The sequence below is a fragment of the Arthrobacter sp. 01T414 genome (assembly GCF_056398965.1).
Genome location: NZ_JBFTQK010000001.1, coordinates 792778 through 848111, shown reverse-complemented (window position 1 = coordinate 848111; position 55334 = coordinate 792778). Strand labels below are relative to the sequence as shown.

The 55334-nt window shown below is 66.0% G+C and carries 51 protein-coding genes and 1 pseudogene (1 of these 52 running past the window's edge); 22 read left to right on the top strand and 30 right to left on the bottom strand.

Going from position 1 to position 55334, the window contains the following annotated elements; translation table 11 throughout:
• Nucleotides 1–151: 151 nt before the first annotated feature.
• Nucleotides 152–382: a putative acetyltransferase gene (locus AC1DK9_RS03995; protein WP_476915053.1), complete on the top strand. Its 231-nt coding sequence runs from the start codon at nt 152–154 to the stop codon at nt 380–382.
• Here the strand turns inward: AC1DK9_RS03995 and AC1DK9_RS03990 are convergent.
• Nucleotides 379–762 (bottom strand): hypothetical protein, encoded by a 384-nt coding sequence (locus AC1DK9_RS03990; RefSeq protein WP_476915052.1) that lies wholly within the window; start codon nt 760–762, stop codon nt 379–381. The two genes, AC1DK9_RS03995 and AC1DK9_RS03990, sit on opposite strands and share 4 nt — an antisense overlap.
• Before the next feature lie 27 nt (nt 763–789).
• On the bottom strand, nt 790–2718 hold the full coding sequence (gene typA, locus AC1DK9_RS03985) for a translational GTPase TypA (protein WP_476915051.1): 1929 nt from the start codon (nt 2716–2718) through the stop codon (nt 790–792).
• A 289-nt stretch (nt 2719–3007) separates the two neighbouring features.
• Between typA and AC1DK9_RS03980 the strand changes: the two genes are divergently transcribed.
• On the top strand, nt 3008–3826 hold the full coding sequence (locus AC1DK9_RS03980) for an SGNH/GDSL hydrolase family protein (protein WP_476915050.1): 819 nt from the start codon (nt 3008–3010) through the stop codon (nt 3824–3826).
• 107 nt (nt 3827–3933) lie between these two features.
• Here the strand turns inward: AC1DK9_RS03980 and AC1DK9_RS03975 are convergent, their stop codons facing one another.
• The 5 genes from AC1DK9_RS03975 to AC1DK9_RS03955 form a co-directional block, all read right to left on the bottom strand.
• Nucleotides 3934–5655 (bottom strand): ABC transporter ATP-binding protein, encoded by a 1722-nt coding sequence (locus AC1DK9_RS03975; protein WP_476915049.1) that lies wholly within the window; start codon nt 5653–5655, stop codon nt 3934–3936.
• Nucleotides 5656–5666: 11 nt separating this feature from the next.
• Nucleotides 5667–6659, bottom strand: a complete 993-nt coding sequence (locus tag AC1DK9_RS03970) for an ABC transporter permease (protein ID WP_476863022.1) — start codon at nt 6657–6659, stop codon at nt 5667–5669.
• Nucleotides 6649–7578 carry an ABC transporter permease gene (locus tag AC1DK9_RS03965; RefSeq protein ID WP_476863021.1) on the bottom strand — a complete coding sequence of 310 codons (930 nt, stop codon included), beginning with the start codon at nt 7576–7578 and terminating at the stop codon, nt 6649–6651. Before AC1DK9_RS03965 ends, AC1DK9_RS03970 begins: the two co-directional genes overlap by 11 nt.
• A gap of 214 nt (nt 7579–7792) precedes the next feature.
• Complete coding sequence (locus AC1DK9_RS03960; protein WP_476863020.1) at nt 7793–9430, bottom strand: peptide ABC transporter substrate-binding protein; 1638 nt, start codon at nt 9428–9430, stop codon at nt 7793–7795.
• Nucleotides 9431–9709: 279 nt separating this feature from the next.
• Nucleotides 9710–11536, bottom strand: a complete 1827-nt coding sequence (locus AC1DK9_RS03955; protein WP_476915048.1) for an ABC transporter ATP-binding protein — start codon at nt 11534–11536, stop codon at nt 9710–9712.
• Nucleotides 11537–11615: 79 nt separating this feature from the next.
• Here AC1DK9_RS03955 and AC1DK9_RS03950 point away from each other — a divergent pair, with 79 nt between their 5' ends.
• On the top strand, nt 11616–12257 hold the full coding sequence (locus tag AC1DK9_RS03950; protein ID WP_476915047.1) for a PH domain-containing protein: 642 nt from the start codon (nt 11616–11618) through the stop codon (nt 12255–12257).
• Between the two features lie 48 nt (nt 12258–12305).
• Here the strand turns inward: AC1DK9_RS03950 and AC1DK9_RS03945 are convergent, their stop codons facing one another.
• From AC1DK9_RS03945 to AC1DK9_RS03925, 5 genes are all read right to left on the bottom strand, one after another.
• Nucleotides 12306–13412, bottom strand: coding sequence for an ABC transporter permease (locus AC1DK9_RS03945; RefSeq protein WP_476915046.1), 1107 nt, complete (start codon nt 13410–13412; stop codon nt 12306–12308).
• A complete protein-coding gene (locus AC1DK9_RS03940) occupies nt 13409–14950 on the bottom strand; it encodes an ABC transporter permease (RefSeq protein WP_476915045.1) in 1542 nt (513 codons plus the stop codon). Before AC1DK9_RS03940 ends, AC1DK9_RS03945 begins: the two co-directional genes overlap by 4 nt.
• Nucleotides 14951–15133: 183 nt before the next feature.
• Nucleotides 15134–16915, bottom strand: coding sequence for an ABC transporter family substrate-binding protein (locus tag AC1DK9_RS03935; RefSeq protein ID WP_476863015.1), 1782 nt, complete (start codon nt 16913–16915; stop codon nt 15134–15136).
• A gap of 323 nt (nt 16916–17238) precedes the next feature.
• The gene (locus AC1DK9_RS03930; protein ID WP_476915044.1) at nt 17239–17943 is read right to left on the bottom strand and encodes a class I SAM-dependent methyltransferase; all 705 of its coding nucleotides are present in this window, start codon (nt 17941–17943) and stop codon (nt 17239–17241) included.
• A 183-nt stretch (nt 17944–18126) separates the two neighbouring features.
• A complete protein-coding gene (locus tag AC1DK9_RS03925; protein ID WP_476915043.1) occupies nt 18127–18567 on the bottom strand; it encodes an SRPBCC family protein in 441 nt (146 codons plus the stop codon).
• 171 nt (nt 18568–18738) lie between these two features.
• Between AC1DK9_RS03925 and AC1DK9_RS03920 the strand changes: the two genes are divergently transcribed.
• From AC1DK9_RS03920 to AC1DK9_RS03910, 3 genes are all read left to right on the top strand, one after another.
• Nucleotides 18739–19881, top strand: a complete 1143-nt coding sequence (locus tag AC1DK9_RS03920; protein WP_476915042.1) for an ABC transporter permease — start codon at nt 18739–18741, stop codon at nt 19879–19881.
• Nucleotides 19878–20609, top strand: coding sequence for an ABC transporter ATP-binding protein (locus AC1DK9_RS03915; RefSeq protein ID WP_476863010.1), 732 nt, complete (start codon nt 19878–19880; stop codon nt 20607–20609). The genes AC1DK9_RS03920 and AC1DK9_RS03915 overlap by 4 nt, the downstream gene beginning before the upstream one ends.
• Nucleotides 20610–20712: 103 nt before the next feature.
• Nucleotides 20713–21312: a TetR/AcrR family transcriptional regulator gene (locus tag AC1DK9_RS03910; protein WP_476863009.1), complete on the top strand. Its 600-nt coding sequence runs from the start codon at nt 20713–20715 to the stop codon at nt 21310–21312.
• A gap of 34 nt (nt 21313–21346) precedes the next feature.
• Here AC1DK9_RS03910 and AC1DK9_RS03905 read toward each other — a convergent pair whose 3' ends face one another.
• Nucleotides 21347–21610 (bottom strand): antibiotic biosynthesis monooxygenase family protein, encoded by a 264-nt coding sequence (locus tag AC1DK9_RS03905; RefSeq protein WP_476915041.1) that lies wholly within the window; start codon nt 21608–21610, stop codon nt 21347–21349.
• 244 nt (nt 21611–21854) lie between these two features.
• Here AC1DK9_RS03905 and AC1DK9_RS03900 point away from each other — a divergent pair, with 244 nt between their 5' ends.
• Complete coding sequence (locus AC1DK9_RS03900) at nt 21855–22406, top strand: DUF3090 domain-containing protein (RefSeq protein WP_476915040.1); 552 nt, start codon at nt 21855–21857, stop codon at nt 22404–22406.
• Between the two features lie 48 nt (nt 22407–22454).
• Here AC1DK9_RS03900 and AC1DK9_RS03895 read toward each other — a convergent pair whose 3' ends face one another.
• Nucleotides 22455–23108: an SDR family NAD(P)-dependent oxidoreductase gene (locus tag AC1DK9_RS03895; RefSeq protein WP_476915039.1), complete on the bottom strand. Its 654-nt coding sequence runs from the start codon at nt 23106–23108 to the stop codon at nt 22455–22457.
• Between the two features lie 1477 nt (nt 23109–24585).
• Here AC1DK9_RS03895 and AC1DK9_RS03890 point away from each other — a divergent pair.
• Nucleotides 24586–25791 (top strand): IS30 family transposase, encoded by a 1206-nt coding sequence (locus tag AC1DK9_RS03890; protein WP_476915038.1) that lies wholly within the window; start codon nt 24586–24588, stop codon nt 25789–25791.
• 39 nt (nt 25792–25830) lie between these two features.
• Here AC1DK9_RS03890 and AC1DK9_RS03885 read toward each other — a convergent pair whose 3' ends face one another.
• Entirely contained in the window at nt 25831–26730 is a 900-nt protein-coding gene (locus AC1DK9_RS03885; protein ID WP_476915037.1) for a helix-turn-helix transcriptional regulator, read from the bottom strand.
• A 130-nt stretch (nt 26731–26860) separates the two neighbouring features.
• On the opposite strand from AC1DK9_RS03885, the gene AC1DK9_RS03880 reads away from it, so the two are divergent.
• The 4 genes from AC1DK9_RS03880 (at nt 26861) to AC1DK9_RS03865 (ending at nt 30284) form a co-directional block, all read left to right on the top strand.
• Entirely contained in the window at nt 26861–28234 is a 1374-nt protein-coding gene (locus tag AC1DK9_RS03880; RefSeq protein WP_476915036.1) for an MFS transporter, read from the top strand.
• A gap of 30 nt (nt 28235–28264) precedes the next feature.
• Nucleotides 28265–28696, top strand: a complete 432-nt coding sequence (locus AC1DK9_RS03875) for a (R)-mandelonitrile lyase (RefSeq protein ID WP_476863002.1) — start codon at nt 28265–28267, stop codon at nt 28694–28696.
• 10 nt (nt 28697–28706) lie between these two features.
• Nucleotides 28707–29564, top strand: a complete 858-nt coding sequence (locus AC1DK9_RS03870) for an aldo/keto reductase (protein WP_476863001.1) — start codon at nt 28707–28709, stop codon at nt 29562–29564.
• A 135-nt stretch (nt 29565–29699) separates the two neighbouring features.
• Nucleotides 29700–30284: a flavodoxin gene (locus AC1DK9_RS03865; RefSeq protein ID WP_476863000.1), complete on the top strand. Its 585-nt coding sequence runs from the start codon at nt 29700–29702 to the stop codon at nt 30282–30284.
• A 717-nt stretch (nt 30285–31001) separates the two neighbouring features.
• On the opposite strand, the gene AC1DK9_RS03860 is transcribed toward AC1DK9_RS03865, so the two are convergent.
• Nucleotides 31002–31877: a helix-turn-helix transcriptional regulator gene (locus AC1DK9_RS03860; protein WP_476915035.1), complete on the bottom strand. Its 876-nt coding sequence runs from the start codon at nt 31875–31877 to the stop codon at nt 31002–31004.
• A 291-nt stretch (nt 31878–32168) separates the two neighbouring features.
• Here AC1DK9_RS03860 and AC1DK9_RS03855 point away from each other — a divergent pair, with 291 nt between their 5' ends.
• The 5 genes and pseudogenes from AC1DK9_RS03855 (at nt 32169) to AC1DK9_RS03835 (ending at nt 35930) form a co-directional block, all read left to right on the top strand.
• Nucleotides 32169–33371, top strand: a complete 1203-nt coding sequence (locus tag AC1DK9_RS03855; protein WP_476915034.1) for an MFS transporter — start codon at nt 32169–32171, stop codon at nt 33369–33371.
• A gap of 54 nt (nt 33372–33425) precedes the next feature.
• On the top strand, nt 33426–33974 hold the full coding sequence (locus AC1DK9_RS03850) for a cyclophilin-like fold protein (RefSeq protein ID WP_476915033.1): 549 nt from the start codon (nt 33426–33428) through the stop codon (nt 33972–33974).
• A gap of 68 nt (nt 33975–34042) precedes the next feature.
• A complete protein-coding gene (locus AC1DK9_RS03845; RefSeq protein ID WP_476862996.1) occupies nt 34043–35083 on the top strand; it encodes a zinc-dependent alcohol dehydrogenase family protein in 1041 nt (346 codons plus the stop codon).
• Nucleotides 35084–35184: 101 nt separating this feature from the next.
• Nucleotides 35185–35515, top strand: a pseudogene (locus AC1DK9_RS03840) (carboxymuconolactone decarboxylase family protein).
• A 10-nt stretch (nt 35516–35525) separates the two neighbouring features.
• Nucleotides 35526–35930: a cupin domain-containing protein gene (locus AC1DK9_RS03835; RefSeq protein WP_476915032.1), complete on the top strand. Its 405-nt coding sequence runs from the start codon at nt 35526–35528 to the stop codon at nt 35928–35930.
• A gap of 429 nt (nt 35931–36359) precedes the next feature.
• On the opposite strand, the gene AC1DK9_RS03830 is transcribed toward AC1DK9_RS03835, so the two are convergent.
• Together AC1DK9_RS03830 and ychF are read right to left on the bottom strand one after the other, a co-directional pair.
• Nucleotides 36360–36794 (bottom strand): SRPBCC family protein, encoded by a 435-nt coding sequence (locus AC1DK9_RS03830; RefSeq protein WP_476915031.1) that lies wholly within the window; start codon nt 36792–36794, stop codon nt 36360–36362.
• Between the two features lie 335 nt (nt 36795–37129).
• Nucleotides 37130–38215: a redox-regulated ATPase YchF gene (gene ychF / locus AC1DK9_RS03825; protein ID WP_346960224.1), complete on the bottom strand. Its 1086-nt coding sequence runs from the start codon at nt 38213–38215 to the stop codon at nt 37130–37132.
• Nucleotides 38216–38358: 143 nt separating this feature from the next.
• On the opposite strand from ychF, the gene AC1DK9_RS03820 reads away from it, so the two are divergent.
• Nucleotides 38359–39657: a DNA recombination protein RmuC gene (locus tag AC1DK9_RS03820; protein ID WP_476915030.1), complete on the top strand. Its 1299-nt coding sequence runs from the start codon at nt 38359–38361 to the stop codon at nt 39655–39657.
• A gap of 37 nt (nt 39658–39694) precedes the next feature.
• Here the strand turns inward: AC1DK9_RS03820 and AC1DK9_RS03815 are convergent, their stop codons facing one another.
• Nucleotides 39695–40786, bottom strand: a complete 1092-nt coding sequence (locus AC1DK9_RS03815) for a 4-hydroxy-3-methylbut-2-enyl diphosphate reductase (RefSeq protein ID WP_476862978.1) — start codon at nt 40784–40786, stop codon at nt 39695–39697.
• 22 nt (nt 40787–40808) lie between these two features.
• Nucleotides 40809–41672, bottom strand: a complete 864-nt coding sequence (locus AC1DK9_RS03810) for a hypothetical protein (RefSeq protein WP_476915029.1) — start codon at nt 41670–41672, stop codon at nt 40809–40811.
• 209 nt (nt 41673–41881) lie between these two features.
• Here AC1DK9_RS03810 and xseA point away from each other — a divergent pair, with 209 nt between their 5' ends.
• Together xseA and AC1DK9_RS03800 are read left to right on the top strand one after the other, a co-directional pair.
• Nucleotides 41882–43168 (top strand): exodeoxyribonuclease VII large subunit, encoded by a 1287-nt coding sequence (xseA, locus tag AC1DK9_RS03805; RefSeq protein WP_476915028.1) that lies wholly within the window; start codon nt 41882–41884, stop codon nt 43166–43168.
• Between the two features lie 110 nt (nt 43169–43278).
• Nucleotides 43279–43521 carry an exodeoxyribonuclease VII small subunit gene (locus AC1DK9_RS03800; RefSeq protein ID WP_476915027.1) on the top strand — a complete coding sequence of 81 codons (243 nt, stop codon included), beginning with the start codon at nt 43279–43281 and terminating at the stop codon, nt 43519–43521.
• 15 nt (nt 43522–43536) lie between these two features.
• Here the strand turns inward: AC1DK9_RS03800 and AC1DK9_RS03795 are convergent, their stop codons facing one another.
• The 8 genes from AC1DK9_RS03795 to AC1DK9_RS03760 form a co-directional block, all read right to left on the bottom strand.
• On the bottom strand, nt 43537–44391 hold the full coding sequence (locus tag AC1DK9_RS03795; protein ID WP_476862974.1) for a polyphosphate kinase 2 family protein: 855 nt from the start codon (nt 44389–44391) through the stop codon (nt 43537–43539).
• A 69-nt stretch (nt 44392–44460) separates the two neighbouring features.
• Complete coding sequence (locus tag AC1DK9_RS03790; protein WP_476862973.1) at nt 44461–45681, bottom strand: pyridoxal phosphate-dependent aminotransferase; 1221 nt, start codon at nt 45679–45681, stop codon at nt 44461–44463.
• Between the two features lie 153 nt (nt 45682–45834).
• Nucleotides 45835–46797: an ABC transporter substrate-binding protein gene (locus tag AC1DK9_RS03785; protein WP_476915026.1), complete on the bottom strand. Its 963-nt coding sequence runs from the start codon at nt 46795–46797 to the stop codon at nt 45835–45837.
• Nucleotides 46794–47540, bottom strand: coding sequence for an ABC transporter permease (locus tag AC1DK9_RS03780; RefSeq protein WP_476862971.1), 747 nt, complete (start codon nt 47538–47540; stop codon nt 46794–46796). Before AC1DK9_RS03780 ends, AC1DK9_RS03785 begins: the two co-directional genes overlap by 4 nt.
• Entirely contained in the window at nt 47537–48247 is a 711-nt protein-coding gene (locus tag AC1DK9_RS03775) for an ABC transporter permease (protein ID WP_476862970.1), read from the bottom strand. Before AC1DK9_RS03775 ends, AC1DK9_RS03780 begins: the two co-directional genes overlap by 4 nt.
• Nucleotides 48247–49341 carry an ABC transporter ATP-binding protein gene (locus tag AC1DK9_RS03770; protein ID WP_476862969.1) on the bottom strand — a complete coding sequence of 365 codons (1095 nt, stop codon included), beginning with the start codon at nt 49339–49341 and terminating at the stop codon, nt 48247–48249. Before AC1DK9_RS03770 ends, AC1DK9_RS03775 begins: the two co-directional genes overlap by 1 nt.
• Nucleotides 49342–49616: 275 nt before the next feature.
• Nucleotides 49617–50771 (bottom strand): ribosome small subunit-dependent GTPase A, encoded by a 1155-nt coding sequence (rsgA, locus tag AC1DK9_RS03765; protein WP_476915025.1) that lies wholly within the window; start codon nt 50769–50771, stop codon nt 49617–49619.
• Nucleotides 50772–51015: 244 nt separating this feature from the next.
• A complete protein-coding gene (locus AC1DK9_RS03760; RefSeq protein ID WP_476915024.1) occupies nt 51016–51468 on the bottom strand; it encodes an NUDIX hydrolase in 453 nt (150 codons plus the stop codon).
• Nucleotides 51469–51533: 65 nt separating this feature from the next.
• Between AC1DK9_RS03760 and AC1DK9_RS03755 the strand changes: the two genes are divergently transcribed.
• A complete protein-coding gene (locus AC1DK9_RS03755) occupies nt 51534–52586 on the top strand; it encodes a pirin family protein (RefSeq protein WP_476915023.1) in 1053 nt (350 codons plus the stop codon).
• A gap of 75 nt (nt 52587–52661) precedes the next feature.
• Here AC1DK9_RS03755 and AC1DK9_RS03750 read toward each other — a convergent pair whose 3' ends face one another.
• A complete protein-coding gene (locus AC1DK9_RS03750) occupies nt 52662–53591 on the bottom strand; it encodes an N-acetylglucosamine kinase (protein ID WP_476915237.1) in 930 nt (309 codons plus the stop codon).
• Between the two features lie 51 nt (nt 53592–53642).
• Here AC1DK9_RS03750 and AC1DK9_RS03745 point away from each other — a divergent pair, with 51 nt between their 5' ends.
• A complete protein-coding gene (locus tag AC1DK9_RS03745) occupies nt 53643–54719 on the top strand; it encodes a nitronate monooxygenase (protein ID WP_476915022.1) in 1077 nt (358 codons plus the stop codon).
• Between the two features lie 125 nt (nt 54720–54844).
• Here AC1DK9_RS03745 and AC1DK9_RS03740 read toward each other — a convergent pair whose 3' ends face one another.
• A protein-coding gene (locus tag AC1DK9_RS03740) for a LysR family transcriptional regulator (RefSeq protein WP_476915021.1) crosses the window boundary here: on the bottom strand, nt 54845–55334 show its end. It continues 494 nt past the right edge of the window; 490 of the gene's 984 nt are visible here — the last part of the coding sequence; its start codon lies off the right edge, out of view; it ends in the stop codon at nt 54845–54847.

Below are 55334 nucleotides of genomic sequence, written 5' to 3'. Positions count from 1 at the left end.
TCCCTGGCCTCTCCACGTTGGTTCCGGCATCCCGCCGGATCTTGCTCCCGGCCTGAGCGCCGGGCTGCTGACTTCTGAGCCTATTATCTCCCAGCACGATCCCGCGAACCTAGCCGGGCGTCACAGAGCCTGCGCGTCCTACTATGAACGGGTGAGTTCACCGATCCCCCAGCCGCAGCAGTTCCTCTCCGACGCCCCCTTGGGCACCCGAGTGGTGGTGCGGTACCGGATCGACGGAGGCTTCACCGACGCGCTCGGTGACCTTGTGGGGAGGTCCGACGGCGGCTGCACCGTCCGCACGCGCCGCGCCGACGTCGCCATCCCCCTGCAACTCGTCGTGGCAGCCAAGGAAGTTCCACCCGCCCCGCCCCGCCGGGGCTAGGGCCGGGACCTGCCGCGGGCGTAGCGGCGGCACCAGATGAGCATGACCACTGTGACCAGGGCCGTGCCGAAAATCCAGAGGTTGCCGGCCAGATCCCCGATGATGAGCCGCTTGCCTGTCTCTAAGGTGGACCACCAGCCCGTCAGCGCGTAGCACGCTGCACCGCAGACCGCCGGCGGGACCAGGGAACGCGACGCTGCTCCGAGCAGCAGTTCCACCGATGCGAGCAGCACCAGCGCGGCCGCGGCGCCCCAGGGAAGTTCGATGCCGGCTGCCGCCAGCTGCTGTCGGTGCAGTGCGGTGCCGGCCAGGGCAACGAAAAGAGCTGCCGCCAGGGCGGCGGCAATACCGCCTGCCCTGACGGCAGCTCTCTTAGTCACTTCTCAGCCGAAGCCCGGAGTCCGGGATTAGACCTTGGCGCGGGCGCGGTTGGCCTTGGCACGTTCGTTGGTGTCAAGGATGACCTTGCGGATGCGGATGGCGTCCGGGGTTACCTCGACGCACTCGTCTTCGCGGGCGAATTCGAGGGACTCTTCGAGGGTCAGGTCGCGCGGCGGCGTCAGGTTCTCGAAGGTGTCCGAGGAAGCGGCACGCATGTTGGTGAGCTTCTTTTCCTTGGTGATGTTGACGTCCATGTCGTCGGCGCGGGAGTTCTCGCCGACGATCATGCCCTCGTAGACCTCGGAGGTGGGCTTGACGAAGAAGGAGCCGCGTTCCTGCAGGTTGATCATGGCGAACGGGGTAACAACGCCGGCGCGGTCGGCGATCATCGAACCGTTGGTGCGGTACTCGATCGGGCCGGCCCACGGCTCGTAGCCTTCGGAGATGGAGGCGGCGATGCCGGCGCCACGGGTGTCCGTGAGGAACTTGGTGCGGAAGCCGATCAGGCCACGGGCCGGAACGATGAACTCCATGCGGCACCAGCCGGTGCCGTGGTTGGCCATGTTGGTCATGCGGCCCTTGCGTGCGGCCATGAGCTGGGTGACGGCGCCGAGGTACTCTTCGGGCACGTCGATGGTCATGTGCTCCATCGGCTCGTGGACCTTGCCGTCGATGGTCTTGGTGACAACCTGCGGCTTGCCCACGGTCAGCTCGAAGCCTTCACGGCGCATCTGCTCGACCAGGATGGCCAGCGCGAGCTCGCCACGGCCCTGGACTTCCCAGGCATCCGGACGCTCGGTCGGGAGCACCTTGATGGAGACGTTGCCGATCAGTTCCTTGTCAAGGCGGTCCTTGACCTGGCGTGCGGTGACCTTGGCGCCCTTGACCTTGCCGGCCAGCGGCGAGGTGTTGATACCGATGGTCATGGAGATGGCCGGGTCGTCCACCGTGATCAGCGGCAGCGGCTGCGGGTTCTCGGCGTCGGTCAGGGTCTCACCGATGGTGATCTCCTCGATGCCGGCGACGGCGACAATCTCGCCCGGGCCAGCGGACTCGGCCGGGACGCGGTCGAGTGCCTTGGTGGCGAGCAGTTCGGTGATCTTGACGTTCTTGAGTTCACCGTTGGCACGCGCCCAAGCCACGGTCTGGCCCTTGCGCAGGGTGCCGTTGTAGATACGCAGCAGGGCGAGACGGCCAAGGAACGGGGAGGCGTCGAGGTTGGTGACGTGCGCCTGCAGCACACCCTCCGGGTTGTAAGTCGGGGCCGGGATGTGGTCGATGATGGTCTGGAACAGCGGCTCCAGGTTCTCGTTCTCCGGTGCGGTGCCGTCGGCGGGCTGCTCGAGCGAAGCGCGGCCGACCTTGGCGGCGGCGTAAACGACCGGAACGTTGAGGATCTTGTCCAGGTCCAGGTCCGGAACTTCGTCGGCGAGGTCGGAGGCCAGGCCAAGGAGCAGGTCCATGGACTCGTGGACGACTTCCTCGATGCGGGCGTCGGGGCGGTCGGTCTTGTTGACCAGCAGGATCACCGGCAGGTGCGCGGCGAGGGCCTTGCGCAGCACGAAGCGGGTCTGGGGCAGCGGGCCCTCAGAAGCGTCGACGAGGAGGACGACGCCGTCGACCATGGACAGGCCGCGCTCGACCTCACCGCCGAAGTCGGCGTGGCCGGGGGTGTCGATGACGTTGATCGTGATGGTCTCGCCGTTTGAGGACGGACCGTTGTAGGCCACCGTGGTGTTCTTGGCCAGGATGGTGATGCCCTTTTCCCGTTCCAGGTCACCGGAGTCCATGACGCGGTCTTCGAGGTGGTTGTGCTCGGCAAAGGAGTTGGTCTGCTTGAGCATGGCGTCGACCAGGGTGGTCTTGCCGTGGTCAACGTGGGCCACGATCGCGACGTTGCGCRGGTCACTGCGCGATGCAGTGGCTACCGCAGTGTTGGTGGTGGTTTCAGACATGCGTTATTGCTCGATTCAGTGGTGAAGTCAGCTGTTGTATCGCGACATTTCCAACCGGAACGCACGACAGGTACGGCCCTTTGACACAGGGCGCCTTCATCCATTCTAGACGCTTGGACATTTATTGGCCTAAAATCCGAAAAGCGCCCCTCCCCTGCCCGTTACCGAATCGTGAGTCCGCTGCGCCGCCCAGGTGACCAAAGTCACTGGTATTCGGCCCCGGTTTGCCGCATTATTGCTGAAGCAACTACGAACGCGGGGGAAGTCCGACATGCCAAGTGCCCAGAGGATGGCCCACATAGTCCCGCCGCTGCTGGCCGCCGCTCTTTTTCTGGGCGCCTGCACCCCGGCGATGCAGCCCGCCGCACTGCCTAAGACCTCGGACCGCGTGAAAGAACTTCCGGTCGCGGCCGCACCCGGCCCCGGCCAGCCCGCCGCTGCGGGTTCCGTCCGCCGGAAGACCGCAGTGGACCCCAGCAGCCTGCCCGCGGGCTCGCTGTACCGGAACCCCGCCAACGGCCGGACCGAAGTCATCGTCAAGGACATCGAAAACACTGCCGTGCTGATCGGCGACTCCCAGTCGGAGCCCTCGGATAGTTGGCCCAGGCTTGCCTTGGAAAGGCTTGGCTTCAACGTCGTCTTCTGCGGCGGGAGCGGCACCGGCTTTGTGGCCGGCAACGGCAGCCGGGGCAACTACATCGATGCCTTGGAGAACGGCGACTGGCACCTGCCCTATGGTGCGCCACCCGTGGTAGTCATCGAAGGCGGCGGGAACGACGCCACGAGGGGTGCGTCCGACATCCAGATCTCGGAGAACGCCGAGCGCCTGATCGATGCTGTCGAAAACCGGTACCCGGACGCCAACGTCGTGATGGTCGGCACGCTCGCGAGGGGCGCCGACGCCGGTGGCGGCCGCAGGACCCAGGTCGACACGCTGCTGGGCTCGGTGGCCAAGGAGTACGGACTTTCGTTCGTCAGCGTGGGCGACTGGCTGACCCGCTACGGACTCGCCCGCCACATGGCCGACGACCGGCACCTCAACGAAGAGGGCCACGAGGCCGCGGCCGTCGTGCTGGAGAAGCGCTTCGAGGCACTCGGCCTCATCTAGGGCGCGGCCGCTGCATTGGCGAACCACTTCCCAACAGAGCGAGCCGGCGCCCACCCTCAGGTGGACGCCGGCTCGTCTTGTCGTTGCGACCCTCCGGGCCGCGGCAGCTAGGCCGATGCCGCCTCGGGAGGGAGCATGAGCTTGGCACCGGGAATCGCGTTGAGCAGGGCCTTGGTGTAGTCCTGCTTCGGCGCGTCGAACACGTCATCCGTGGAACCGGTTTCGACCAGCTTGCCCTTCTCCATCACGCACACGTGGTCCGCGATCTGCCGGACCACCGCGAGGTCGTGGGTGATGAACAGGTAGGTCAGGCCCAGCCTGGACTGCAGGTCCGCGAGCAGGTTCAGCACCTGCGCCTGGACCAGTACGTCGAGTGCCGAGACAGCCTCGTCGCAGATGATCACCTCAGGGTCCAGTGCCAGGGCGCGGGCGATCGCCACACGCTGGCGCTGGCCGCCGGAGAGTTCGTTCGGGTACCGCTGCATGGTGGACTGCGGCAGCGCCACCTGGTCCAGCAGTTCCCTGACCTTCTTCTCGCGGCTGGCCTTGTCCCCGATCTTGTGGGTCCGCAGCGGCTCCTCAATGGTGCGGAAGATGTTGTACATCGGATCGAGCGAACCGTAGGGGTCCTGGAAGATCGGCTGCACGCGGCGGCGGAAGGCGAAAATCTCCTTGCTGTTCAGCGTGGAGGTGTCGACGCCGTCGAACACGATCTTGCCCGAGGTGGGCTGCAGCAGGTTCAGGACCATCTGCGCCACGGTGGACTTGCCGGAGCCGGACTCCCCCACGATCGCCGTCGTGGTTCCGCGCTTGACGCTGAACGAGACGTCGTCCACCGCGGTGAAGTCAGTGGCGCGGCCGAAGCCGGAGCGCAGCTTGAAGACCTTGCTCAGGTTCTCAATCTGCAGCACCTCGTCGGGCATGCTCGAGGCCACGACGGCGTCCTCAGCGGGCGCCAACAAGTCGTCCGATTCGACGCCCAGTTCCTTGGCTGCCTGGATGCGCCGTGACGCCAGCGACGGCGCCGAGGCAACCAGCCGCTGGGTGTACGGGTGCTGCGGGTTCTGCAGCAGTTCCAGTGACGGACCGGACTCGACGACCTGGCCGCGGTACATGACCACAACCTTGTCGGCGCGTTCGGCCGCGAGGCCCAGGTCGTGGGTGATGAGCAGGACGGCCGTTCCGAGTTCGGTGGTCATCTTGTCCAGGTGGTCCAAGATCTGCCGCTGCACGGTCACGTCGAGGGCCGACGTCGGCTCATCGGCGATGAGCAGGCGCGGCTGGCAGGACAGGCCGATGGCGATCAGGGCACGCTGGCGCATGCCGCCGGAGAACTCGTGCGGGTACTGGTTGGCACGGCGGGAAGCGTCCGGCAGCCCGGCCTCGGAAAGCACCTTCGCGACGTCGTCCGGGCCGCTGGGCAGCCCGTTCGCCTTCAGGGTCTCGCGGACCTGGTAGCCGATCTTCCAGACCGGGTTCAGGTTGGACATCGGGTCCTGCGGCACCATGCCGATGCTGTTGCCGCGCAGTTCGATCATCCGCTTCTCGGAGGCGTGGGCAATGTCCTCGCCGTCGAAGAAGACGTTGCCTGCGGCCACCCGGCCGTTGCCGGGCAGCAGGCCGATGGCGGCCAGCGCCGTCGTCGACTTGCCGGAGCCGGACTCGCCGACAATGGCGACGGTTTCGCCGGGCATCACGGTGAGGTGGGCATTGCGGACGGCATTCACTTCGCCGTTGCTGGTGGTGAAGCTGATCGCCAGATCCTTGATTTCAAGGAGCGGGCGCCCGGCAGCCGCGCCGGCCTCGTGGAATTCGACAGAGGCGTTCATGGCGTCCCCTTTCATCGCTTGCGCGCTTTGGGATCGAGAGCATCACGCAGGGCGTCGCCCAGCATGATGAAGCTCAGAACGGTGATGGACAGCGCGATAGCCGGCCAGAGCAGCGGCATCGGGTTGGACCGCAGGGAAGCCTGCGCTGCCTGGATGTCGTTACCCCAGGACATGACGCTCGGCGGCAGTCCGATGCCGAGGAACGACAGGGTGGACTCCGCGACAATGAAGGTGCCCAGCGAAATCGTGGCCACGACGATGATCGGCGCGAGCGAGTTCGGCATGACGTGGCGCATCAGCGCACCGAACTTGGAGACACCCAGGGAGCGTGCGGCGGTAACGAAGTCCGCGTTGCGCACCTCGATCACGGCGCCGCGGGTGATGCGGGCAATCTGCGGCCAGCCGAAGGTGACCAGGATCAGCACGAGCGTCCAGGCTGTGCGGTTGGCGCGGAACACCGGCAACTGCATCATCACGATGGCGCCGAGGATCAGCGGCAGCGCGAAGAAGATGTCGTTGATGCGGGCCAGGACGGAGTCCACCCAGCCGCCGTAGTAGCCGGCGAGGGCACCCATGATGCCGCCGATAAGGAGGACGCCCAGGGTGGTGAAGAGGCCCACGGTCACCGAGGAGCGCGTGCCGAAGATGACTCGGGCGTATACGTCGCAGCCCTGCTGGGTGTAGCCCAGCGGGTGCCCGGCGGCCGGCCCGGCATCCGAATTGGCCAGCTGGCACGCTTCGGAGGCCGGATCGATCCCGGAGAAGAGCGAGGGGAAGAGCGACACGGCGACGACGACGAGGATCAGGAAGGCGGAGATCAGGAAGAGCGGCTGTTTGCGCAGGTTCTTCCACGCTTCGCCCCAAAGGCTCAGCGGCGCCTGGTCCTCTTTGACCTTGTCGGTTGCCTGCAGCGGCGTCTCGGCAAAGTCGGCGACGAAGTGCTCGACGTGCCGCTTCGCTGGCGTTGTGGCGCGCAGGTCTGGGGTCATGTTCTCAGGCGTCATAGCGGATCCTTGGGTCAAGCCAGGCGTACAGCAGGTCTACAAGCAGGTTGGACACGACGTAGATCAGCACGAGCACCGTGACGATCGAGACGACCGTGGGGCCCTCACCCTGCGTAACGGCGCGGTAGAGGCGGTTGCCGACACCGGGCACGTTGAAGATGCCTTCGGTCACGATGGCCCCGCCCATCAGGGCGCCCAGGTCGGCACCGAGGAAGGTGATCACCGGGATCAGCGAGTTGCGCAGAATGTGCACGCGGACCACGCGGAAACGGGACAGCCCCTTGGCGGTGGCGGTTCGCACATAATCGGCGTTCATGTTTTCGATGACGGATGTCCGGGTCAGGCGCAGGACGTAGGCGAACGAGCCGAGGCCGAGGACGATTGCCGGCAGGATCAGGTCCTGGACCGTGGCAGCCGAGCTGACGGTCGGCTTGGCCCAGCCCAGCTGGACGCCGATGGTGAACTGCAACAGGAAGCCGAGCACGAAGATCGGGATGCCGATCACGATCAGGGATGCGATCAGGACCGTCGCGTCGAAGAACTTGCCCTTGCGGAGGCCCGCGATCAGGCCGAAGATGATGCCGAAGACGGCCTCGAAGATCAGCGCCATGACGGCCAGCCGGGCCGTGACCGGGAAGACCTCGCCCAGCACGGCGGCGATCGGGCGCCCGGAGAAGTCCTGGCCCAGGTCGAAGGTGAAGATGCCCTTGAGGTAGAGCAGGTATTGGATCCAGAACGGCTGGTCCAGGTGGTACTGCTCCCGGAGCTGTGCCGCGACGGCCTGGTTGACCGGCTTGTCGCCGAAGAGGGCCACGATGGGGTCGCCAGGCAGGCTGAAGACCAGGAAGTAGACAAGCAGCGTGGCGCCCAGGAAGACCGGGATCAGCTGCAGGAAACGCTTAAGGATGTAGCTCGCCATTAGCGAAGGACACCCCCGTCAGCAGGCACCCTGTCCAAGGATGCGGCGGAGTTGTTCATCAAAGAACCTTTTCACTATGGGTGCAGCGGCCCCGGTGCGGTCACGGCGGCCCGGCTGCGAAGTACACCCGGCTGAGGCGGGTGCTTAGAAATTGGGTGGAAGCAAAACAACGGCGGAGGCCCCAATCCAGGCAGCCCCCGCCGTTGTTCAGTTGTTACTTGCCAGTGATGTTGTAGTACAGCGGGACGCCGTCCCAGCCGTAGTCAACGTTGGTGACGTTCTCGCTCCAGCCGCCCTGGGCAACCTGGTACCACAGCGGGATGGCCGGCAGATCGGTCAGGAGGGTTTCCTGGGCCTTGTTCATGGCCTTGTTGCCTTCGCTGACGGAGGAAGCGGCAAGACCTTCAGAGATGGCCTTGTCGAATGCCGGGTTGGCGTAGCGTGCGTCGTTGGAGCCTGCACCGGTCTTGTAGATCGGTCCGAGGAAGTTGTACAGCGACGGGTAGTCGGCCTGCCAGCCGGCGCGGATCGCGCCGGTCAGGGTGCCTGCGGTGGCGTCGTTGCGGGCTTCCTTGAAGGTGGCATACGGCTTGCCTTCAACCTTGATGCCGAGGGTGTTCTTCAGCTGGTTCACAACAGCCTCGACCCATGCCTTGTGGCCGCCCTTGTCGGCGTTGTAGGCGATGGTGAAGGTCTTGTCGGAGTCCCACTTCTTGATGGCGTCAGCCTTGGCCCAGGCTTCCTTGGCCTTGTTGGCGTCGAACTTCAGGTTCTCGGAACCCGGGATCGAGTCGCTGTAGCCGTCCAGGACGGGAGCGGTGAAGTCCTTGGCGGGCTGGCGTGCCCCGCTGAAGATGACCTTGGTGATTTCATCGCGGTTGATGGCCATGGAGATGGCCTGACGGCGAAGCTTGCCGGCCTCACCGCTCCACTCCGGCAGGTATTCCGGAATCGCGATGGTCTGGTTGCCGGCGTACGGCTTGTTGATGGTGCGGTCGCCGAGGTCGGTCTTGAAGTTCTTCAGGGCGCTCGTCGGGATGGTCTGCAGGATGTCCAGGTTGTTGGACAGCAGGTCCTGGTACGCGGCGTCGTCGTTCTGGAAGATCTTGAACGTCACGCCGGCGTTCTTGGCCTTGCGGGGGCCGTTGTAGTCCGGGTTCGGAACGAGCTGGATCTGCACGTTGTGCTGCCAGCCGCCGTCGGCCAGCTTGTACGGGCCGTTGCCGACCGGCTTCTCGCCGAAGCCCTTCGGGTCCTTCAGCGCACCGGAGGGAACCGGGACGAAGGCGGTGTAGCCGAGGCGCAGCGGCCAGTCGGATTCCGGCTGCTTCAGTTCGACGGTGAAGGTCTGGTCGTCCACGACCTTCAGGCCGGACATGGTCTCGACCTTGGAGCCTTCCTTGCTGGCTTCGTCGTAGCCCTTGATGCTTTCGAAGAAGGCGCCGCTGAGCTGGGCGTTCTTTGCGGCTGCACCGAAGTTCCAGGAGTCAACGAACGTCTTGGCCGTGATGGCTTCGCCGTTGGTGAACTTCTGGTCCTTCTTGATCTTGATGGTGAAGTGCTGGCCGTCCTTGCCCTCGATGGACTCGGCCAGTTCGTTCACCGGCTTGCCGCTGGGGTCGTAGCTGACCAGGCCGGCGAAGATCATGTCGATAACCTTGCCGCCGCCAACTTCGTTGGTGTCGGCCGGCATCAGCGGGCGCTGGGGCTCGGAGCCGTCGGCGATGATGACCTTGCTGGCGTTGCCACCGGTGCTGCCGCCGGCGGTGCTAGAACCGCCGCCGCAGCCGGTCAGGGCCAAAGCGGCGATAGCCACCATGCCCAGTGCTTTGGAAGTGCGCGAAAAACGCATTCCGCCTCCTAAGAGTTGTGGGAGTTCGTGCGGGAGAGACTTGTGCTTCCCGGCAGGTCCAGGCACAGAAATATCCTGTGACGTGGCCTACATATGGAAGTAGCCTAACCGCAAAAAGTCCGAATGATGGAACTCCGTTGCCAAACCGTGACTCGACAACTCCGTGACGGCTAGCGTCAATCGCAACGTATTTCAAGTCACACATTACTGGCTGGTATCATTCGCGCCGGGAGGCGGCCCGGTTATGGATCGTTAACCGAAAATTACCGGCAGAACCCCCTAGCTCGCGCCCGAAAGCAGCTGCGCCCGCAGCTCCCTGCGCTCCCGCTGCTTCTCCGGATCCGGCAGCGGAACAGCGGCCAGGAGCCGCTGGGTGTAGGGCTCCTGCGGGTTCCGGAGGATCTGGTCGCGTGTGCCCTGCTCGACGATCCGGCCGCGCTGCATCACGCAGATCCGGTCCGCCAGGACGTCGACCACGGCCAGGTCGTGGGTGACGAACAGGCAGGCGAAGCCAAGTTCCCTCTGCAGGTTCTGGAACAGTTCGAGGACCTTGGCCTGGACGGACACGTCAAGGGCCGAGGTGGGCTCGTCCGCCACCATCAGCTTCGGCTTCAGCGACAGGGCCCGGGCGATGCCGACGCGCTGCTTCTGCCCGCCGGAGAGCTCGTGCGGATAGCGGTTGCGGTAGTCACGCGGCAGCTCCACCTGGTCCAGCAGCGCTTCGATCCGCGTCTGCAGCTCGGCCCCCTTCGCGACGCCGGCGAGGAACATGGGCTCGCCGATGCTTTCGCCGATCGGCAGCCGCGGGTTCAGCGACGACGACGGGTCCTGGAACACCATGCCGACGTGCCGGCGCATCTCGTGCAGCTGGCGGCCGTTCTTCTTGGCGGCCGAAATGTCCTGCCCAACGACCTTCATGATGCCCGCGGCCACCGGCAACAGGCCCACGGCCGCGCGCCCGATCGTCGTCTTGCCCGATCCGGACTCGCCCACGAGGCCCACCACCTGGCCCGGGTAGATCGCAAGGTTGGCGCCCTCGACGGCGCGGAAGGCCGGCACCCGCCCCTGCTTGGGGTATTCGATGGCGACGTCGGTGAGTTCCAGCACCGGCTCACCCTGCGGCTTCGCCGCTTCGGCTGCGGCCAGCGCTGCGGCGTTGTCGCGCTCGCGTCGGAGCAGTTCCGAGCGCGGAACCGCCTCCAGGTCAGCGTGCGTCGCGGCGGCGAGAGCCGCCGTCACGTCGACGCCGTCGTCGCCCGCTGCGCCACCCTGTCCGAGGTGCGGGACGGCGGCGAGGAGCGCCTTGGTGTACTCGTGCTGGGGGTTGTGGAAGATCTCGGCGGCGGTGCCCGTCTCCACAATCAGCCCGCGGCGCATGACGGCGATCCGGTCCGCGAGGTCCGCCACGACGCCCATGTCGTGGGTGATCAGCACGATCGCGCTGTCCAGCTTGTTGCGCAGGTTGCGCATGAGGTCCAGAATTTCGGCCTGCACCGTGACGTCAAGGGCCGTGGTGGGCTCGTCCGCGATCAGGAGCTTCGGGTCGCAGGAGAGGGACTGCGCGATCATGGCGCGCTGCCGCTGGCCCCCGGATAGCTGGTGCGGGTAAGACTTGAACGCCTTTTCCGGGTCCGGGAGCTCCACGAGGTCGAGCATCCGCAGTGCACGTTCCCGGGCCTGGTCCGGCGAGACCTCATTGTGCAGCCGGATGGTCTCCACGATCTGTGCGCCCACGGTGTAGACGGGGTTCAGCGCCGTCATGGGCTCCTGGAAGATGACGGCGACGTCCTTGCCGCGGACCGCGCGGATGTTGGCCTCGTTGCCCCCGAGCAGTTCCTTGCCGCCGAGTTTCACGCTGCCGCTGACCCGGCTGTTGCTCGGCAGCAGTCCGAGCAGGGCCATCGAGCTGGCGCTCTTGCCGGAGCCGGACTCCCCCACGATGGCCAGGACCTCGCCGGCACGCACCTCGTAATTGAGGCCGATCGCCGCGGGAACCCATTTCTTATCCACGCCGAAGTCGACGCTGAGGTCGCGGACCTCCAGGACGGTGTCCCCCTTGCCGGGCGCGGGAGCCGGTGCCGGATCCAGGGTAATGAAGTCAGTCATGATGGGATTTTCCTTCCACCCGAGCAGCCATCGCACCGGTGATTAGTGCTGGAACTCGGAATGCTGAATTATGGGGGGCATGAGCACTGTGCCCGCTGCCGGAAACGTTGAAATCTTCAAGGCCCGGACGAACAAATGGTTCGCCTGGCTGGCCTGGACCGTGGCGGTAATCGGCCTGGTGGTCACTGTCGCCTCGGCCGGACCCGCCGCGCTTCCCACCACCGGGCCGCTGCTGCTGATCGCGCTGCTGGGCTGGCAGTTCTTCTGGATGCCCGCCGTCGTGGTGCACGACGGCGGGGTCACGCTGGAGAACCCCTTCCGCACGGTGCTGGTGCCGTGGGCGGCCCTGGTGCACGTGGACACCCGCTACGCCCTGACGCTCGTGACCGCACAGAAGAGCTACGCCGCCTGGGCCGCGCCGGCCCCCGGCATCTGGGGCGGGCGCAATGCCCGTCCCGAGGACCTGCAGGGACTGCCGGACACCAGCTACGGCCCCGGGCAGTCGGTACGGCCCGGCGACCTCAAGTCCACCGACTCCGGCCAGGCCGCGCGCCTGGTGCGCACGCGCTGGCGGGAGCTGGTGGAAAGCGGCTCCCTCGCAGCAGGCGAGACGACCGGCGACGCCGACGCGGCGGCCGTGACCGTCCGGCCACGCTGGGCGGCCATCGGCGGCTTCGTGCTGCTGCTGGCGGCCAGCTACTGGGCGGTGGCCGCCCAGTAGTCCCTTGTCCGGCTGCCGGGCCGGGCCGGCGGCGTCGTGGCAGCGCATTTAGTGGTCCTTGGTGCCGTCAAGGACAGTCACCGGAGCGGCCTCCGGAGATCGGGAGGCCGTATCCTGTGCCTTCTTGGCGTTGAACTTCTTCTGCCGCGGATCAAAGGCATCGCGCAGCCCGTCACCGATGAAGTTGATGCTCAGGCAGATCAGCACGATGAAGAGGCCGGGGAACCAGAACAACCAAGGCCGGGTGGAGAAGGCCTGCTGGTTCTGCGAGATGAGCAGGCCCAGCGAGGTGTCCGGGGCCTTCACCCCGACGCCGAGGAAGCTCAGTGCCGTCTCGGTCAGGATCGCTGCGGACATGGTCAGCGTGACGTTCACGATCAGCACGCCGACTGCGTTGGGCAGGATGTGCTTGAAGATGATCCGGGCGTTGCTCGCTCCCGAGATCCGGGCGGCGTCCACGAATTCGCGCTCCCGCAGCGAGAGGAACTCGCCGCGCATCAGGCGGGCCAGGCTGACCCAGCTGATCAGGCCCAGGAAGATGCCCAGGGCGAGGACGCCGTTGGTGCTGGCGAACGAGGAGAACCAGCTGCCCGAGTCGCGCCGGCCGGCCATCTGCGCCATGACAGCGGCGAGCAGGAGGGCCGGGACGATGATGATGACATCGGTCAGGCGCATCAGGATGGCCTCGGCCCAGCCGCGGAAGTAGCCCGAGACGGCGCCTACGACGACGCCGATCAGGCCGGCGATGAGGCCGATGACGACCATGACCGTGATGGACTGCTGGGCGCCGCGCATGGTCATGGCGAACAGGTCCCGGCCGATCCGGTCCTGGCCGAACGGGTGTTCGCCCCAGGCCAGCGGCCACAGCGAGGAGGTCGGTGCGCCGTCGTTGACCAGCGGGGAGACCTGCTCGTGGTTGTACTTCCACCAGCCGGGGATGCCCAGGTAGCCGACGGAGGTGAAGGCGACGATGAAGATCAGCGCGAAAACCACCAGCCCGATGATGGCGCCGGAGTGTCCGAGGAAGCGCTTCCGGACGATCTGGCCCTGGCTCAGGCCTTTCGCCTCGAGGACGGGTTCGACGCCGGCTGCCGGCGTGGGCTGCAGTGCGGCCTCTTCGGCCATGATTTCGTCTTGCTGGCTTGGCTGGCTCATGCTTTTACCCTTACGCGCGGATCAAGTGCGGAGTAGGCGAGGTCCGCGATGAGGTTGAACACCATGGCTGTGATGGCTACGCACAGGAAGACACCCATGACGGGGTTCGGGTCAACGTGCTGGATGCCGTCCAGGAAGAGGAAGCCCATGCCTCGGACGGAGAAGACCGACTCGGTGATCACGGCGCCGCCGATCAGGCCGCCGATGTCGAAGGCCACGATGGTGGCGATCGGGATCAGCGCGTTGCGGAAGGCGTGGCGCATGACAACGGTGCGTTCCGAAAGGCCCTTGGCCCGGGCGGTGCGGATGTAGTCCATGTTCATGATCTCCAGCATGGAGGCCCGGGTGAACCGGGTGTAGCTGGCCAGGGAGATCAGGATTAGGGCGAGGGTCGGCAGGATCAGGTGCGTGAAGGAGTCCAGGCCAAGGACCCAGAAGTCGCCCTCGATGTTCGGGGTGCTCGCCCCGATGGTGGCGATCGGGCGTCCGCGGACGCGGCTGTTGTTGAAGTACGTGGGCCACGCCTGCATGAAGCGGTCCAGCAGGATCAGGAACCCGACCAGGAATGAGGTGATGGCGGCCGCGCGCATCGACTGTCCACGGTCGTAGCCGCCCACCAGGTAGCCGATGCCGAGTCCCACCAGGACGGTGGCGATGGCGAGCAGCACGATCATGAGGAAAGTCGCCTGGTCCAGCAGCGGCTGGACGACGAAATACAGGATGACGCCGACGCCGACGGCGATCAGTGCCGACTGCAGGGCTTTGCGGTTCTTCAGGCCGGCGGTGAGCAGGGTGACGGCAAAGGCGAGGCCGACGCCTGCGATCGCGATCATCACCGGTCCCAGCCCGGGGGTCTTGAACCACTCGGTGGCGGAGAAGTAGACCAGGACGGCGCTTACGAAGAGGAAGACAATGCCGCCGGCAAGCACGCGGCGCTTCAGTTCGCCGCCGACCGCGACCGCAACCACCAGGCCGAAGGCGAGGCCGATCCCGATGGCTGTGAGCATGGGGATCTCGGGGTTACGCAGGAAGTTGTTGAAGCCGATGGCGCCGAATTCCTTGAGCAGGACGGCGACCCAGAAGATCGGCAGGGAGAAGAACAGGAACGCCATGAAGGTCACGCCGTAGTCCAGCGCGCTGTACTGGCGCAGGGCGGTGATGATGCCCAGGGTGATGCCGATGAGGATGGCCAGCACCGTGGCGCCGGTGACCAGCGTCAGGGTCTGGATCAGCGCGTGGCCCAGGGCATCCGTCACGGGCTGGCCCACGATGTTCTTGCCCAGGTCGCAGGAGTTGGCGAACGGGACGAGGCACTGGGCGGCGCCGCCAAGCCATTTGAAATAGCGCAGCGGCGGGGGGACGTCCAGCTGCAGGAGTTCGGTGCGGGCGTCCATCAGTTGCTGCTTGTTGGCTGCGCTGATGGCGCGGTATTCCTCGAGGGGGTCACCTGACGCCGCTGTCAGGATGTACACCAGGAAGGATGCGCCGAGAAGAATGAGGGCGGCGGTCATGAGCCGCCGGACAATGTAGGTCACCATGGGGAATAGAACCTCGGAATTCGGGCCCAGGGATCGCCCGGACCGGTCGCAGAGTTAGGCCGGATACCCCCGGGCGACGCGGCCGCGCCAGTCATCGCCGGGGAGGGTCGCTAGAAAGGCGTCGGGACCGTAAAGCCGTGGTCCCGACGCCTTCAGCTAGCAAGTGTCACTTGCGGTTGCGGGCTACTTCTGTGCCCACTCCCAGAAGTTCCACCAGACACCGGTCTGGTTCGGCATGTACTTCACGCCGGTGATGCGGTCGCTGTAAGCATCCACACCGACGGCCTGGAAGAGGGGCAGCCCGTAGCCGGAAGCCCAGATCTTCTTGTCGACCTGCTGGATGAGGTCATCCTGCTTGGCCTTGTCGGTGGTGATGATCAGCTCGTCCATCAGCTTGTCGGCTTCGGGATCGCTGAACTTGTTGAAGTTCGAGCCGTTGCCGGACTTGAAGATCTGCGGAACACCGGAGACACCGACGCCCGAGTTGATCCAGCCGAAGATGGTGGCATCGTAGCTGCCGTCACCCAGGGCCTTGCCCCAGTCAGACTTGCCGAGGCCGCCGTCGACGATCTTGAAGCCTGCCTTGGCGGCGGACTCGCGGATCAGGGAGAAGGCGTCAACGCGGTTGGGGTTGTCCTTGTTGTACATGATGCGGACCGACGGCGTGGCACCGTTCAGCAGCTTCTTTGCACCCTCGATGTCAACATCCTGGAATGCGGAGGAGCCGTTGTCCTTGACGGAGTCGGCGTACTTGGCCTGGTCCGGGACGAAGAGCTGGGAATCGAGCGGCTTGGCCTTGTCGTCCAGCTTCTTGACGATCTTGTCGACGATGTCCTTGCGCGGGACCGTCTTCATGAAGGCTTCGCGGACGTTCTTGTCAGCGAACGGGCCGCTGTAGTTCAGGTCGAGGTGGTCGTAGGAGAGCTGGTTGCCCACCTCAACCGTGACGCCCTGGCTTTCGAGGGCCTTGAGCTGCTCCACGGTGTCCGCGGAAGCCTGCGGCGCGATGATGTCCGCTTCGCCGTTCTTCAGCGCCTGGACCTGGGCCGGAGCTTCACCGATGTAGCGGACGGTGATTTCGTCCAGCTTGGGCTCCGGGCCCCAGTTGTAGTCCTTGTTCTTGACCATGGTCAGGGACTGGTCCTGGTTCATCGCCTTGACGACGTAGGGGCCGTTGGAGAGGAAGAGGCTGGGATCGGCCGGCAGCGTCTTGGTGTCGAAGCCGGTGTTCCACATGTCAGACATGGCCTTGAGCTGCTTATTGGCAGGCTTCGGGTTCTTGGCGTCTCCGCGCGGCATACCCTTCAGGAGGTCCACGAACGCCTTGGCGTCGGCCAGGCCGGCCTTCTTGGCGAGGACGTGGGCCGGGATGTCGATGCCCGGGCCGCCGAGGGCGATCTCCCAGTCAGCGAAGGGCTTGGAGTACTTGATCGTCATGGAGCGGTTGTCGTCGCCCAGTTCCGGGAAGTCGGTCAGCGCCAGGCCGGTCGGGTCGCCGGCGTAGGAGAAGTAGGAAGTTCCCTTCTTTCCTTCCGCGTCGGCGTCGTTGTAGTAGCCGGAGAAGGCAGCCCACTGAAGCACCAGGTCGGCGGCGGTGACGGGCGTGCCGTCAGACCACTTGACGCCGTCGTTGATGGTGTACTTCACGGTCAGCGGGTTGTCTGAGACCTTTTCCATCTTGCCGAACTTTTCGTTGCGGACAACATTGAGCTTGTTGTCGACGTAGAAGAATCCGGAGTGGGTGGCGTAGCTGACTTTCGAGTTGATATCAGTATTGCCGTCAGCGGTGTTGGGGTTGAACGTGTTGAACGCGTTCACCTCTACGACTGTTGCCGATCCGCCTGATTTGGCTGCAGCCGCCGCGGACGACGGGGTTGACCCGCCACTGTTTCCCGCGCAAGCGCTCAGTGCGAGTGCTGCTGCTGCCGCGACCCCCACTGCTTTGGAAATACGACCGAATCGCATTCCGCCTCCTTGTTTCTGTGGTGTGGATGAGACCGGCGCCCGAGGCGCCGGACAGACGTCCACACTCCCCCAGCGGCAGTGTGGCGCGTCTCACATGGCATGAAGCGTAAACCCGCAGCGGGGCAGAACGGCATGAAATTTGTTCGCAGGTATGGTTCGTTATCGAGCTGCAACAATTGGCGCCCGCGTTAAGTAAATTTTGTCGAAATTCATTGACGAATCTGGAAGTCCGGGATATTGACCGAATGCCGCAAAAAGCCCGGATCCACGCGGATCGAAGCTTTTCGAGTTAATCGTCCATTACCGGCCCGGTCACCGGCATCTCACCCGGCCTCGAGGACGAAGAAGATGAAGGACAGGAACGCTGACTTCTCGCCGCTGAGGATGCGCGGCGGAAGGAGTTCGCGCGGCGTGTCCGGAGCGGGCTCGGGTTCGCTCACGGAGGCTATGCGGTAGCCCGCTGACGTGAAGGCAGTAATCATTGAGTGCAGCGGCCGGTGCCAGAAGGTCAGGACGGCCGGCTCGCCGTCGAACTCGTAATCCTCCGAGTACTGCCGGATGGCGAAGTAGTCCTCGGCGGGCTGGGTGACCACGCTGACCGTTGGGTGGTTGACCGAGAGGATCAGGCGGCCTCCCGGCTTCAGCACGCGCCGCAGTTCTGCGAGGGGACCGGACCAGTCCTCCAGATAGTGCAGGACCAGGGAGGAGACGACGTCGTCGAAGGAGTCGTCGGCGAAAGGGAGCGGCTTGCTGAGGTCGGCCAGGTGAAGGTCCGCGGCCGCGCCCAGCCGCCGTCTTGCCAGTTCGAGCATCGCCGGACTGGAATCGAAGCCGGTCATGAGGGCGCCTTTGGCACTCAGCGCCGCGGAGAGGAGCCCGGAACCGCACCCTGCGTCCAGGATCCGGCGGCCGGTCACGTCGCCGGCGAGACCGATCATGGCCGGCCGCTCGTAGTAGGCGTTAAGCAGGCTGGATTCATTTTCCGCCGCGTAGCTCTCGGCGAAGCTGTCGTAGTGGTCGGCCTTCACGGATCCTCGCTCTCGGGGCAACGCTCTTGGTTGGGACGGTCGGCTCGATCCTAACCACCCAACCGCCCACTTCGCGCAGACCTCCATTTCCCGCGGCGTTTCTCCAATGTTGATAAGGAAAGCTACCGTCCCACGGCGGGTCCGAACAGCTGCCCCTCCTGCCCGGGGCAGGAATGGGTCCAGCTAGGCCCGCTCCGCAAGGTGGTTGATCCTGACGATCGCCTCCGACCACATGCTCTGCATATCGTGCGCCCACTCGTCGGGCACCTCGAGCTCGACGACGAGGGTGGTCGAGCCGTCGGTCTCGCTGAACGAGTAGCTTTCGTGAAGTCCGGCTGCCGGACCTACTGGGTTTTCGACGCCGTTCTCGATCTCGCCGAGATAGCGGACCGATACGAATTCGTGGGGACGGTTCTCGACGATGGTGCCGAAGAGCCCGCTCGGGGTCCCGTCGTCGTTCGGGCCGAGGAAACGGATCTCATCGCCCTCGTTCCAGCCGCCCTCGTAGGTCGAGCCCTCGTGAAAGGCGCCGGTCCATTCGCGGTAGGTGTCCAGGCCGAGCATGACGTTCCAGACATGCCGCGCGGGAGCGTCGACGTCGACGCTGAATCGAAGGGTCTCCATGCCCGATCTTAGGTCCGGTGCACCGTGGTGGCGCAAGACCTCCGGCAGGGCCGGGTCGTCGACAGAATGCGGCGGGATTTGCCACTCCCCCTTTTTGCTGACATGCTGTCGGAAAGATGCCGACATCATGTCAGCAACTCTTTCCATCCACCTCTGAACCTAGGACCCCCAATGTTCCTTGCACTCCGCGAACTGATCTTCGCGCGTGGCCGATTCAGCCTGATGGGCGGTGTCATTGCCCTCATCGCCGTACTGATGGTGATGCTTTCCGGCCTGTCCTCGGGCCTCGTCAACGACGGCGTGTCCGGCCTCAAATCGATGCCGGTCACCGCGTTCGCGTTCGACCAAGGCACCAAAACCGACAACGCGTTCTCCCGCTCAGTGGTCGATGACCACCAGCTCAGCGCCTGGCGCGGCGTGGACGGCGTGGCCGCCGCGGAGAAGATGGGCGTTGGCATGGCCAACGCCACCACTGATTCCGGCAAGCAGATTGACCTCACGCTTTTCGGCGTCGAGCCCGGATCCTTCCTGGAACCGTCCCGCTCAGCCGGCGCCGCACTCGGGGCTGCTGACGGCATTGTTGTGTCGTCGACCGCGAAGGCTGAAGGCATCGACCTCGGTACGGTCGTGACGCTGGACCGGATCGGCACCAAACTGAAGGTCGTTGGCTTCACCGAAGGCCAGTCCACATTCGGGCACGTCGACGTCGCCTACCTGCCGTTGAAAACCTGGCAACTGATCGCCTCCGGCCAGGCCTCCCCCGGCGTCCCCAGCCCGGCGCAGTTGTCCGCGCTCAACTTTGATACCGCCAGCGTCGTCGCAATCCAGGCGAAGCCCGGCGCCAAGCTGGACCTGGCCGCCGCCGACACCGCCGCCGGAACGTCCAGCAAATCTCTCTCCACCGCTTTCAACGCATCTCCCGGCTATGAGGCCGAGACCATGACCCTGAGCATGATCCAAGTGTTCCTCTACGCGATCTGCGCCCTCGTGGTCGGCGCGTTCTTCACTGTCTGGACGATCCAGCGCAAGCACGAAATCTCAGTACTGCGGGCCATCGGGGCCTCAACCGGCTACCTGCTGCGCGATGGACTGGCCCAGGCCGCCATCCTTTTGGTGGGCTTCACCGCGCTGGGTGTGGCCGCCGGCCTGGGGCTCGGTGCCGCCATGCCGGACGCTATGCCGTTCGCGCTGGAGGCCGCACCGATCGCCGTCGCCACAGCCCTCACCATTGGCCTGGGTCTGATCGGCGCCGCCGTGGCCGTGGTGCGCATTTCCCGCATCGACCCGCTCAACGCCCTTGGAGGACAGCGATGACCAACCCCACGTTCACGGCGGCCGGCACAAGCCCGGCCGACGCATCCGGATCCACCGGCCTGTCCATCCGCCATGCTGTGATGGAACTCGGCGACGGCGACACCAAGGTGAAAGCTTTGGACGATGTCAGCCTCGACGTTGGCCCGGGGGAATTTCTAGCCATCGTCGGCCCGTCCGGTTCCGGCAAATCCTCCCTGCTCGCCGTCGCCGGCGCCCTGGCCTCCCCGGATTCCGGAACGGTCAGCATCAACGGGCAGGATCTCTCCCAATTGAGCCGGGGCAAACGCGCCGCGTTCCGGCTGGCGAACATTGGCTTCGTTTTCCAGTCCGGCAACCTCATCCCGGCGTTGACTGCGGCGGATCAGCTCCGCCTGGTCAACCGGCTCGCGGGCGGACCGAAGAATTTCGACCCGGCGGTCCTGCTGGAATCCGTTGGCATGGCCCACCGTGCCGCCAACCGCCCCGGCCAGCTCTCCGGCGGCGAACGGCAGCGCATTGGCATCGCACGGGCACTCGTCACGGGGGCGAAACTCCTCCTCGTGGATGAACCGACCGCCTCGCTGGACCGGGCCCGCAGCCGCGAAGTCGTGGAATTGCTGGCCCGGCAAAGCCACGAGCACGGCGTCGCGACCATCATGGTCACCCACGACCATGACGTCCTCGGCTACTGCGACCGCGTCGCTGAGATGGTCGATGGCCGGCTGGGGGCTCCTGCCCCGGTCCGCTAGCATCCAGGGCACGGACCCGACGACGGCGGCCTGCTCAGCAAGCCGCCGTCGTCGGGCCGTATTCTTGAAGCATTGGTCAAAAAAAGCGTCAAAGGATCCCGAAATGCCCAGAATAAGTGCCGCCACCGTCGCGGAACACCGCGCCGCACAGGAGCGCGCACTGCTGGATGCTGCCCACGAACTGCTGCAGGAAACGTCGGAAGCGCCGACCATGGCCGAGGTGGCGTTGCGGGCAGGGCTTTCAAGACCCAGCGTTTACCAGTACTTCGATTCCCGGCAGGACCTGCTCCAGGCCCTGGTCCGTGACATTTTCCCGCGCTGGACCGAGCGCGTCACCGGCGCGATGGCGGACGCCCCCACCGAGGCGGACCGGATCTTGGCCTACGCAACGGCCAACGTTGACTTGGTCGCCGAAGGAGCGCACGCCGTTGGAGCAGCGCTGGCCGCACTGGCTCCCGGCGCCGAACTCGACGAGCAGGCCACCCGGATGCACCGCCAGCTGCAGGAACCGCTGATTGCGACGCTCACCGAGCTCGGGGTTGCCGACGCCGAGTCAGTCGCCGAGATGATCAACGCCGTCGTCCACGCCGGCACCCGCATGCTCGAATCCGGTCAAACCCCGGCGCAGGTGCACGCCCACCTTCGGACGCTGCTCGGACCCTTCGTGGCAGAGCGCCAGGGCACCGAAGCCGCCGGACGTTAGTTGGCCCGGCGCGTTAGTTGGCCTGGCAGGTTCCCTAGGCCATCACCGCGTTAACCAGCTCGTGCTTCATCGGGGTGATTTCCACCGGCAGGTTTGGCCTTACGTTGTTGTCGAACCAGGAATCGTGCTGCGCCGCAGCCTCCCAAATTTCCACCACGGTCATTCCGTCGTCACTTTCATAGGCGTAGTGCGCCTTGAACCCGGGGGTGGCCGCGAGTTTGTCCCTGAGGGCCGCGGCGATGCCTTCGTATTGTTCCCGGGTCAGGCCGGGCACCAGGTTTTGAACCAGAACAGTCATGGCAGACTCCTCCAAAGGCGGATGCCGGCCGGGCGGACTGATCCCACGGACAGAGCCGGCACAGCGGAAGCCTACGCCGTTGGCGGGTGCCGCGACAGGGCAGCGTGCTGCGCCGCAGGGCTCAGTCCGCGCCGTCTATGGCCGCTCAGCGCAACCGGGAAGTTGCTGGACGCTGCAGTCCCCATGGCCCGTGGGCGGCGGAGCAGGGCGGGGCGCCGTGGCGTCTTGTGCCTAAAATACTGACATGCCTTCCCGCGTTCACGAGTTTGACTGGCCTGATCGGGTCGTCGTTGGCACCATTGGCGTTCCGGGGGCGCGTACCTTCTACCTGCAAGTGCGCGCTGGGACTCAGATCGTGAGTATTGCCCTGGAGAAGCAGCAGTCGGCCCTGCTCGCCGACAAGATCGATGAGATTCTCGATCAGCTAAGCACCGTCGAGGGCAACCCCTTCAGCGTTCCCTCGAGTACGCCTATTGAACTTGTCGATAATGAACAGCTCGACGCCGTTTACGAGCAGTTTCGTACCGGCGCCATGAGCCTAGGGTGGGACCCAACCACTGCCCAAGTTGTCATTGAGGCCTACCCCATCACCGAAGTCGACGCTGATGACGACGACGAGTCGCTTGACGAGGACGCCAATGACTCCGAAATGCTTCTGGTGCGGATGCCGGTCGGCACTGCCCGCGCATTCGCCAAGCGCACCCGTGAGATCGTCGGCGCTGGGCGTCCGACGTGCCCGCTTTGCGGTTACCCGATGGACCCCGACGGCCACATCTGCACCCTTCCCGAAGCCTGACGCCGGCCCCGGCCAGGTGACCGGTCAGGTGGCTACAGCTCGGGGAGCCTAAAAGGCGGTGCTGGGCAGGTCTTTCTCGCCATCGAGGATCGCAGTGACAATCCTCGCCGCAACCAGGTCTGGCTCCAGCGCGGCGCCGAATCGCGGCGCCGCCCCGGCAATCGGATGCTCGGACAGGGCGGTACCCGTGTGGCCCGGCCGGGCATCCATGATTCGGATGCCAGCGCGCCGATATTCTCGCGCCGCCGCGGCAACGAACGCCGCTAGCCCGGCTTTCGACGCCGAGTATGCGGCCAGACCGGCGACGGGTGTTTCAGCCACGACGCCGCTCAGCGTGACTATGAAGGGCTCCCGGCCTTCACGGGCCGATGCCGCTAGGTAGGGCTGGCTCTGCACAATAAGCTGGACCGCACTGGTCGTGTTCACGGCGAAGAGCTCGTCCACGGTGGCGGGTTCCAGGTCTGCTGCAGCACCGAAGGCGACGACGCCGGAGGCAACCACCAGCCCATCGAGTCGTCCATACTGTGCATTCACGCCTTCCAGCACCTCCCGGACCACGGAGGGAGTGCGGAGATCGTGCCCGGCAGACCTTGACGACCGGGCAACGATGGCGCCGTTACTCTCCAGCTGGGCGGCGATGCGCGAACCGAGTCCGCCGGTAGCGCCGACCACCAGAACTACCGCCTCCTGAAGCGTCGTCATGGGTAGATCCTAGATCACCGTACGGCGGGCACCCCAGCGCCTGGACCGGAGTTTGAAGCGGAACTCTCGGCGATGTTCCGCTGTGGAGTTCCTCTTCCGCATGCCAGCCCCCGACGAACATTTGCATGGCGAAACGTCGCACGCCGGGTTCGGCTCTAACGCCCGTGCCAAGTGAATATCTCTTACGCGCTCAGAGGTAGGCCGAAAGGATGGCCAGGACAAGCGGGGCCCCGAGAAGAAGCGCTAGGAGCCAGCCCGCGCGGCGACGTCGCGCGCTGTCCACAAGCGATCGCAACTTGGTGAACTCGTGCAGCAAGACCGCCGGCTTAACCACGGCAGGCGGACTTCTGTGCCAGGTTCCGGGGCGGAGGGCTGCAGCGGTAAGCGCCGACACCTGCGTGGGCGTGAGAATGTTCGGGCGGTCTGCCAGCCACCGAAGGAGGTGCCGGTCCGTGACTACAACGACGTCGGCCGGCCTCTCCCCGGACCGTATACGTAAACAGCACAGCTTTGCGGCGGGCAGCCACCCTCTTCATCATGTCGTCCAATGTCCCCATCCCGTCTTGGTGCATCTCTGCCTTCAAGAGAAGACCCCGGACCGCAAACCGGTCCGAGGTCTCCTATAGTTCCCTGGCGGTCGTTCGCTCATTCCAAGCTGGATCCTTCGAGAAGGTCACTTTCCCTGCCGGTGACTCGTGCCAGTTCTAGTCAGCTGGCGGACGCTGCTGATGGTATCTGGTCCATATCAGCAGCATCGGTGCTCCGATGACCGCACTCAGCGCTCCGACGAGCCACGAAGGCCGGTCGGGCACTCCGAATGCAATCACCGCAACTAGGGGAATCGTGATAATTAGGGAAGCCGCGGTAGCCAGCCAAGGTCTGTGCATTCTCGCTCCTGATGTATCGATCGATGCGTTAACTCATAGCCGAGTGGTAGAGGGCTCCACCCAGTGCGGCGCCGGTGTTGTAGCCGATTCCAGCGGCGCAGCCCGTCCCAATGTCTGAAAGTGACGTGGCGTTTCCATCCAGCATATTCGCCGTACCGACGGCGACGGCCCGGTGCCGACGTCGACCGAGCCGGAGACCTGATCGGAGATCGGCAGTGGTAGCCGCGTCGCGCCCGGCCGTGAACCCAGCTCGCCGATGGTGGTCCCTTCCCCTGACGAGGCCCCCGGAATGGCCATGGGCGCCGGTACTACAGCCAGCCCGGGTCCGGACGTTGCGGCCAGGAGTCCAAGCCCCAGGCACGAGGCGATAGCCCCGCGAAACAACAAGGCCGGCGGCCTATGGCCACCGGCAAATCGATCTGAACGTGACGGCGTACGCCGCTTCCCCCCAATAAGCACCGGGCGGTTTCTCACCAACGTCGCAACACCTACTGAAAGAGGTGTTGTTTTTTATGCGTAGTTCGACGCGCCGAAAGCGGAAGATGGGCCCCGAAGGCTTGGTCGAGAAGAAGCCCTTGTACGTTCAGCCCATGAAAGACGGGCACTCCAATTCCGCAGCATGCAGGATTCTTGGTATCAATGTGAACACGGGCCATCGCTGGTTGCATGGACGCAGCGGGGTTGAAGGCCTCATACAGCAGGGCTTGGACCCGCGGCCCCGTAAGGCCGTTCCGGCGGCGGTGTCCAGCCGCTATCTGTCCGAAGACGAACGCATTTTCATCGCGGACCGACTGCTGGTCCGGGCAAGTATTCGCTCCATCGCCCGTGATCTGGGGCGGTCACCGTCTACCATCAGCCGGGAGCTGTCCCGCAATCGCCCCGATTCGCGTCGCTATCACCCGTTCCGTGCCCAGAAAATGGCACAGAAGCGCAGGCCGAGGCCGAAGTTGGCCAAGCTGGCCAGCGATGAAGAACTGCGCCACTACGTTGTGGAGTGCCTGTCGAAGCGTTGGAGCCCTCAGCAGGTCTGTCGGGCCTTGAAGCAACGGTTCCCGGGCGAGAAGTGCCGGCATTTGGCTCACGAAACGATCTACCGGGCGCTGTATCAATTGAGTATCCGCCCCGTTCCCACCGGGTCTGCCCGGCTACTGCGTTCGGGTAGGTTCAGCAGACGGTCCCGGTCCAGGACCAAGGTGAAGCCGCGCCGGTACATGGCCGATGCTCTGAAGATCGGCGATCGCCCAGCCCACATCGCTACCAGGGAAGAGGCTGGCCATTGGGAGGGTGATCTGATCATGGGGAAAGGGAACAGGTCAGCGATAGTGACGCTGGTTGAACGTTCTTCCCGGCTTCTCGTTGCCTTTGCGCTTCGGCCGGGAAACAGGTCCGATAACATGCGTGACCAGCTCATTGAGGCGCTCGGGGTCATGCCAGTCACGTTGCGGAGAACTTTGACGTGGGACCGGGGCTCCGAGATGGCCAAGCATGCCGAGGTTACTGCTGCTTTGGGCACGCTCGTGTACTTTTGTGATCCGGCCAGCCCTTGGCAGCGTGCCTCAAACGAAAACGCCAATGGCTTGCTCCGTCAGTACTTCCGGAAGGGAGATGACCTGAGCGCAGTTGAACCGGCAGATGTCCTGTTCGCCACTGAGGAGATCAACAGCCGGCCCAGGGCCGTTCTGGATTGGTCGAGCGCAACTGCAAGGTTCGCGATCTATCACGCGACTGCGGCCAGCCCCGGTCGGAGGAACTGCAGAAGCGAGCGAACTGCTGCAGTTTTTGCTACTTCGGGCTAGCTACGGTGCCGAGCAGCACAGTTGTCGGGGCTTTCGCGTTCAGGGCAACCTTCTTTCCTCTGAAGGCGGGCTGACTGGTGTCTCTACAGAGGTGCTGTTGTCGCTGGCGGTCCAGCTGGCGAGGAAATCCAGTTGGCCTTGGGCGTGGCTGCCCGGTTCGGCGGAGTAGGCGATCAGTGTCAGCCCTTCCCCGGGGAGTTCGAGCGCGTCGCCGGTGAGTTCGATCTCCCCGACGAGCGGATTGCGCATGGTCTTGCGTGCGGTGCGGTGAAAGCGGACATTATGGCGCGCCCACCGTGTGGAGAACTCGGTGCTGCCCGCGGCCAAGTCACCGATAAGGCCGTTGAGCGCACGGTCGCGAGGGTTTCTGCCGGATTCGGCACGCATGGCGGCTGCAAAGTCATCGGCGAGTGTGTCCCAGTCGACGAAGAAGTCCTTGGACCGCGGGTCCAGGAACATGAAGCGTGCGAGGTTCACCGGAAGCGTCTCGGGGCTAAGGATGCCGGTGTAGAGGGCGAAGCACAGGCTGTTGGCAGCGACCACGTCAGTACGGGCGTTCCGGACGTAGGCCGGAATCCCGGTCATTCCGGCCAAAACTCTTTCGATACTGGGGCGCACGTCAGCCCGTGCCCGCCGTGGCCCGGACGCCGGGGCAGGTGCCGCGGCCTTGGCCAGGTCAAACAGGTGGGCTCGTTCTGCCTCGTCGAGCTGCAGGGCCCGGGCGAGGGAGTCAAGAACGGAATCCGACACTCCCCGGAGGTTGCCGCGCTCGAGCCTTGCGTAGTACTCGGTGCTGACGCCGGTGAGCATGGCCACTTCCTCACGTTTGAGCCCTGCCACTCTTCTGGTACCGCCGTAGGCGGGCAACCCTGCCTGGGTCGGAGTGATGCGGGACCGGCGGCTCATGAGGAACTCGCGGACGTCGTGAGTGTTGTCCATGGCTTCTAGGCTACGGCGGGCCGGGCTGGTCTGACAGGAACTGCCAGTACACCGCACAACAGACACTCCCGCGCGAATGAAGGGGCTGGTTTTCTTGAAGAAGACCGTTATCCCGCTTTGAAAGGACATCATGTCCGTGTCTGTCGTCAGCCGCCCAACCGTGGCTGCCCGACCCAGGGCTTCCCTGGCCGTTGCCATGCTGGGCTTCTTCGTTGTCGCCTTGGATGCCCAGATCGTCAACGTCGCTCTGCCTGCGATCCGCAACGATCTCGGCGGGGGCCTGTCCGGCCTGCAGTGGGTGGTGACCGGCTACACCCTGATGTTCTCTGCCCTCCAGCTGTTCGCGGGAACGTTCTCCGATAGGGCCGGTGCGCGCCGTGCCTATGGACTTGGCATGATCGTCTTCGTTGTTGCTTCCGCTGCCTGTGCGCTGAGTCCCTCGCTCCCGGTACTGGTCGGTGCCCGTATTCTGCAGGGCGTCGGAGCGGCGATGATCACCCCGGCTTCCCTGGCGCTGATCCGGGAGGCCTATCATGACGCCGCCGCCCGCGGCCGCGCCATCGTTTACTGGGGGCTGGGCGGTTCGGTGGCCGCCGCCGCAGGTCCGGTACTGGGCGTGCTTCTCACACAGCTCGACTGGCGGCTGATCTTCTTCGTCAACCTACCCGTCGGGGCTGTGGCTCTGTTGGTGCTTTCCCGCGTCGCACCGTCACCCCGACGGCTTGCCCCGTTTGACTGGGCCGGACAGATCAGCGCCGTCGCCGGACTCGCAGCCCTGACCTACGGCATCATCGAGGGTGCCGAAGCCGGTTACGGAAGCCCCGCCATCTTGCTCATGTTCGCCTTCGGGGTGGTATCCGTCGTTGCCTTCGTCACCGCCCAGGCCAGGGGACGGCATCCGATGATTCCGCTGGACCTGTTCCGCTCCCGTGCCGTGTCCACCGCCCTGATCATTGCCGTCGTCACAATGGGGGCGTTCTACGGCATCGTGTTCGTTCAAAGCCTCTACTTCCAGCAGGAACGGGGCGCCTCTGCCCTGGAGACCGGGTTGCTGTTCCTGCCAATGACCGCCCTCGTGGCCATCCTGAACCCTTTGGTGGCCCGTCTCATGGCCCGGTACGGGCATGTGGCCATGATTGCCGCAGGACAGCTCATCATGGTTATCGGCCTCGCCGGCCTGTGCTTGCTGCCCGCGGATGCGCCGGTCCTGCTCGTCGCAGCGCTCATGGTCCCCGTCGGCGTGGGCGGCTCTTTCACCGTCCCGTCCATCGTCGCCCAGGTAATGGACAACGTCCCCGCGGAACGGGCCGGGACCGCCAGCGGAGTGGTCAACACCGCCCGGCAAGTCGGCGGATCCCTCGGCGTGGCCATCTTCGGCGCGGGGCTCGCCAGCGGCGAGTTCATCACCGGGCTACGCGCCAGCCTCGGCGCCACGGCTGTGGTCCTCATCGTCCTCGTCGCGGCGTCCCTGGCATTGCAGCGACGGCGGCACGCAACCACCTAACCAGACCCGACCACAATGAAAGGAGCAGGCATGCGCCTCGCAGTTCCGGGACCCACGACCAAGGGACCGGCCGAGAAGTTCACCGGCGACGTCTACCTGAATCCACTGCACTCAGCTGAAAGCCCCTCCCGGCTCGGGTTCGCGATGGTCCGGTTCGCCCCCGGGGCCCGGACCCACTGGCACTCCCACCCGCTGGGCCAAACACTGCACTGCACCGACGGAACGGGATTGGTGGCCACCCGGGACGGGAAAGTCATCGTCATGCGGGCCGGAGACACCGTCCACACCCTTCCCGGAGAAGAACACTGGCACGGCGCAACTCCGGACTCCCTGATGTGCCACCTGGCCCTGGTCGAAAACGACGACGGGCACACCGCAACGTGGCTCGAACCCGTCAGCGACCAGGACTACCAAGCCGCACACCCCAAAACCCACCCACAAACCACAGCAGAACAACGCTAAGGAAAAACCCATGAAGAACGTCACGCTCAACAACGGCATCGAAATGCCCATCCTCGGCTTCGGTGTCTTCCAGATCCCCGAAGAAGAAACCCAGACCGCCGTCGAAGCAGCCCTCGCCACCGGCTACCGGCACCTGGACACCGCCGCGTCCTACGGCAACGAAGAGGCCGTCGGCGCCGCGATCAAAGCCAGCGGCATCAACCGCGAAGAACTGTTCATCACCACCAAACTCTGGATCCAGCACGCACCCACCGGGAATGTCTACAACGACACCAAGCAGTCATTCCAGAACTCCCTGAACCGGCTCGGACTGGACTACCTCGACCTCTACCTGATCCACCAGCCGCTCGGTGACTACTACAGCGAATGGCGCGCCATGCAGGATCTGAACAAGGAAGGACTCACCCGCGCCATCGGCGTCTCGAACTTCCACCCGGACCGGCTCGTGGACCTCATCGACCACAACGAAATTGTCCCGGCGGTGAATCAGATCGAAACCCACCCGTTCCACCAGCGCGCCGCCGACCAGAAACTCATGCGCGAACGCGACGTGCAGATCGAGTCCTGGGGACCGTTCGCCGAAGGCAAGAACAACCTCTTCACGGACCCCGTCCTCAGCGCCATCGCTGAAGCCCACGGCAAGTCTGTCGCCCAGGTCGTGCTCCGCTGGCTCATCCAGCGAGACGTCGTCGTGATCCCGAAGTCTGTCCGCCCCGAGCGCATGGCCCAGAACCTGGACGTCTTCGGCTTCACCCTCACCGAGGAGCAGATGACCCGGATCACGGCACTGGACACCGGCGCCAGCCTCTTCTTCGACCACCGCGACCCCGCAATGGTCAGCTGGCTCGGCAACCGCCGGTACAACTAACACCAAGGCACTCCCTTGGCTACCAGCCCGTTAAACGTCAGTCGGCGGTCCGCCCTTCGCGGGGCGGCCGCCGGCCTGACCGGCGCCCTGCTCACCGCTGCGACAGCAGCCTGCACACCGCAAGGACCACGCACAGTGCCCAGGCCAGAGACCACATCGTCCCCAAACACAGCAACACCAGGCCAGGGCAGTCAACGCGTCCTGCTCGCCTACTTCTCCAGGGCCGGCGAAAACTACTACTACGGCGGACGCGCCACGCTGGAAGTCGGCAACACCGAGGTCCTCGCCGTCATGATCAGCGCCCGGGTACCCTGCGACGTGCACCGCATCGAGGCTGCCGACCCCTACCCTGCCGGCTACGACGCCACCGTCGCCCGGAACGTCAGCGAGCAAAACCAGGACGCCCGCCCCGCGATCCGCAACCTGCTGCCCTCCATCGACCAGTACGACACCGTGATCCTGGCCAGCGGCATTTGGAACGTCAGGGCACCAATGATCATGACAACCTTCGCCGAAAGCTACGACTTCGCCGGCAAAACCATCCATCCGGTCACCACCCACGCCATGAGCGGGCTGGGCAACACAGTCCGCGACTATGGTCGGTCCTGCCCCGGAGCGACAGTCCGTGAGGGCCTCGCTGTCAAAGGCGAGGAAGTCCGCGACGCAGGAACGGCCATCCAATCCTGGCTCCAACGCACGCAACTCCTCTCGGCCAATTAGCACGAACCGTCGAACCCTCACCACACCTGCTACGTTCAGAACAGACCCGTTGCGACGTTGGTGAGAAACCGCCCCGTAACTCCCCAGCTGGAAACGAGTGATGCCGCTCACTTTTGCATGAGTTTTGTCGAATGACTAGAGAAGTAGGCTTGTCAATTTTGTGACCAAATCTGATTCCACCCGAGAAGCTACGGCGCACGGGCAAGAGCGCCCGGGGACAGCAGAGTACTACCTAGTTGGCCCGCCCAGGTGCACAGGTCAAGACTCTCGAGCAGCACGAAACGTGCCAAGACGGGGCCACTGTTGGCCGTCCTTCCGAGGCCAAAAATACTTGACACAACCACTCAACGGGCCGCATACTGCGCAGGCCAGAATCCTTCCGTGTGTGGATAACTTGAGGCTACGGACCAACGGTATGGGCTGGCAAATGACGTGCATGCTCCTCATCCCCGCGGCGAGGAACGTCTTCGACGCCGTCAACTTAAGCGTTCCACCTCAAGTTGGCCAAGTGATCCAAAAAGCCACCCGGCACTCGAAAGTACCGGGCGGCGTCTAAGCAGGATGAGTATGGGACCTAGACACTGAACCTAAGTCCAACCACGTTCCGTTACGGGATAACCCTTGCTCTAGCACTCGTCGTCTGATCATGCGGAGACCAGGTGCCCATGGCCGCCCGTCCCTACGCCTGGACAGTTACCGCCCCGTACTGGAGGTGCCTTATTCGTGCGCAGCGGCCGTGGATCCCGTAGCCGCCCAGCTGGCCAGTAGCCTGAGTCGCTCAGCGCTGGGCGAACCGGGTTCGGCGGTGTAGATCATGAGAACGCAGCCGGGGTCGGCGGTAATGATGAGTTCCTCGTAGGCGAGAGTGAGTTCGCCGACAACGGGGTGGTTGAACCGTTTCGTGCCCGACCCGTGGGTCCGAACATCATGCGAACCCCACAGCTGCCGGAACACCTCGCTGCGCGTGGACAGCTCACCGACGAGATCCTGAAGTCCCTTGTCATGGGGATCACGGCCGGCTTCGGTCCGCATGATCGCAACGCACATCTCCGCGAAAAGCTCCCAGTCAGGATAAAAGTCGCGGGCTGCAGGGTCGAGGAACTGGAACCGGGCCAGGTTCGGGGTGCGACCTCCAACGCCGATGACGGGCGAATAGAAGGCCCGGCCGAGTTCATTGGTGGCAAGGAGGTCCTGGTGCTGGTCGCGCACGAAAGCAACGCCGTCAGTGATCGTACTGAGCACCCAGTGCAGACTGGGCCGACTGACGCTGTTTTTCGTGGATCGCCGGCGGGGACGCCCTGACAGGGGAATCCCGTCGGCGGCGCGGGCAAGATCGAAAAGGTGGGTCCGCTCCGTGTCGTCGAGGTTGAGCGCGCGGGCGATGGCGTCAAGCACGGACGAGGAGGCTCCGCCGATCGCCCCGCGTTCGAGCTTGGCGTAATACTCGACGCTGACGTCTGCGAGTATCGCAACTTCCGTGCGGCGAAGCCCGGCAACGCGCCTGTTCGGCCCGGCTGGAAGTCCGGCCTGTTCGGGGGTCACCTTCGCCCGGCGCGACATCAGGAACTCGCGTACCTCGGCTTTATTGTCCATGCCACGAGAATACGTCCCTCCAAACTTTGTTGGGGTGCCCTGCCGGTACACCCCTCGACAGAGACTCCTCCGCGGAACGGTTCGCATGTTGACTCGATAGGGAGTTACCGGCGGCACGACCAGGGCAAGGTTTTCAACCGTGCCCTTCCCCGCTGGAAGACACCTCTAAATCCGCCCAAGTAAGGACGTTATGACCGTGATCGCACTCGCCGGCGCCAGCGCAGGGCCCGGCGTAGCCATTACCCGCCGCTGCGGAACCGAAGGCCTCACGAATGCCTTGAAGGAGAGTAAGTGACCACCACCACCCTTCCGGCGTCGACCCCGGAAGCTACAGAGAAACCGCAACGGCTGCCGCTAGCGACGCTGTCCGCGCTGGCCGTCATCGGTTTCGTCCTCGTGGCTATGGAGACCATGCCGGCCGGCCTGCTGCCCGTTATAGCCACCGGGATGGGGACCAGTGAAGGCACCGTCGGACTGTTCGTCAGCGCCTACGCCCTTGGTACGGTGATCGTCACTATCCCCGCCATCACGTTGACCCGGGGACTGCGCCGGAAGCATCTGCTCCTGGTTGCAATCCTGGGCCTCATCCTGGCCAACAGCGTGACGGCCCTCTCCAGCGACGTGCCCCTGTCGCTGGTATCGCGTTTCGTCGCCGGCGCGTTCTCCGGAATCATCTGGGGAATGCTGGCCGCCTACGGCCGGAAGATCAGCCCACCCTCCCGTGCAGGACTGTCACTGGCCATCGTTTCCGTCGGGGCGCCCGTCGGATTCGCCCTCGGCACACCCCTCGGCTCCTGGCTCGGAACGACCTTCGACTGGCGCTGGGCGTTCACCGGGCTCAGCGCGGTGGCCCTGCTCGCCGGAGTCATCATCGCCTCAATCGCACCCGACGCCGAAGGGCAGCCCGGAAGCTCCCGACTTCCCCTGGTTCGGGTGTTCCGCATCCCCGGCATCGCCGTGATCCTGGCCGTCATCTTCACCTGGATGCTGGCCCACAACACCATCTACACCTACATCGCCCCCTACCTGCGCACCACCAACACAGGCCTCACCGCCGACGTCGAACTCTTCATCTTCGGAGTCGCCTCGATCGCCGGCATCATCATCACCGGCGCCCTCCTGGATAAACACCCACGCCCGCTCCTGCACGGAAGCGTCGCCCTGTTCATCTCGGCTGCGGTGATGCTGCTGCTGGGGCATGCGTTCCTTTCGGCGGTGATCGCCGCGACCGTACTCTGGGGCATCACGTTCGGCGGGGCCGCCGCCCAGCTCCAAGCCGCCCTCACCACCACCGGAGGCGCGGACTCCGATGTGGCGAACTCGTTCCTGCCGGTCGCGTTCAACCTCGCCATCTTCACCGCCGGCATCCTCGGCGCCGCCCTCCTCACGACCTTCAACGCCCTGGTCCTGGCGGTCGTGATGATCCTCGCCGGCCTGGCCGCGCTCCTGCTGACCATCTACGGACGCCGCACCGCTTTCCCCGCCCGCCTCTAACGTCATCGGCCCACCCGCGGCTTCGCCCTCCCCGCATCCGGAAAGGATCCGCCCGTGAACACTCACAACTGCCTTTCACTGCAAAAAGCCTTGCGGCCAAGCCTCGTGGCCCCTGCGCTGGTCATGATCGCTACCGCTGTCGCTATGGCCGGGTGCAGCTACAACCCCGGCGGCAGCGCTGGGACACGGCCGCCCTCCCCGGCCTCACCCGCGAGCGGTCCGGCTCCCGCCCCGACCGCACGGCCAACCACCACGCCGATTACCATCGAGCTCCGTGACCGGAGAATTGCAGGCGAACTCGACGGCAGCGCCACATCAGCCTCACTCCTGGCCCAGCTTCCCCTGACCCTGACGTTCCGGGACGACGGCGGCCAGGAAAAACTCGCCCAACTGCCCGCCCCGCTGGACCTGGCGGGCGCACCAAAGGGCAGCGAGGCCGCGACGCTAACGATCGGGTACTACGCCCCCGACCAAAGCCTCGTCCTCTACTACCGACACGTCGGCTACTTCAACGGGATCGTGCCCATCGGCACCTACGACAACGCCGACGCCATCGAGAACCAAGCTGACGGATTTTCCGCCACCATCCGCAAAGCCGGCTGACCGGCCCTCCTGGCGCCTCAAAAACGCCCGACGCTCCCAACCGCCCCACCACCACTCAGGAGATAAGAATGAAAGCCACCTACATGTACGGCCCCGGCGACGTCCGCGTCATCGACGCCCCCAACCCGGTGCTCAAAGATGCCACCGACGCAGTCGTCCGGATCGTGCGGGCCTGCGTCTGCGGATCCGACCTTCACCCCTACCACAGCATGGAGAACACCCCCGAGGGCGTGTCCATGGGACACGAGTTCATCGGCGTCGTCGAGGACATCGGATCCGACGTCCGCACCCTCACCCCCGGCGACCTAGTCATCGCCCCCTTCGCGTACTCGGACGGAACCTGCGAATTCTGCCGGGAAGGCCTCCAGACGTCATGCCTGCATGGAGGCTTCTGGGATGCACCCGGAATGGGCGGCGGCCAGGCCGAAGCCATCCGGGTCCCGTTCGCCGACGGGACCCTCGTGAAAGTACCCGGCGTCGACGAGAAGTCCCCGCTACTGGCCTCGCTGCTCACCCTCTCCGACGTGTACGGCACCGGATGGCACGCAGCCGCCCGCGCCGGCATCACCGAAGGAGACACCGTCGCCGTCATCGGCGACGGTGCGGTCGGGCTCATGGCCGTGCTCTCCGCCAAGCAGCTCGGGGCCGAACGCATCATCTTGATGGGACGCCACCGGGCCCGGACCGACCTCGGCATCGAGTTCGGGGCCACCGACATCGTCGCCGAACGCGGCGAGGAAGGTATCGCCAAGGTCCGTGAGCTCGCGGGCGGCCAGGGTGTCCGGAAGGTGCTCGAGGCGGTTGGACATATGCCCGCCTACGAGCAGGCATACGGCATCGTCCGCCCCGGCGGAATCATCAGCCGCGTCGGGGTCCCTCAATACGACGAAGCCCCCGTAGGTTTCGGCAGCCTTTTCGGCGGCAACGTCACCCTCACCGGGGGTCCCGCACCCGTTCGCGCCTACATCGAACAGCTGATGCCGGCCATCCTCGACGGCACCGCCAACCCCGGCAAAGTCTTCGACCGCACCGTCGGTCTGGATGAAATCCCTGACGCCTACCGTGCCATGGACGACCGCGAAGCTCTCAAGGTGATGATCGCGATCTAGCGAGCCTGCCTGTATGCGGCCGGGGGCCGTGCCGTTCAGACAGGAAAACCCCGGCCTCAACTGTCAAGTACCGCAGCACTCTTACCAAAAGAAGGACCACCATGACTGAGCAACCCAGGCAGGTCGGCGGCGGCCGGAAGATGTTCGGGGACTTCGCCCCGAAGCTCGCCGCGCTCACCGACGACGTGCTCTTCGAGGACCTCTGGAACCGGCCCGAGCTCTCAGCCCGCGACCGCAGCCTCATCACCGTAGCCGCCCTCACCGCCGGCGGCAGCGCCGAGCAGCTGGACTTCCACCTGGGCCGCCGTCGAGAACGGCGTGACCCGTGACGAGCTCATCGAGGCAATCACTCACATCACGCTCTACGCCGGCTGGCCCAAGGGCATGTCCGCGATGGGCGTGGCCAAGAAGCACTTCACCGACAACGCCTAAGGAACCCGCCTTGAACATTGAACCCACGAACCCCACCACCAAGAACCCGGCCGCCCAGTTCGCCGGCGAAGTGTGGCTCGACCCGATCGCGCTGCCGCACGAGGCCGGCCAGACCATGGTTGTCGCCACCGTGCGCTTCGCCCCCGGCGCCCGCACTGCCTGGCACTCCCACGAACACGGCCAGTACCTCCGCGTCACCCAGGGAGTCGCCCGCTTCGGCGGTCGCGACGGCAGCATAATCGAGGTCCACCCCGGCCAGACCTTGTACACCCCGCCCGGCGAGGAGCACTGGCACGCCRCCGCGCCCGGCTGCTTCATGGAACACATCGCTATGCTCCAGAACGGCGAAGACCCCGCCACCACCACAGTCTGGGGCGAGCACATCACCGACGACGAGTACAAAGGCACTAAGTAGACCACACCGGGTCGGGCCGCGGCCGGCCCTTCGGCCGCGGGCACAGCCACCTGCGCCCGCGGCCGATTTGAATAACCCTATCGGCGTCCCGAGACGGGTCACCGGTCTATGGGGAGTCGCCCACCCGACCTCGCTCGCGTACCTGCATCGGAATCCGCAAGAGACTGATACGGAACGAATTTTTTATTTAGTGCCAAGCGTTGATGCGGCACTCCACCTGTTCGTAGTCAACCCTCCGGTGGAAAAAAACTTTGACCGCTAAAGAACACGTGTTCTTAGCGGCCATCGCAAAGGATTTCAGGAGGGTCAGAACTAAACATTAAATGAAAATTCAACCACGTTCAGTCACCGGCTAACCTCTGCGCCACTACGACAAACCCGAGAGTTGACGTCTGCGCAGCGCACCCGAGGAACTGGCTTCGTCCTCGGCTAGGCGGCTTCGAGAATCTTCTTGAGGTTCTCCAGGTCCTTGCGCATGGCCCGGCGCATCATCGGGACCATGAAGATGCCGGTAAGTGCTGAGAATCCGGAGGGTCCACCCGTGTTGCGGAGGGTCATGAGGGTCGCGCCATTCTCATCGGACCAGCTGTAGACGGTCCGCATTGGGAAAGGACCTTGACTTGTACGCATAGTGAGTTGATGGCCAGGGACCAGCTCGCTTATTTCGTAGACATAATCCAGATTTCGGCCGAGGAATCGCGCGGTGAAGGCAACCCGGGATCCGACCGCTAGGGGCCGCGGAGTCTGCCATCGTGCAGACCGTATGTTCACGTACCAGGCCGGCGCGTTGTCCGGGTCGGAAGCATAACTGGCCACGATCTCGCGGGGCCGCCCGATCAATATTTCGGTCTGGACGTTCACCATGGGTGTTCCTTTGTGTATCGCTAGCTGGCCGGAGATGCCGGAGGCGGACTTTCCAACTATCGCATGACGCGATTGCCGGGCGGGCCGCCGCGGATCGTCAGCACTATAGAGTGGGCCGGCCAACGCTTGTTAGATATGCCCTGGTGCTCGCACTGGCGCGCCTCAAAATTGCACGGTCAAGGCGTCCCGACGGCAACGACGCGCAGCCACCCGCTTCGCGGCCTTCCCGGGCTAAGAAATGTTAGTGGCATCATTCTGGCTCGGGAACCGCCCGCAAAGGTGCTTGGCCGCCAAGAAAATGTGTTCTTAGCGGCCCTGGCAAAAGGCGTCAGGAACTACACGTTAAAGCGGAACTCCACCACGTCGCCGTCGGCCATGACGTATTCCTTGCCTTCGATGCGGACTTTGCCGCGGGCCTTGGCCTCGGCCATCGAACCGGCCTCGATGAGGTCATCGAAGGAGACAACCTCGGCCTTGATGAAGCCGCGCTGGAAATCCGAGTGGATTACACCGGCCGCCTGCGGTGCCGTGTCGCCCTGGTGGATGGTCCAGGCCCGTGTCTCCTTGGGTCCGGCGGTCAGGTAGGTCTGCAGGCCCAGCGTGTGGAAACCGACGCGGGCCAGTTGATCGAGGCCCGACTCGTCCTGGCCATTCATTTCCAGCATTTCACGGGCTTCTTCCTCGTCCAGTTCCACGAGGTCGGACTCGAGCTTGGCGTCGAGGAAGATGCAGTCGGCCGGGGCCACCAGGGCGCGCAGCTCTTCCTGCTTCTCGGGGCTGCCGAGGATCCCCTCGTCCGCGTTGAAGACGTAGATGAACGGCTTGGCCGTGAGCAGCCCGAGCTCCTTGAGGTGTTCCATCTCCAGTTTGTCGCTCTTGATCGAGGAGAAGATCGTGTCGCCGCGCTCCAGCACAGCCTGGGCAGCCTTGACGGCGGCCAGCTCGGCGGCTTCGCGCTTCTTGATCTTGACTTCTTTTTCGATCCGGGGGACGGCCTTCTCGATTGTCTGCAAGTCCGCGAGGATCAGCTCGGTGTTGATCGTCTCCATGTCCGAGCGGGGATCGACCTTGCCGTCGACGTGGATGACGTCGGGGTCGTCGAACACGCGGACGACCTGAGCGATGGCCTCGGCCTCACGGATGTTCGCGAGGAACTGGTTGCCCAGGCCCTCCCCCTCGGAGGCGCCCTTGACGATGCCGGCGATGTCCACGAAGGACACGGCGGCCGGGAGCAGGCGCGCGGATCCGAAGATGGCGGCGAGCTTCTCAAGCCGCGGGTCCGGCAGGTTCACGACGCCGACGTTGGGCTCGATCGTGGCGAACGGGTAGTTCGCCGCGAGCACCTGGTTGCGGGTCAGTGCGTTGAAAAGAGTTGATTTGCCGACGTTGGGCAGTCCGACGATGCCAATAGTAAGAGCCACGAGTATTGATTCTACCGGTAAACGGGCCGCTCCCCTGCGGCGGCTGGTCGTTGTTCGCCGTCGGCGTCCCTCCAGGCTTCCCGTACTGCGGGACCCGTGCGTCACTGGCTAAAAGTGTCAGTGCTGCGTGCCAGAGTGAAGGCATGGACGCTTTTGCACTCATTCTCGCCTTGTTGATGCTGTTGATCGGGGCCGTCGCGGGCGCCGCCTTCACCTTCGTGGTGTTGCGGCGCCGCAGCGCCGATCTCGAACAGGACTTCGACGGCGTCTCCGCGCGCCTGTCCGAGGTCAGCGCCCAGTTCGCCGCCGCCGACGCCGAACGCCGCCTGCTGGCGGCCCAGAACCGCGAGCTGGGTGACGCCAGGACCCAGGACGGCAGCGTGCTGCGCGCGCTGGCCCCCGTGGCCGAAAAGCTCACAGCGGTCCAGCAGCAGGTCTCGCTCCTGGAACGGGACCGGCTGGAACAATACGGCCAGCTTGCCCAGCAACTGCAGGAAGCGAGGCTCTCGGACGAACAGCTGCTGCGCTCGACGCATGCCCTCGAATCCGCCCTGCGTTCCAACAGCGCGCGCGGCCAGTGGGGCGAAGTGCAGCTGCGCCGCGTGGTCGAGGCATCCGGCATGCTGCGCCATGTGGACTTCCATGAGCAGCTGCACAGCTCCGGTTCCGCGGCCGAGAACTCCGTCCGGCCCGACCTCGTGGTGCAGCTGCCCGGCGACAAGCAGCTCGTGGTGGACGCCAAGGTGCCGCTGACGGCCTACCTTGAAGCGCAGGAACTCGGCGCTTCCACGGGCGGACGGGCCGCTGGCGGCGGAACCTTGAACGGCCAGCAGGCGCTGCTGGCTACCCATGCGAAGGCCCTGAAGGCGCATGTGGACGCCCTGAGCAACAAAAAGTACTGGGATATCCCCGGCAATGCTCCGGAGCTGGTGGTCTGCTTCCTGCCCGCAGAGTCCATCCTGGCCGCCGCGCTCACGGCCGATCCGGCCCTGCTGGACTACGCCCTGTCCAAAAACGTCGTCCTCGCCTCACCCGGGACGCTGCTGGCGGTGCTCAAATCGGTGGCGTTCACCTGGCGGCAGGACGTGCTCACGGACAGCGCCCGGGAACTCTTCGAACTGGCACAGCAGCTCTATGAGCGGATGGGAACCCTGGGCGAGAACGTCTCGAAGCTGGGCTCCTCGCTGAAAACGTCGGTGGACCGCTACAACTCCCTGGTCGGCACGTTGGAGGCCAGGGTGCTGCCGACGGCACGGAAACTCAACGCCTTGGAAACCGCCGGACTCGCAACCCCAATCACTGTCGAGGCGACACCGCGCTCGTTGGCGGCGCCGGAGCTGCAGCAGGTCACCCGGCAGGCGGATACATCCCTCGCAGAAGACGACGACGACAGCGCGGGCACGGCCGAGGGCAGCGGCGACCCGGAAGAGTCGGCTGCCTAGGCTGTCGCCCGGCTAAGGCTAGGACTGCTCGGCGGCGTTAGGACTGGTTCGCCGGGCGGGCGCCGCGGCCGCCAAGGGCGCGGGAAACGTCCCCGGCCTGCTTGAGGGTGGCACGGAGTTCCTTCGGCAGCGAGAAGAGCAGGTCTTCCTCAGCCGTGACGACTTCCTCGACGGCGCCGTAGCCGTAGTCGGCCAGCAGGCGCAGCACGTCCTTCACCAGCACCTCCGGCACCGAAGCCCCCGACGTCACACCGACCGTGGCAACGCCTTCGAACCAGGACTCGTCCACCTCATTGGCGAAGTCGACCCGGTAGGAGGCCTTCGCCCCGTATTCCAGGGCGACCTCGACGAGGCGGACGGAGTTCGAGGAGTTGGCCGAACCCACCACAATCACGAGGTCCGCCTGGGGCGAGATCTTCTTGATGGCGACCTGCCGGTTGGTGGTCGCGTAGCAGATGTCGTCGCTGGGCGGATCCTGAAGGGTGGGGAAGCGTTCCTTCAGGAGGCGCACGGTTTCCATGGTCTCGTCCACGCTCAGCGTGGTCTGCGAGAGCCAGATGACCTTCTCCGGGTCGCGGACCGTCACCTTGTCGACCTCATGCGGGCCGTTGATGATCTGGATGTGCTCGGGCGCCTCTCCGGCGGTCCCTTCGACCTCTTCGTGGCCGTCATGGCCGATCAGCAGGATGTCGAAGTCGTCCTTCGCGAAGCGGACTGCCTCGCGGTGCACCTTGGTCACCAGCGGGCAGGTCGCGTCGATCGTGCGCAGGCCGCGGTCCTCCGCGGACTGGACCACAGCCGGGGAGACGCCATGGGCGGAGAAGATCACCAGGGCGCCCTCGGGGACCTCATCGGTTTCGTCAACGAAGATCGCGCCCTTTTCCTCGAGGGAACTGACCACGTGGACGTTGTGCACGATCTGCTTGCGGACGTAGACGGGCGGACCGTAGTGCTCAAGCGCTTTTTCCACGGCGATGACCGCACGGTCGACGCCGGCGCAATAGCCTCGCGGGGCCGCGAGCAGCACCTTCTTCGGTCCGGTCACGGGGGCCGCCGCCAGCACTTCTTCCGGCGTTCGCCGCCGGCGCGGAACGGAGGGCATCGGAATGGATACTGCGGTGGAGGTCATTCCCCAATGCTACCGGTGTTCGCTAGGGCCGGATATTTGACGCAGGACGGCGCCCGCGGACAACCCGGAGCACAATCCCGGCGGCCAGCAGGGCGCCGCCCGCCAGCAGGGCCGCCACAATCCACTGACCGAAGCTGGCCGTCGCGGCCGCCACGAATTCCCGCTTAAAGATCTCCGCCACGTCGCTGCCGGTCCCGGCCCCCTGGAGCATGCTGCCGGCCGTATCCGAGCCGAATTTCCAAACTCCGGCCAGGACCAGGCCGCCAAGCCCGGTGCCGGCCAAAACCGTCCACTTCCGCCGGGCAGCGACGAAGGCAAGGATGAACGCGATGGCTGAGCCCACGGCCACGGCAGAGCCCATCGGCGCGTAGGCGGAAATCCGTTCAATGAGCTGGCGCTGGTCCGACTGGCCGATGTTGATGCGCACCTGTTCCGGCGCCTTGAGCGGAACCGGGGAAGCTTCCGAGACGCGCTTGACCACCAACCCGACCAGCGGGGCGACATCCAAGGTCAGGGAAGTGGTGCCGTCGACCTCCGGCGGAAGCGTGCGCGGGTCGGCAAAGCTGAGGCGGTGGCTCCTGCGCAGGGTCTCGGCCCAGGCATCCGAATAACCGGGCATGGAGACCAGGGACTTTGCGGCGTCCGCCAGGATCGGCTTGACCACCGCGGCCACGGGGTCTGGAAGCTGCTGGCCGCCAAAAGACATGCCGTTCACTGCGGCCGTCGCCAGCCTCTTTTGGAAGACCGGATCCTTGCCCAGCGGGGCGGTGAGCGCGACGAACCCCTCCTCCTGGACAATGTTCCGGTCCACCCACATGGCCGGGACGGCAACAGCGGCCATAGCCAGGCCGATCAGCACGGCAACGGCCGAGACAAAAGTGCGCACGAAAGTCTCCTAGGAGGTTGGGAGTAGACCATCCTACGGTGCCGGCGCAGCGAACCCGAAAGCAGGGCACCGTAAAGCAGCCGGCCAAAACGTCCGGCCCTGCTGGTAGAGCTATGGATAGAGTTGAAGCAGTTCCCCGCCTCCATCAAAGGACCTGTCCCCCATGCACCAGCACCTGCACCAGGCACCATCCGCCGGCGGCCACCGGCATGTCTGAAGACACCGCCGCGGCCAGCACCCTGCCGGCAACTGCCGCGGACACCAGCCCGGACAATCCCTGGCCCCTGCAGCTGCTCTCGCAGAAGCTGAAGATGCACATCGACCGCGCGCCCTCGGCATGGGTCGAAGGCCAAGTCATCGAGCTAAACCGGCGCGGAACCAACGCTTACCTCACGCTGCGGGACATCGATGCGGAGATCTCCCTCCCGGCCTCGGTGTGGACCAACGTCCTGGACCGCCAGGCCACCCCGCTGGAGCGCGGCTCCAGGGTAGTGGCGCTGCTCAAGGCCGAATTCTGGCTCAAGACGGGCCGGCTGAACATGTCGGTGAAGGACATCCGGCCGGTGGGGCTGGGCGACCTGCTGGCCCGGATCGAACGGCTGCGCCAGGCCCTCGCGGCGGAGGGGCTGTTCGCCGATTCCCGCAAGAAGCGGCTGCCGCTGCTCCCCCACCGGATCGGCCTGATCACCGGGCGCGACTCGGATGCGAAAAAGGACGTACTTCGCAACGCGGCGCTGCGCTGGCCCGCCGTCGAATTCGAGATCCGCGAGGTGGCCGTGCAGGGCAACACTGCCGTGGCCCAGGTCATCGGTGCGCTCAAGGAGCTCGATGCCCACCCGGTGGTTGACGTGATCGTCATCGCCCGCGGCGGCGGCGCCCTCGAGGACCTGCTCCCCTTCAGCAGCGAGGAACTCATCCGGGCCGTCGCCGACGCCGCTACGCCGGTCGTCAGTGCGATCGGCCACGAAGCCGACCGCCCCATCCTCGACGACGTCGCTGACCTGCGCGCCTCGACGCCCACCGATGCGGCGAAACGGATCGTGCCCGATGTCGTGGAGGAACTGGCACGGGTCCGGCAGGCCCGGGAGCAGCTGCGCCGCGGTGTCACCCGCCTGGTGGAGCGGGAAACGGACCGGCTGGCCGCGCTCCGCTCCCGCCCGGTGCTGGCCGCCCCCGAGGGCATGGTCACCGCCCGGCACGACGACGTCGAGCGGCTCAAAAGCCGCTCACACGCGGCGATCAATACTGCAGTGGTACGGGCGGCCGATCAGCTGGTTCATCTCAAGGCCCAGGTGCGTGCACTCTCACCGCAGAAAACGCTCGACCGCGGTTACGCCGTCGTCCAGCTTGACGACGGCAGCACCGCTCCCGGGACCCGCCATGAAGTGGTGCGGCACCCGGACCAGGCACCGGCAGGCACCGCGCTGGCCGTGCGGGTGGCGGGCGGTAAGTTCACGGCGCAGTCGACCGGCGGCGAGGTGCCCGCCGAGGACTGACCGGCCCACCACTGACAACCCAAACACCCAAGATTTCCCAGACCCCGCGACAAGGCTCCCGAACAAGCCCCGGCTTCGGGTGGCACCGCATCCACGCAAGGAGCACCAGCATGGCAGTAGAAAACGCAGCAACCCCGACACCGAACACCGACATCGACGCCCTCAGCTACGAGGAAGCCCGCGAACAACTCGTAGGTGTGGTGGGCCGGTTGGAGGCAGGAGGCGCCAGCCTCGAGGAATCGCTCGCGCTCTGGGAGCGCGGAGAGGCCCTCGCCAAGCGCTGCGAACAGTGGCTCGAGGGCGCCCGCAAGCGTCTCGCCGCCGCCCGGGACCAGGCCGGCCAGGAAAACTGACCCCGGGCGGTCCGGCTAGGAGCGCCGCACCAGCTCGCGTTCCATATCGACGTCGAGCTCCGGGACGGGCCACTCAAGCGCGAGTCCTTCGAGTGCGTCGAGCAGCAGCTGCTGCACGGCGATCCGGGCGTACCACTTCTTGTTGGCCGGGACGACGTGCCAGGGCGCGAGTTCGGAGCTGGTCTGCTCAAACGCCGCCTGGTAAGCGTCCATGTAGTCGTCCCAGAAGGCCCGTTCCTTGAGGTCGTTGCCGCTGTATTTCCACATTTTCGATGGGTCGTCGAGCCGGGCGAGCAAACGTTCCTGCTGTTCATCGCGGCTGATGTGCAGCATGACCTTGACGATCTTCGTTCCGGCGGCAGCCTGCCGGGCCTCGAACTCGTTGATGGCCCGGTAGCGGCGCTCCAGTTCCTCGGCGTCGGCCCAGCGGTGCACCCGGTGGATCAGGACGTCCTCGTAGTGGGATCGGTCGAATACGCCCACCATGCCCGCCGCGGGGACTTCCTTTTCGATCCGCCAGAGGAAGTCGTAGGACTGTTCCTCCGGGGTGGGCGCCTTGAAGGACTTCAGCTGCACGCCCTGCGGATTCATCTGGCCCATGACGTGGTTGACGATGCCGCCCTTGCCCGCGGTGTCCATGGCCTGCAGGACCAGCAGGACGCGCTTCTTGCCGCCGGTCCTGGACTCCGCGAAGAGCTGTTCCTGCAGCTGCGTGAGCTTGCCGTCGAGCTCGCTGAGCAGCGTCTCCCCGGCGGCCTTATCCCCCGCGTAACCCGGTGTGGAGCCCGGGTCGAGGTCACGGAGGCTGAACTTCTTGCCTGCCTTCAGGGTTTCGGAGGGGTGCTTGTCGAAGTCCACGACATCTGCCATCAAAGCCTCATTCCGGTTCGGGCAGCCCGCCGGCCGGACGTTCGACCAGCGGCGCTGCTGACCCGAATCCTAGTTGCCTTGGTACCGGCTCAGGAAGTCCGCCATGCGGTTGATCGCTTCTTCAAGGTCCTTGACATTCGGGAGGGTCACCATCCGGAAGTGGTCCGGCCGGACCCAGTTGAAGGCGCGGCCGTGGGAAACGAGGATCTTCTGCTGGCGCAGCAGGTCCAGGACGAATTTTTCGTCGTCGCGGATGTGGTAGACCTCGGGGTCGAGCCGCGGGAACAGATACATCGCCCCGCGGGCCTGCTGGGTGCTCACACCCGGAATGGCGTTCAGCATGTCGTAGGCCTTGTTCCGCTGCTCCAGCAGGCGACCGCCGGGAAGGATCAGGTCGTTGATGCTCTGGTAGCCGCCCAGCGCCGTCTGGATGGCGTGCTGCGCCGGCACGTTGGCGCACAGCCGCATGTTGGCCAGCAGGTTGATGCCTTCAAGGTAGTCCCCGGCATCTTTCTTCGGGCCCGAGATGGCCATCCAGCCGGCCCGGTAGCCGCAGACCCGGTAGGCCTTGGACAGCCCGCTGAAGGTCAGGCAGAGCACGTCGTCGCCGGTGAGGCTGGCCATGTTCACGTGGACGGCGTCCTCGTAGAGGATTTTTTCGTAGATCTCGTCCGCGAACAGCACCAGCCCGTGCTTCTCGGCCAGGGCCACGATCTTCTTGAGCGTTTCCTCCGGGTACACGGCGCCGGTGGGGTTGTTGGGGTTGATGACCACGATGCCCTTGGTGCGCGGCGTGATCTTCGATTCCAGGTCGTCCAGGTCGGGCTGCCAGCCGGAGTCCTCGTCGCAGAGGTAGTGCACCGGCTTCCCGCCGGCCAGGGCCACGGACGCGGTCCAGAGCGGATAGTCCGGGGTGGGAATGAGGACCTCGTCGCCGTCGTCCAGCAGCGCCATCAGCGACATCGTGATGAGCTCGCTGACGCCGTTGCCGAGGTAGATGTCATCGACGTGGATGTTCTGGATCCCGCGGGTCTGGTAGTACTGCGAGACGGCGGTGCGGGCGGAGAAGATACCGCGGGAGTCGCTGTAGCCCTGAGCGTGCGGCAGGTGGCGGATCATGTCCACCAGGATCGCGTCCGGCGCTTCAAACCCGAAGGGGGCCGGGTTTCCGATGTTCAGTTTGAGGATCCGGTGGCCCTCTGCCTCCATCTGCTGGGCGGCCTGAAGAATCGGTCCACGGATGTCGTAGAGGACATTATGAAGCTTGGTGGACTGCTTGAATTCTGCCATTCATCAAATATGCCATATGGCGGATGTACTTCCCCTGAGACGTGTCTCACAGCGAAAGTCCGCGTCACACGGGGCGCCGCAACAACGGCGGCGGCCGCCGGGCCCGGGGGTTCCGGATCCGGCGGCCGCCGTCGAACACTCACAAGTTCCGGTCTACTTGACCAGGCCCTTGTCCTTGAGCCACGCTGCCGCGGCGTCCTTGGGGTTCTGCTTCTCGGAGCCGCCAACCGCGCGGTTGAGGTTGATCAGGTCCTCCGTGGTGAGCATCTTGGAGACGGCGTTGATGGCTTCTTTGGCCTTGTCGGTCATCTTGGCCTTGTTGTACAGCGGCAGGACCTGCTGGGCGATGAAGTTGTTCTTCGGGTCCTCCAGCACCACCAGGTCGTTGTCGGCAATGGCCGGGGTGGTGGTGTAGATGTCGGCCACCTGGACCTGGTCCGAGAGCAGGGCCTTGACCGTCACAGGGCCGCCTCCGTCGCTGAACGGTTCCAGCTTCTTGGGCTCGCAGCCGTAGTTCTTCTTCAGGCCCGGCAGCCCGTAGGCGCGTTCGGCGAAGGTGGCGGGGGCGCCCACCACGATCTCGCCACAGACCTTGGCCAGGTCCTCGATGGACTTCAGCTTGTACTTCTCCGCGGTGGCTTTGGTGACCACCATGGCGTCCTTGTCCTCGGCCTTGGACGCGTCCAGCACGGCCAGGCCGTCGGGAAGCTTGCCCGGCAGTGCCTTGGCGATGTCGTCGGCGGAGATTTCGGTGGCGTCCTTGTTCACGTGCAGCAGCAGGTTGCCGCTGTAGTCGGGAACGACGTCGACCGAGCCGTCCTGGACGGCCTTGAAGTAGACCTCGCGGGAACCAATGTTCGGCTTGGTGCTGGCGGTGACGCCGGCGGCGTTCAGTGCCCCGGCGTAGAGCTCGGCAATGATCTGGCTTTCGGTGAAGTCGGCCGAACCGATCACGAGGGCGCCGCCGGCTCCCCCGGAGGAACCGCCGCTAGCGGGTGCCGAGGACAGCGGGTTGGACGAGCCCCCGCAGGCGGACAGGGCCAGGGCCAGGCCGACGCCGGCGGCGAGGCCGCCGAATGCGCGCCTGCCGAGGGCTCGTTGGCGGTTTTCCTTCATGACGTACCTCCTTGGACAACAGTCTCCGCCGGTGCGGGGTCTGTGAGATCAACCGCGGCCTGCTGGCTTCGGTTTGGCTTGCTGGCGGCCCCGCGTGAGAGGAAGAGCCGCTGGAATAGGACGAGGACAAGGTCCACGGCGATGGCGAGGGCCGCGATGAGCAGCGAACCGCCCAACATCTGGGGGAAGTCGGAGAGCACCAGGCCGTCGAACAGGTAACGGCCGAGGCCGCCCAGGTTGATGTACGCGACCACCGAGACGGTGGCGATCACCTGGAGGACGCCGGTGCGGAAGCCGCCGAACATCACCGGGAGGGCATTGGGGAACTCGGCGCGGAAGAGCACCTGGAGTTCGGTCATGCCCATGGCCCGGGCGGCGTCCACGACGTTCCGGTCCACGCTGGAGATTCCCGCATAGGTTCCGGCCAGCAGAGGCGGCACGGTCAGGATCACCAGCGCCCAGACCGGCGGCATCAGCCCGATCCCGGCGAGCAGCACGAAGAGCGTCAGCAGGCCCAGGGTGGGCAGGGCGCGGAGGGCCCCGGCGAGGGCCACCACCGCCACCCGGCCGCGGCCGGTGTGCCCGACGTAGAGCCCGACCGGCACCGCGATGGCGGTCGCGATCAGCATGACCAGGCCGGTGTATTGCAGGTGTTCGGCGAGGCGCACGGGAATGCCGGTGCTGCCGGACCAGTTCGCGGGGTCGGCGAGCCAGGCGAAGGTGTCCGTGAAGACGTTGCTCATGCCGACGCTCCCGCCGCGGAATCGGAGAGGCGCCGGGCCGCGGCAGGCTCCCCGGATTTTCCGGTCTTACCGGCGCTGGCTCGGGTCCAGGGCGTCAGGAGCCGTTCGAACAGGACCAGGACGGCGTCCATCAGCAGCGCCAGCACCAGGATGGCGACGATGCCCACCACCACCTCGGTGACGAAGTCGCGCTGGAGGCCTGAGGTAAAGAGCATTCCCAGGTTGCCGATGCCCAGCAGTGCGGCCACGCTGACCAGTGAGATGTTGCTGACCGACACCACCCGCAGGCCGGCGAAGAGCACCGGCAGGGACAGCGGCAGGTCGATCTGGAGGAAACGGGCCAGTGGCTTGAACCCCATGGCGACGGCGGCCTGCTGCAGGTCCTCGTCCACCGAGTCGAAGGCATCCAGCGCCGCCCGGACCAACAGCGCCACGGCGTAGATGGTCAGGGCGACCACGACGTTGGCGGGGTCCAGGATCCTGGTTCCCAGCACGGTCGGCAGGATGATGAAGAGCGCCAGCGACGGGATGGTGTAGAGCAGCGAGGAGGCGGTCAGCACCACGGTGCGCAAGGTGCGGTTCTGCCTGGCCAGCTGTGCCAGCGGAATCGAGATCAGCAGGCCAAGGATCATCGGCAGGATTGCCAGGACGAGGTGCTGGCCGGCGAGGCTGAAGACCTGCCCGCTGTTGGCCAGGAACCACTGCATCAGCGCACGCCTTGCCGAAGTCGCCGGTCCGCGTCGATCACGGCGAGCACTTCTGCTGCCTCGATCACACCGGCCACCCGGCCGTCCGAGTCGACAGCGACGCCGAGGCCGGACGGCGATGACAATGCGGCGTCGAGGGCACGGCGGAGGGTCTCGCCCTTATGGAACAGCGAGCCGCCCGGCACCGTTGCGGCACCGGCGCCCGGCGCGCTCCAGCCAAGCGGCCGGCCGTCGGCGTCGACCACGAGCTGCCACTCGCCCGAGCCGGGGCCCCCGGCGTCGAGTTCGCCTGCTCGGACGGTGTCCACCGGGTGGATCGTCACGCCGTCGGATGGACTGAACGCGAGGTGGCGGAAGCCCCGGTCGCGGCCCACGAAGGACGCGACGAAGTCGTTGGCCGGTGCCCGCAGGATCTCCTCCGGCGTCGCGTACTGAGCCAGCTTGCCGCCGCCGGCGAAGACGGCCACCTTGTCCCCCAGGACCGTGGCCTCGTCAATGTCGTGGGTGACGAACACGATGGTTTTGGCCAGGTCGCGCTGCAGGCGGAGCAGTTCCTTCTGCAGTTCGTCGCGCACCACGGGATCCACGGCGCTGAAGGGTTCATCCATGAGCAGCACGGGCGGGTCTGCGGCGAGGGCACGGGCCACGCCGACGCGCTGCTGCTGGCCGCCGGAAAGCTGGGAGGGGTAGCGCCGGCCGAGTCCGGAGGCGAGGCCGACGACGTCGAGCAGCTCCTGCGCGCGCTTGCGGGATGCGGCCTTGGAGACGCCGTTGAGCCGCGGAACGGTGGCGATGTTATCCAGGACGGAGCGGTGCGGCATCAGCCCGGAGGACTGCATGACGTAGCCCATGGAGCGGCGCAGCTGCGCGGCCGGCACGGTGGTGACGTCCCGCCCGTCGACGGTGATGGTTCCCGACGTCGGCTCCACCATGCGGTTGATCATCCGCAGCGAGGTGGTCTTGCCGCAGCCGGACGGTCCGACGAAGACCGTAATGGCTCCCTTGTCTATGGACATGCTCAGATCGTCGACGGCGGCCTGGCCGCCCTGGTACTGCTTGGTGACGCTCTGGAACTCGATCATGGCCTCTGCCATTCCGGGCTTACCTAACTGTTGGCGGCAACATGGGACGGTCCAGCCAACTGATCATATGCATGCTGATTTTTGGCTGTAAAGCGGGTATGACCCAGCGTAGCTGCCACCGCTGACGATGTCGGGGCACCGAATCAAAGAAACGGGCCCGAGATCGCCAGCGGCGCCGGGGCTACCCATGCCATTCGGCGCCGTCCGGGATTCGGATGGGCGCGGGTGCAGTGCCGGTCCCGACCCCCGGTCCCGACGCCGTGTCCGGCACCGGGAACGGCACTGAGTCACGTCGCCCGGCCCTTACCCTTTCCGTTCCCTTGGCCGGTGCCTTTTCCCTTGCGGGGCTGCTCGTGGCTGAACCGTTCGGCGGCCCGCTGGCTCCGGCTGGCCACCACCACTTTCTGGTGCCACTCACGCTGATATGCGCGCCGGGCCGCGGCATCATGGCGCCGTGCCAAAGCCGCCACCTCACGCTGCATCTTGAGGTAGCTCGCCCAGCGGCGCTCATCCAGGGCACCCTCTGCGAGCGCCGCCTGCACGGCGCAGCCGGGTTCCCTGCCGTGCGCGCAGTCGGCGAACCGGCACTGGGAAAAGAGCTCCTCGAGGTCCCCAAAGACCTCGTCCAGGCCGTCCTCGGCGTCGAACAGGCCGAAGCCGCGCACCCCGGGCGTGTCCATCAGGACCGAACCGCCGGGCAACGGGACGAGTTCCCGGGAGGTTGTGGTGTGCCGGCCCTTGCCGTCACCGGCCCGGACCGCTCCGGTTTCCTGCGCCTCGAATCCGACGAGGGCGTTGATCAGGGTGGACTTTCCCGCGCCCGAGGGGCCTAGCAGCACGATGGTGCCGCCGGACGGCAGGTGGGCCAACAAATCATCGAGGCCGTCGCCCTGTTCGGCAGAGGTGGTGACGACGTCGACGCCGGCGGCCTGCAGCATGACCTGCCCGACGACGTCGTCCGCCACGTCGGCGAGGTCCGCTTTGGTGATGACCACCAACGGGATGGCACCCGAATCCCAGGCCGCGACGAGTGTCCGTTCGAGCCTGTTGTGGGTAAGCGGACGGTCTACCGGCACGACCACCCCGACGATGTCCATGTTGGCGCCGAGCACTTGCGCCTCGGAGGATGCCTCGAAGGCGCGCTTGCGGCTCAGCTCCGAGCGGCGCGGCAGCACGCCCACGATGGCGGGTTCGCCGACGGCGTTGCTGCCAAGCCAGACCCAGTCGCCGGTTGCCGGGACGAGGCCCGACCGCGGGTAGGGCAGCTGCGACTGGCCGGCGTGGTCCGCGACCAGGACGAGGTTGCGGTCCACACGGACTACGCGTCCGGCGCTGGTGCCGCCTGGTACGGGATTGGTGGAATAAAACTCCGCGACGGCCTCGGTGAAGCCGAAACGGGCCGGCCCCAAAAGACCGGAGTGTTGAGTGAACTGAATTTTCAATGGAAACCCTTTGATGGGCCCCGGAGGAGTGTTACCCGCTACGGTCGGAAAGGACCAGTTCAGCTAAAGGCTAGGAGATGCGGGCGGGCGGGGCAGGAGTAATGACGTGGTTGGGTGTGCGCTGCGCGCGCAGTTCCGTTGCATTCATTGCTTCCACCTCCCCGGTAAGCCGGCTCATCCGTCAGCCTTTCCGGCCGCGGTTTCCCTAGCGTAACCGCACCCGGCGCGGCTGGCTAGAAATTTTTCAGGCGAGCTTGCCGTCCAGTGGCCGCTCGCGGTACAGCCGGAGCGCGGCATCCACTAGTGAGACACGGTTCAGGGCCGCCACCTCGGTCAGCGGAATCCAGGCCGCATGAGTGGTGCTGCCGCCCACCTCATGGCGCAGCTCCCCGCCGGTGATGCTTGCTTCGTAGACCAGCCGCAGGGACTGGAAGTCGCGGTGGCCGCCGTCGAGCCGGCTCTCCGCGGGCCAATGTCCGACGTCGATCCCCAGCATGGCGCCGATCTCAGCGTGGTAGCCGGTCTCCTCATAAATCTCCCGGCGGCACCCGTCCACGGGGTGTTCGGCGAGATCCAGGCCGCCGCCCGGCAAGGTCCAGCCCTCCCGGCCACCCTGCTTCCAGTATGCGAGCAGGAGGCAGTCATCGCGGACGATCAGTCCATACGCGGCCGGGCGGGTGTCGAATGGCAGGGTCATTGATCCAGCGTAGCGGCGCAGCGCCGGCCCTGCCGGTTCTGCCGTTTCCGCCCTAGAGTTTGAGGGTGACCAACCTCGAAGTCCTCCCGCCCGAAGAAGTCTGCCCTGCCGCCAGCGCCGTGGAGGGAGCCGCGGGCGGTCCGTGCCTGCAACTATGGCCGGCGAGGGAGGTCCCGCTGGGCGGAGTCCGCGCCATGAACGTCTCGCGGACCCTCCCGCAACGGGGACTGCCGACGGTAGGCGCGTGGTGCTTCCTGGACAGCTTCGGCCCGGACCGGGTTGCGATGTCCGTGTTGCCGCATCCGCACACGGGGCTGCAGACCGTCACCTGGCCGCTGGCGGGAAACATCCGACACCGGGACAGCGTGGGCAGCGACGTGATCGTCCGCCCGGGCGAACTGAACATCATGACCGCGGGCCGGGGCGTTTCGCACTCCGAATTCGCGGTGCTGCCCGGGCCGGCGCGGGACGCAGACGTGGATCCGGACGGTACTTCGCCCGAACTGCCCGTGCAGCGCGGGCTGCAGTTGTGGGTCGCACTGCCGGACTCCGAACGCCACCGGGCCCCGGCGTTCGAACAGCACCGTGAGCTGCCTGTGGTCCGCGGGGACGGCTTCACCGCAACTGTCATGGTGGGAACCCTCGCGGGCGCCACCTCGCCGGCCACCATGTACTCGCCGATCGTTGGCGCCGACATCAGCTGCACCGGGCCGATCAGCCTGCCGCTCCGGCCGGAGTTCGAGCATGCCGTGCTGGTCCTCGACGGCGGCGTCGCGCTGGACGGCCAGGAGGTTCTGCCCGGCCCGCTGGGCTACCTTGGCTCCGGGCGCAGCAGCCTGGACCTCGACGCGTCCCCGGGCACCCGATTCGTGCTGCTGGGCGGTGAGCCGTTCGAGGAAGAACTGTTGATGTGGTGGAACTTCGTGGGCCGCAGCCACGACGAGGTGGCCCAGTCCCGGCTGGACTGGGAAGCACAGGCCGGACTGTCCGACGACGACGCGTCACGGGCCCGGTTCGGGCTGGTCCGCGGACACGGCCCCGACGCGGGTCCCGAAGCCGGCCGGATCCCGGCTCCGCCGCTGCCGGGGGTGCCGTTGCGCCCGCGGCGCCGGCAGTGACGGCGCCCGGTTCCCGCTGCGTGAGCTCCGGCCGCGCAGGGTCCGGCCGGCCGGGCAAACCCCTCAGGCGCCCCGCTAGCCCTGCTCGGCCACGAGCTGGAGCACCCCGAAAACAGGTTCCTGCTGCAGCACCCGGACATCGGTGATCCCGGCCGCGGCCAGCGCCGCGCGGAACGCTTCCTGCAGCCGCGGCACGTTCATGCCGAGACCGCTGCCCAGGATGACCGGCCCCTCGAGGCCGAGCTGCCGCAAGGTCTGCTCTGCCATGGCGGCCAGATCGCGGCCGGCCTGGTCGATGAGTTGCAGGCTCGGCGCGTGGCCGGCGTCGGCCGCGTCCACGACGAGCCGGGCGCGCTGGGCCCAGTAGCGGCGTCCGGTTTCGGGTGAGTGGAAAAGGGCGATGAGCTTGTTCGGGTGGTCGAGCCCGCAGGAGTCCAGCAGGGCTCGGGTCAGTTCGTCCGCTTCCAGGCCCTGGTTCATCCGTCGCAGGCTGTGGCGGACGGCTTCGCGGCCCAGCCAGTAGCCGCTGCCCTCGTCACCGAGGAGGTAGCCCCAGCCTCCGGCCCTGGCTTCCCCGCCCCGGCTGTTCTTTCCCCACGCGGCGGAGCCGGTTCCTGCGATCACGGCGACGCCGGTGCTGGCACCGCCGGCGGCCAGCAGGAGCCGGGAGTCGTGCACCACGGTGATTTTGGCGCCGGGAACGTGCGGGGCGATCAGCGCGGCGAGCGCCGCGGCATCGTCGTCGGTGTCGATGCCGCCGGCTCCGGCGTACACCTGGGCAATGTCCCCGCCGCCGATCCGGGCGAAGAGTTCGGCCAGGTTCCTGGCGGCTTCCTCGGGCGTGACATTCTGGACGTTGGCGCTGCCCACGGATTCGTCGGCCACGGGGGCGCCGGCCTCAAACCTGACGCCGCGGGTCTTGGTGCCGCCGATATCGAGTCCGATCACGGCACCGGATGAAGCGGCGTGCTCGGGGGCGGAAACGGCGGCCGGCGGGGCCGGAATGTCAGAATGAGTCACCGGAACAGCCTACTGAATCACCGACAGGAGTAAGCAATGTCCCTCGCAATCTTCGGTACCCGGATCATCGCCGCGCCGATGGCCGGCGGGACGTCCACTCCGGCCTTTGTCACGGCCGTGCACCAGGCCGGCGGCCTGGGCTTCCTGGCCGCGGGCTACAAGAGCGTCGCCGCCATGCAGGCGGACATCCACGCCACCCGGGAGTCCGGCGCACGGTTCGGCATGAATGTGTTCGTCCCGGATCCGGCCCAGCTGGCCCCCTCCGCGTCCGCCCTGGCCGAAATCGAGGAGTACCGGCAACAACTGCGTGCAGACGCCGCGCGCTACGGCGTGGAGCTCCCGTCCCCGCGGCTCGATGACGACGACGAGTGGCAGGCCAAGATCGAGGCCCTGCTGACGGACCCCGTGGAACTGGTCAGTTTCACCTTCGGACTCCCCGGCGCCGACGTGGTCCGTGCCCTGCAGCGGGCCGGAACGGCGGTGCTGTCCACTGTCACCAGCGCGGCCGAGGCCCGCCAGGCTGCCGAACAGGGCGTCGATGCCCTAGTGGTGCAGCACGGGTGCGCCGGGGGCCACAGTGCCGCTTTCCTGCCGGCGTCGGGAAGCCACGCAGCGGGCGGCCAGACGGCGGGCGAGTCGGGAACGTCCGCGCCGGCCACGACGGCGGCCACGACGGCGGAGCTGGTCGCGGCGGTCCGCTCCGCCGTCGCGCTTCCGTTGGTCGCCGCGGGCGGCATCATGGACGCCGCCGGGGTGCAGCGGGTGCTCGCGGCGGGCGCGGAGGCGGCCCAGCTGGGCACGGCGCTGCTGCGGACCGAGGAGAGCGGCGCCCGGCAACTGCACAAGGACGCCCTCGCCAGCCCGCGTTTCACCCGGACGGCGCTGACCAGGGCATTCACCGGGCGCGAGGCGAGGGCGCTGGTCAATGAGTTCGTCCTGGACCACCCCGACGCACCGCAGGCCTACCCGGCGGTGCACCACCTCACCGCTCCGCTGCGTGCCGCTGCTGCCGCTGCCGGGGACGCCGAGCGGCTGAACCTCTGGGCCGGGACCGGCTGGCAGCAGGCGCGTACCGGTCCGGCGGCGGAAGTCCTGGCGGATCTGCTGGGCTGAGGGCTCCACGCCGGGCCGCCCGCTCGCGGCTTCGCTCCCCACTCGCTGTGTGGACGCGTCGAGCCCGGACGGAACCCGCGAGCGGAGGGAAGGCGACGACGGACTGACCGGGCGCCGCGGCTGGATCAGCTACCGGAGCGGCCGCGGACAAAGCCGGCCAGGAGCGCCGGCCCCTCGCTCAGCACCAGCTCGCGGAACAGCCGCACCGGGTCCGGCTCGGCGTCCGCTCCCCCGCGCCGTTCCCGCCAGGCCAGGCCGATTTCACGGAAGGCAAGGCCGGAATCCAGCGCCAGTTCCACCCAGCCCAGTTCCCCGGGCTGCCCGGGGCTGTGGCGTCCGGGGGCCAGTCCGCCGGGCGGCAGGATGCTCACGCCCAGGCCAGCCGAGACGAGCCCCCTGGCGGTGTGGGAGTCCTGGCTTTCGAAGGCAATGCGCGGCCGGAAGCCGGCTTCCCGGAACAGTGCGTCCGTCAGCGAGCGCATGCCGTAGCCGGGGCCCATCGCCACGAACGGGTCCTGCCGGATCTCCGCGAGGCCGGCACGACGACGCCCGGCGAGCGGGTGCCGGTGGTGGACCACCAGCCGCAGGGGTTCCCGGTACAGGGCAGCCGAGGAG

Excerpts from the sequence above, each read along its gene's own strand:
- AC1DK9_RS03980 (WP_476915050.1), top strand. The coding sequence starts at position 3,008 with ATGGCCCACATAGTCCCGCCGCTGCTGGCCGCCGCTCTTTTTCTGGGC.
- AC1DK9_RS03975 (WP_476915049.1), bottom strand. The coding sequence starts at position 5,655 with ATGAACGCCTCTGTCGAATTCCACGAGGCCGGCGCGGCTGCCGGGCGC.
- AC1DK9_RS03970 (WP_476863022.1), bottom strand. The coding sequence starts at position 6,659 with ATGACGCCTGAGAACATGACCCCAGACCTGCGCGCCACAACGCCAGCG.
- AC1DK9_RS03965 (WP_476863021.1), bottom strand. The coding sequence starts at position 7,578 with ATGGCGAGCTACATCCTTAAGCGTTTCCTGCAGCTGATCCCGGTCTTC.
- AC1DK9_RS03960 (WP_476863020.1), bottom strand. The coding sequence starts at position 9,430 with ATGCGTTTTTCGCGCACTTCCAAAGCACTGGGCATGGTGGCTATCGCC.
- AC1DK9_RS03955 (WP_476915048.1), bottom strand. The coding sequence starts at position 11,536 with ATGACTGACTTCATTACCCTGGATCCGGCACCGGCTCCCGCGCCCGGC.
- AC1DK9_RS03950 (WP_476915047.1), top strand. The coding sequence starts at position 11,616 with ATGAGCACTGTGCCCGCTGCCGGAAACGTTGAAATCTTCAAGGCCCGG.
- AC1DK9_RS03945 (WP_476915046.1), bottom strand. The coding sequence starts at position 13,412 with ATGAGCCAGCCAAGCCAGCAAGACGAAATCATGGCCGAAGAGGCCGCA.
- AC1DK9_RS03940 (WP_476915045.1), bottom strand. The coding sequence starts at position 14,950 with ATGGTGACCTACATTGTCCGGCGGCTCATGACCGCCGCCCTCATTCTT.
- AC1DK9_RS03935 (WP_476863015.1), bottom strand. The coding sequence starts at position 16,915 with ATGCGATTCGGTCGTATTTCCAAAGCAGTGGGGGTCGCGGCAGCAGCA.
- AC1DK9_RS03925 (WP_476915043.1), bottom strand. The coding sequence starts at position 18,567 with ATGGAGACCCTTCGATTCAGCGTCGACGTCGACGCTCCCGCGCGGCAT.
- AC1DK9_RS03920 (WP_476915042.1), top strand. The coding sequence starts at position 18,739 with ATGTTCCTTGCACTCCGCGAACTGATCTTCGCGCGTGGCCGATTCAGC.
- AC1DK9_RS03915 (WP_476863010.1), top strand. The coding sequence starts at position 19,878 with ATGACCAACCCCACGTTCACGGCGGCCGGCACAAGCCCGGCCGACGCA.
- AC1DK9_RS03910 (WP_476863009.1), top strand. The coding sequence starts at position 20,713 with ATGCCCAGAATAAGTGCCGCCACCGTCGCGGAACACCGCGCCGCACAG.
- AC1DK9_RS03905 (WP_476915041.1), bottom strand. The coding sequence starts at position 21,610 with ATGACTGTTCTGGTTCAAAACCTGGTGCCCGGCCTGACCCGGGAACAA.
- AC1DK9_RS03900 (WP_476915040.1), top strand. The coding sequence starts at position 21,855 with ATGCCTTCCCGCGTTCACGAGTTTGACTGGCCTGATCGGGTCGTCGTT.
- AC1DK9_RS03895 (WP_476915039.1), bottom strand. The coding sequence starts at position 23,108 with ATGACGACGCTTCAGGAGGCGGTAGTTCTGGTGGTCGGCGCTACCGGC.
- AC1DK9_RS03890 (WP_476915038.1), top strand. The coding sequence starts at position 24,586 with ATGAAAGACGGGCACTCCAATTCCGCAGCATGCAGGATTCTTGGTATC.
- AC1DK9_RS03885 (WP_476915037.1), bottom strand. The coding sequence starts at position 26,730 with ATGGACAACACTCACGACGTCCGCGAGTTCCTCATGAGCCGCCGGTCC.
- AC1DK9_RS03880 (WP_476915036.1), top strand. The coding sequence starts at position 26,861 with ATGTCCGTGTCTGTCGTCAGCCGCCCAACCGTGGCTGCCCGACCCAGG.
- AC1DK9_RS03875 (WP_476863002.1), top strand. The coding sequence starts at position 28,265 with ATGCGCCTCGCAGTTCCGGGACCCACGACCAAGGGACCGGCCGAGAAG.
- AC1DK9_RS03870 (WP_476863001.1), top strand. The coding sequence starts at position 28,707 with ATGAAGAACGTCACGCTCAACAACGGCATCGAAATGCCCATCCTCGGC.
- AC1DK9_RS03860 (WP_476915035.1), bottom strand. The coding sequence starts at position 31,877 with ATGGACAATAAAGCCGAGGTACGCGAGTTCCTGATGTCGCGCCGGGCG.
- AC1DK9_RS03845 (WP_476862996.1), top strand. The coding sequence starts at position 34,043 with ATGAAAGCCACCTACATGTACGGCCCCGGCGACGTCCGCGTCATCGAC.
- AC1DK9_RS03830 (WP_476915031.1), bottom strand. The coding sequence starts at position 36,794 with ATGGTGAACGTCCAGACCGAAATATTGATCGGGCGGCCCCGCGAGATC.
- AC1DK9_RS03820 (WP_476915030.1), top strand. The coding sequence starts at position 38,359 with ATGGACGCTTTTGCACTCATTCTCGCCTTGTTGATGCTGTTGATCGGG.
- AC1DK9_RS03815 (WP_476862978.1), bottom strand. The coding sequence starts at position 40,786 with ATGACCTCCACCGCAGTATCCATTCCGATGCCCTCCGTTCCGCGCCGG.
- xseA (WP_476915028.1), top strand. The coding sequence starts at position 41,882 with ATGTCTGAAGACACCGCCGCGGCCAGCACCCTGCCGGCAACTGCCGCG.
- AC1DK9_RS03800 (WP_476915027.1), top strand. The coding sequence starts at position 43,279 with ATGGCAGTAGAAAACGCAGCAACCCCGACACCGAACACCGACATCGAC.
- AC1DK9_RS03795 (WP_476862974.1), bottom strand. The coding sequence starts at position 44,391 with ATGGCAGATGTCGTGGACTTCGACAAGCACCCCTCCGAAACCCTGAAG.
- AC1DK9_RS03790 (WP_476862973.1), bottom strand. The coding sequence starts at position 45,681 with ATGGCAGAATTCAAGCAGTCCACCAAGCTTCATAATGTCCTCTACGAC.
- AC1DK9_RS03785 (WP_476915026.1), bottom strand. The coding sequence starts at position 46,797 with ATGAAGGAAAACCGCCAACGAGCCCTCGGCAGGCGCGCATTCGGCGGC.
- AC1DK9_RS03780 (WP_476862971.1), bottom strand. The coding sequence starts at position 47,540 with ATGAGCAACGTCTTCACGGACACCTTCGCCTGGCTCGCCGACCCCGCG.
- AC1DK9_RS03775 (WP_476862970.1), bottom strand. The coding sequence starts at position 48,247 with ATGCAGTGGTTCCTGGCCAACAGCGGGCAGGTCTTCAGCCTCGCCGGC.
- AC1DK9_RS03770 (WP_476862969.1), bottom strand. The coding sequence starts at position 49,341 with ATGGCAGAGGCCATGATCGAGTTCCAGAGCGTCACCAAGCAGTACCAG.
- AC1DK9_RS03760 (WP_476915024.1), bottom strand. The coding sequence starts at position 51,468 with ATGACCCTGCCATTCGACACCCGCCCGGCCGCGTATGGACTGATCGTC.
- AC1DK9_RS03745 (WP_476915022.1), top strand. The coding sequence starts at position 53,643 with ATGTCCCTCGCAATCTTCGGTACCCGGATCATCGCCGCGCCGATGGCC.